The 57,671-nt window shown below is 29.5% G+C and carries 52 protein-coding genes (2 of these 52 running past the window's edge); 49 read left to right on the top strand and 3 right to left on the bottom strand.

The annotated features are described in order from the left end of the window. The 10 genes from xdh to B2P65_RS08635 form a co-directional block, all read left to right on the top strand. Positions 1–1,462 carry the 3' portion of a selenium-dependent xanthine dehydrogenase gene (gene xdh / locus B2P65_RS08680; protein ID WP_346880002.1) on the top strand. 1,178 nt of this gene lie to the left of the window's left edge, so only the last 1,462 of its 2,640 coding nucleotides appear in the window; its start codon lies beyond the left edge, outside the window; it ends in the stop codon at positions 1,460–1,462. Between the two features lie 74 nt (positions 1,463–1,536). Next, positions 1,537–2,817: a guanine deaminase gene (gene guaD / locus B2P65_RS08675; RefSeq protein WP_346880001.1), complete on the top strand. Its 1,281-nt coding sequence runs from the start codon at positions 1,537–1,539 to the stop codon at positions 2,815–2,817. A gap of 57 nt (positions 2,818–2,874) precedes the next feature. Next, positions 2,875–3,459: a TetR/AcrR family transcriptional regulator gene (locus B2P65_RS08670; protein ID WP_346880000.1), complete on the top strand. Its 585-nt coding sequence runs from the start codon at positions 2,875–2,877 to the stop codon at positions 3,457–3,459. Between the two features lie 133 nt (positions 3,460–3,592). Next, on the top strand, positions 3,593–4,432 hold the full coding sequence (locus B2P65_RS08665) for an FAD binding domain-containing protein (RefSeq protein ID WP_346879999.1): 840 nt from the start codon (positions 3,593–3,595) through the stop codon (positions 4,430–4,432). Between the two features lie 33 nt (positions 4,433–4,465). After that, a complete protein-coding gene (locus tag B2P65_RS08660; protein ID WP_414632436.1) occupies positions 4,466–4,933 on the top strand; it encodes a (2Fe-2S)-binding protein in 468 nt (155 codons plus the stop codon). A 13-nt stretch (positions 4,934–4,946) separates the two neighbouring features. Further along, the gene (locus tag B2P65_RS08655; protein WP_346879998.1) at positions 4,947–6,194 is read left to right on the top strand and encodes a xanthine dehydrogenase family protein molybdopterin-binding subunit; all 1,248 of its coding nucleotides are present in this window, start codon (positions 4,947–4,949) and stop codon (positions 6,192–6,194) included. A 19-nt stretch (positions 6,195–6,213) separates the two neighbouring features. Next, positions 6,214–7,164, top strand: coding sequence for a xanthine dehydrogenase family protein molybdopterin-binding subunit (locus tag B2P65_RS08650; RefSeq protein WP_346879997.1), 951 nt, complete (start codon positions 6,214–6,216; stop codon positions 7,162–7,164). A 107-nt stretch (positions 7,165–7,271) separates the two neighbouring features. Then, positions 7,272–7,814: an ECF transporter S component gene (locus tag B2P65_RS08645; protein ID WP_346879996.1), complete on the top strand. Its 543-nt coding sequence runs from the start codon at positions 7,272–7,274 to the stop codon at positions 7,812–7,814. Positions 7,815–8,058: 244 nt separating this feature from the next. After that, on the top strand, positions 8,059–9,984 hold the full coding sequence (locus B2P65_RS08640) for an ABC-F family ATP-binding cassette domain-containing protein (protein WP_346879995.1): 1,926 nt from the start codon (positions 8,059–8,061) through the stop codon (positions 9,982–9,984). Positions 9,985–10,025: 41 nt separating this feature from the next. Next, entirely contained in the window at positions 10,026–12,344 is a 2,319-nt protein-coding gene (locus tag B2P65_RS08635; RefSeq protein ID WP_346879994.1) for an ATP-dependent DNA helicase, read from the top strand. Between the two features lie 84 nt (positions 12,345–12,428). On the opposite strand, the gene rbr is transcribed toward B2P65_RS08635, so the two are convergent. Then, the gene (gene rbr, locus B2P65_RS08630) at positions 12,429–12,968 is read right to left on the bottom strand and encodes a rubrerythrin (RefSeq protein WP_035133587.1); all 540 of its coding nucleotides are present in this window, start codon (positions 12,966–12,968) and stop codon (positions 12,429–12,431) included. A gap of 1,216 nt (positions 12,969–14,184) precedes the next feature. On the opposite strand from rbr, the gene B2P65_RS08625 reads away from it, so the two are divergent. The 22 genes from B2P65_RS08625 (at position 14,185) to B2P65_RS08520 (ending at position 38,646) form a co-directional block, all read left to right on the top strand. Next, positions 14,185–15,291, top strand: a complete 1,107-nt coding sequence (locus B2P65_RS08625) for a DegT/DnrJ/EryC1/StrS family aminotransferase (protein ID WP_346879356.1) — start codon at positions 14,185–14,187, stop codon at positions 15,289–15,291. A 103-nt stretch (positions 15,292–15,394) separates the two neighbouring features. Next, positions 15,395–15,991, top strand: a complete 597-nt coding sequence (locus tag B2P65_RS08620) for a sugar transferase (protein WP_346846580.1) — start codon at positions 15,395–15,397, stop codon at positions 15,989–15,991. Positions 15,992–16,006: 15 nt separating this feature from the next. Then, positions 16,007–16,693 (top strand): YveK family protein, encoded by a 687-nt coding sequence (locus B2P65_RS08615; protein WP_346879993.1) that lies wholly within the window; start codon positions 16,007–16,009, stop codon positions 16,691–16,693. Beyond that, positions 16,693–17,421: a CpsD/CapB family tyrosine-protein kinase gene (locus tag B2P65_RS08610; RefSeq protein ID WP_346846582.1), complete on the top strand. Its 729-nt coding sequence runs from the start codon at positions 16,693–16,695 to the stop codon at positions 17,419–17,421. Before B2P65_RS08615 ends, B2P65_RS08610 begins: the two co-directional genes overlap by 1 nt. Positions 17,422–17,508: 87 nt before the next feature. Beyond that, complete coding sequence (locus B2P65_RS08605) at positions 17,509–18,186, top strand: acetyltransferase (RefSeq protein WP_346846583.1); 678 nt, start codon at positions 17,509–17,511, stop codon at positions 18,184–18,186. Continuing rightward, positions 18,152–19,300: a glycosyltransferase family 4 protein gene (locus tag B2P65_RS08600; protein WP_346879187.1), complete on the top strand. Its 1,149-nt coding sequence runs from the start codon at positions 18,152–18,154 to the stop codon at positions 19,298–19,300. Before B2P65_RS08605 ends, B2P65_RS08600 begins: the two co-directional genes overlap by 35 nt. 65 nt (positions 19,301–19,365) lie before the next feature. Continuing rightward, complete coding sequence (locus B2P65_RS08595) at positions 19,366–20,472, top strand: glycosyltransferase family 4 protein (RefSeq protein WP_346879992.1); 1,107 nt, start codon at positions 19,366–19,368, stop codon at positions 20,470–20,472. 57 nt (positions 20,473–20,529) lie between these two features. Next, on the top strand, positions 20,530–21,426 hold the full coding sequence (locus B2P65_RS08590; RefSeq protein ID WP_346846586.1) for a glycosyltransferase family A protein: 897 nt from the start codon (positions 20,530–20,532) through the stop codon (positions 21,424–21,426). A 13-nt stretch (positions 21,427–21,439) separates the two neighbouring features. Then, on the top strand, positions 21,440–22,525 hold the full coding sequence (locus B2P65_RS08585) for an EpsG family protein (RefSeq protein ID WP_346879991.1): 1,086 nt from the start codon (positions 21,440–21,442) through the stop codon (positions 22,523–22,525). 20 nt (positions 22,526–22,545) lie between these two features. Beyond that, the gene (locus B2P65_RS08580; RefSeq protein WP_346846588.1) at positions 22,546–23,706 is read left to right on the top strand and encodes a glycosyltransferase family 1 protein; all 1,161 of its coding nucleotides are present in this window, start codon (positions 22,546–22,548) and stop codon (positions 23,704–23,706) included. Then, positions 23,678–24,868: a glycosyltransferase gene (locus B2P65_RS08575; protein WP_346879990.1), complete on the top strand. Its 1,191-nt coding sequence runs from the start codon at positions 23,678–23,680 to the stop codon at positions 24,866–24,868. Before B2P65_RS08580 ends, B2P65_RS08575 begins: the two co-directional genes overlap by 29 nt. An 88-nt stretch (positions 24,869–24,956) precedes the next feature. Next, positions 24,957–26,069 carry a polysaccharide pyruvyl transferase family protein gene (locus B2P65_RS08570; RefSeq protein ID WP_346846590.1) on the top strand — a complete coding sequence of 371 codons (1,113 nt, stop codon included), beginning with the start codon at positions 24,957–24,959 and terminating at the stop codon, positions 26,067–26,069. 10 nt (positions 26,070–26,079) lie between these two features. Continuing rightward, entirely contained in the window at positions 26,080–27,270 is a 1,191-nt protein-coding gene (locus B2P65_RS08565; protein WP_346879989.1) for a glycosyltransferase, read from the top strand. Between the two features lie 51 nt (positions 27,271–27,321). Further along, positions 27,322–28,512: a glycosyltransferase gene (locus B2P65_RS08560; protein WP_346846592.1), complete on the top strand. Its 1,191-nt coding sequence runs from the start codon at positions 27,322–27,324 to the stop codon at positions 28,510–28,512. 29 nt (positions 28,513–28,541) lie between these two features. Then, positions 28,542–29,729: a glycosyltransferase gene (locus B2P65_RS08555; RefSeq protein WP_346846593.1), complete on the top strand. Its 1,188-nt coding sequence runs from the start codon at positions 28,542–28,544 to the stop codon at positions 29,727–29,729. A 13-nt stretch (positions 29,730–29,742) separates the two neighbouring features. Further along, positions 29,743–30,642 carry a glycosyltransferase family 2 protein gene (locus tag B2P65_RS08550; protein WP_346846594.1) on the top strand — a complete coding sequence of 300 codons (900 nt, stop codon included), beginning with the start codon at positions 29,743–29,745 and terminating at the stop codon, positions 30,640–30,642. 10 nt (positions 30,643–30,652) lie between these two features. Continuing rightward, positions 30,653–31,456, top strand: a complete 804-nt coding sequence (locus tag B2P65_RS08545; protein ID WP_346879988.1) for a glycosyltransferase family 2 protein — start codon at positions 30,653–30,655, stop codon at positions 31,454–31,456. 166 nt (positions 31,457–31,622) lie between these two features. Continuing rightward, positions 31,623–32,444 (top strand): ABC transporter permease, encoded by an 822-nt coding sequence (locus B2P65_RS08540; RefSeq protein WP_346846596.1) that lies wholly within the window; start codon positions 31,623–31,625, stop codon positions 32,442–32,444. 10 nt (positions 32,445–32,454) lie between these two features. Further along, positions 32,455–33,735, top strand: a complete 1,281-nt coding sequence (locus tag B2P65_RS08535; protein ID WP_346846597.1) for a polysaccharide ABC transporter ATP-binding protein — start codon at positions 32,455–32,457, stop codon at positions 33,733–33,735. A 101-nt stretch (positions 33,736–33,836) separates the two neighbouring features. Next, a complete protein-coding gene (locus tag B2P65_RS08530) occupies positions 33,837–34,754 on the top strand; it encodes a phosphodiester glycosidase family protein (protein WP_346846598.1) in 918 nt (305 codons plus the stop codon). Positions 34,755–34,937: 183 nt separating this feature from the next. After that, positions 34,938–36,167 carry a nucleotidyltransferase family protein gene (locus tag B2P65_RS08525; protein WP_346879987.1) on the top strand — a complete coding sequence of 410 codons (1,230 nt, stop codon included), beginning with the start codon at positions 34,938–34,940 and terminating at the stop codon, positions 36,165–36,167. Between the two features lie 91 nt (positions 36,168–36,258). After that, positions 36,259–38,646, top strand: a complete 2,388-nt coding sequence (locus B2P65_RS08520; RefSeq protein WP_346879986.1) for a right-handed parallel beta-helix repeat-containing protein — start codon at positions 36,259–36,261, stop codon at positions 38,644–38,646. A 51-nt stretch (positions 38,647–38,697) separates the two neighbouring features. On the opposite strand, the gene B2P65_RS08515 is transcribed toward B2P65_RS08520, so the two are convergent. Further along, complete coding sequence (locus tag B2P65_RS08515; RefSeq protein ID WP_346846601.1) at positions 38,698–38,949, bottom strand: hypothetical protein; 252 nt, start codon at positions 38,947–38,949, stop codon at positions 38,698–38,700. 311 nt (positions 38,950–39,260) lie between these two features. Here B2P65_RS08515 and B2P65_RS08510 point away from each other — a divergent pair, with 311 nt between their 5' ends. The 4 genes from B2P65_RS08510 (at position 39,261) to B2P65_RS08495 (ending at position 41,414) form a co-directional block, all read left to right on the top strand. Continuing rightward, on the top strand, positions 39,261–39,491 hold the full coding sequence (locus tag B2P65_RS08510; protein WP_346879179.1) for a hypothetical protein: 231 nt from the start codon (positions 39,261–39,263) through the stop codon (positions 39,489–39,491). A 101-nt stretch (positions 39,492–39,592) separates the two neighbouring features. Further along, on the top strand, positions 39,593–40,534 hold the full coding sequence (locus B2P65_RS08505; RefSeq protein ID WP_346846603.1) for a hypothetical protein: 942 nt from the start codon (positions 39,593–39,595) through the stop codon (positions 40,532–40,534). 105 nt (positions 40,535–40,639) lie between these two features. Then, positions 40,640–40,966 carry a lasso peptide biosynthesis PqqD family chaperone gene (locus tag B2P65_RS08500; protein ID WP_346846604.1) on the top strand — a complete coding sequence of 109 codons (327 nt, stop codon included), beginning with the start codon at positions 40,640–40,642 and terminating at the stop codon, positions 40,964–40,966. Beyond that, the gene (locus B2P65_RS08495) at positions 40,941–41,414 is read left to right on the top strand and encodes a lasso peptide biosynthesis B2 protein (protein ID WP_346846605.1); all 474 of its coding nucleotides are present in this window, start codon (positions 40,941–40,943) and stop codon (positions 41,412–41,414) included. Before B2P65_RS08500 ends, B2P65_RS08495 begins: the two co-directional genes overlap by 26 nt. A gap of 61 nt (positions 41,415–41,475) precedes the next feature. Here B2P65_RS08495 and B2P65_RS08490 read toward each other — a convergent pair whose 3' ends face one another. Next, positions 41,476–43,269 carry an ABC transporter ATP-binding protein gene (locus tag B2P65_RS08490; RefSeq protein WP_346879985.1) on the bottom strand — a complete coding sequence of 598 codons (1,794 nt, stop codon included), beginning with the start codon at positions 43,267–43,269 and terminating at the stop codon, positions 41,476–41,478. A 236-nt stretch (positions 43,270–43,505) separates the two neighbouring features. On the opposite strand from B2P65_RS08490, the gene B2P65_RS08485 reads away from it, so the two are divergent. From B2P65_RS08485 to citS, 13 genes are all read left to right on the top strand, one after another. Further along, a complete protein-coding gene (locus B2P65_RS08485) occupies positions 43,506–44,180 on the top strand; it encodes a hypothetical protein (protein WP_346876926.1) in 675 nt (224 codons plus the stop codon). A 19-nt stretch (positions 44,181–44,199) separates the two neighbouring features. Then, the gene (locus tag B2P65_RS08480; protein WP_346879984.1) at positions 44,200–44,850 is read left to right on the top strand and encodes a zinc dependent phospholipase C family protein; all 651 of its coding nucleotides are present in this window, start codon (positions 44,200–44,202) and stop codon (positions 44,848–44,850) included. Positions 44,851–45,091: 241 nt separating this feature from the next. Next, positions 45,092–46,159 carry a nitronate monooxygenase gene (locus B2P65_RS08475; RefSeq protein ID WP_346876924.1) on the top strand — a complete coding sequence of 356 codons (1,068 nt, stop codon included), beginning with the start codon at positions 45,092–45,094 and terminating at the stop codon, positions 46,157–46,159. Between the two features lie 132 nt (positions 46,160–46,291). Then, positions 46,292–47,800: a DUF1846 domain-containing protein gene (locus tag B2P65_RS08470; RefSeq protein WP_346879983.1), complete on the top strand. Its 1,509-nt coding sequence runs from the start codon at positions 46,292–46,294 to the stop codon at positions 47,798–47,800. Between the two features lie 186 nt (positions 47,801–47,986). Beyond that, positions 47,987–49,375 carry an MATE family efflux transporter gene (locus tag B2P65_RS08465; RefSeq protein ID WP_346879176.1) on the top strand — a complete coding sequence of 463 codons (1,389 nt, stop codon included), beginning with the start codon at positions 47,987–47,989 and terminating at the stop codon, positions 49,373–49,375. A gap of 183 nt (positions 49,376–49,558) precedes the next feature. Next, positions 49,559–50,554 (top strand): asparaginase, encoded by a 996-nt coding sequence (locus B2P65_RS08460; protein ID WP_346879982.1) that lies wholly within the window; start codon positions 49,559–49,561, stop codon positions 50,552–50,554. Positions 50,555–50,665: 111 nt separating this feature from the next. After that, complete coding sequence (locus B2P65_RS08455; RefSeq protein ID WP_346879981.1) at positions 50,666–51,436, top strand: copper homeostasis protein CutC; 771 nt, start codon at positions 50,666–50,668, stop codon at positions 51,434–51,436. 150 nt (positions 51,437–51,586) lie between these two features. Next, positions 51,587–52,390, top strand: coding sequence for a polysaccharide deacetylase family protein (locus B2P65_RS08450; RefSeq protein ID WP_346879980.1), 804 nt, complete (start codon positions 51,587–51,589; stop codon positions 52,388–52,390). Between the two features lie 222 nt (positions 52,391–52,612). Next, positions 52,613–53,284: an FCD domain-containing protein gene (locus B2P65_RS08445; protein WP_150842464.1), complete on the top strand. Its 672-nt coding sequence runs from the start codon at positions 52,613–52,615 to the stop codon at positions 53,282–53,284. A 241-nt stretch (positions 53,285–53,525) separates the two neighbouring features. Further along, entirely contained in the window at positions 53,526–53,810 is a 285-nt protein-coding gene (gene citD / locus B2P65_RS08440) for a citrate lyase acyl carrier protein (protein ID WP_346876919.1), read from the top strand. A gap of 12 nt (positions 53,811–53,822) precedes the next feature. Then, entirely contained in the window at positions 53,823–54,731 is a 909-nt protein-coding gene (locus B2P65_RS08435; RefSeq protein ID WP_150842466.1) for an aldolase/citrate lyase family protein, read from the top strand. Continuing rightward, entirely contained in the window at positions 54,724–56,274 is a 1,551-nt protein-coding gene (gene citF / locus B2P65_RS08430) for a citrate lyase subunit alpha (RefSeq protein ID WP_346846618.1), read from the top strand. The genes B2P65_RS08435 and citF overlap by 8 nt, the downstream gene beginning before the upstream one ends. Before the next feature lie 118 nt (positions 56,275–56,392). Then, on the top strand, positions 56,393–57,671 hold the 5' portion of the coding sequence (gene citS / locus B2P65_RS08425) for a citrate/sodium symporter CitS (protein ID WP_346876918.1). It continues 68 nt past the right edge of the window; the window shows 1,279 of its 1,347 coding nt (coding positions 1–1,279); its start codon is at positions 56,393–56,395; its stop codon lies beyond the right edge, outside the window.

The following is a 57,671-nucleotide window of genomic DNA, read 5'->3' as shown; positions in this document are numbered from 1 at the left end:
TGGCTTTGGTGGAAAAGAGGATATGAGTGTTCAACATCATGCAGCTTTACTAGCATATATTATAAAAATGCCTGTGAAGATTACTTTAAGTAGGAAAGAAAGCATAATGATTCACCCCAAAAGACATGCTATGGAAATTGAAGTAACTACAGCATGTGATGAAGAAGGAAAATTAACAGCTTTTATAGCTAATATAGTTGCCGATACTGGAGCATATGCATCTTTAGGAGGACCAGTATTACAAAGGGCATGTACCCATGCAGCAGGACCATACAGATGTGATAATGTTGATATCACTGGCACAGCAGTTTATACTAATAATCCACCAGCAGGAGCTTTTAGAGGATTTGGGGTAACTCAATCTGTATTTGCAGGGGAATGTAACTTAAATCTTTTAGCCGAAAAGGTTGGCATATCAAGCTGGGAAATTAGATATAGAAATGCTGTAGAACCAGGAGATATACTAACTAATGGTCAGATAGCTGATTCAGGTACAGCAATTAAAGAAACGTTACTAGCTGTAAAGGATGAATATTATGGAAATGAAATTGTAGGAATTGCGTGCTGTATGAAAAATAGTGGAATAGGGGTTGGACTTCCTGATATAGGTAGGTGTAACCTAGTCATAAAAGATGGAGTTATTAATGTGAGAACTAGTGCAGCTTGTATAGGTCAGGGCATAGGTACTATAATGACACAGATAATTTGTGAAATTACTGGATTATCACCCAATAAAGTTGCAATAGGTTTTCCTGATACCTTTGATTCACCTAATTCAGGAACAACTACAGCTTCAAGACAGACTTTGTTTACAGGAGAGGCTGTTAGGATTGCTACGATGAAGTTTATGGAAGAAGTGATGAAGCAATACAGTGAAGAAAAATTAATAAACCATGAAAAAGAAAGTTGCATAGAGCGTAGTATAATTAGAAAGTGGCTCTTAAATAATACAGACAAGGTTTTGAATTTATTAAATGATAGAGAATTTTACGGAGAATACAGGGGAGTAACAGACCCTATAAATTCTCCAAAGGAAAATCCTGTTAGTCATGTAGCCTATGGGTATGCAACACAACTTGCAATACTTGATAAAAATGGTAAACTTAAAGAGATAGTTGCTGCTCATGATGTGGGAAGAGCAATTAATCCTATAAACGTTGAAGGACAAATTGAGGGGGGAGTTGTTATGAGTTTAGGATATGCTTTAACAGAGGATTATCCACTTAATAATTGCATACCTATAGCTAAATTTGGAACTTTAGGTTTATTTAGAGCTCCAGCAGTTCCTAAGATATTACCTATAATAATAGAAAAGAATACTAGTGATTTAGCCTATGGGGCAAAAGGGATAGGAGAAATAACATCTATCCCAACAGCGCCGGCAATTCAAGGAGCTTACTATATGCTAGATCATAAATTCCGAACTACTTTACCTCTAGAAGATACATTTTATAAGAAATAAGAAGAAAAAGAGTTCACTAGGTAGAAAGATTAAATTATAGTTTGAATATGATAATTTAATTAAGGAGGAATGTGATGAGCCAGATTAAAGCAATAAAAGGAAACATTATTTTTACCCAAAACTTTGGAGAATATGAAATAATCGAAAATGGGTATGTGGTACTAGTGAATAAGATAATAAAGGGAGTATATGAAGTATTACCAGAAGAACTTAAAAACGCATCAGTAATAGATTATGGAGATAAATTAATTATTCCTGGTTTTGTTGATTTGCACCTTCATGGACCTCAATTTCCTAATTTAGGGTTAGGATTAGACAAGGAATTAATGCCATGGTTAGAGACATATACTTTTCCAGAAGAAGAAAAGTACTGGGATACAACCTATGCAAAAGATGTATACACTAGTTTAGTAAGGGAACTTTGGAAAAATGGAACTACTAGAAGTTGTATATTTGCCACAGTACATCTAGATTCAACAAAGCTCTTAATGGATATCTTAAACCATTCAGGACTCGGTGCTTATGTAGGAAAGGTAAATATGGATAGAAATTGTCCGGAATTTTTAAGAGAAGATTCAGTGAAATCTATTGAAGATACGGAAAACTTTATAAATGAATATGGGGATAAGTATGAACGTGTAAAACCAATTATAACTCCTAGATTTGTCCCAACTTGTACTACGAAATTATTAAGAGGATTAGGTGACTTAGCTGAAAAATATAAAATACCAGTACAGTCACACTTAAGTGAAAATAAAGATGAAATAGAATTTGTAAAATCCTTGCATCCAGAGTATAAAAATTATGCCAGTATTTATAAAGATGCAGGGCTTCTTGGTAATCAACCAACAATTATGGCTCACTGCGTATTACTTGAAGATGAAGAAATAGAAATGCTTAGGCAAAATAAAGTGTTTGTAGCTCATAGTCCAAATTCAAACTCCAATTTAGCAAGTGGTATAGCTCCAATTAGAAAATTTATAAATGAAGGAATACCAATTGGACTTGCTTCTGACATATCAGGAGGACATAGCTTGTCTATGTGCAACGTAATGGTAGACAGTGCACAAGCATCAAACATTAAATGGCTTGAAAGTGGTAAAAAAGAAGCACCACTAAATACAGCTGAATTGTTTTATTTAGCGACTAAGGGAAGTGGAAGTTTCTTTGGAAAGGTTGGTAGCTTTGAAAAAGGTTACGAATTTGATGCATTAGTTATAGATGATAGTTCATTAAAAAGTTTCAAAAAACTATCAATACAAGAAAGATTACAAAAATTTATTTACACAGGAAATCCTAAGAATATCATTAAAAGGTATGTGGCTGGAAAAATTATAGATGAGCCATATAGGTAAATTAAAAACTATATACTTTTAGATGAAATTAGGGTTAAGTGAGAAAGAAGGTTAATTATGGAAAAAGATGTGGATAAGAGGATACTTAAAGCGGCACTTGAAGTAGTATCTAAGGAAAAAATTAGTGGAACTCGTATGCATATAATTGCTAAGGAGGCTAATATGAGCCAAGCTAACCTACACTATCACTTCTCTACTAAGAATGATATTATGGTAGCATTACTTAATAGCATACAAGAGGAGTTTTCTAAGGGTCGTAAGAATTATATAGATACTGAAGCTAAAACTGTTACTGAAAATATTCAAGGGTTCTTTGAACAGAAAAAAGATGATATTTTAATAAATAAAAAGATGGAATATGCCCAAATTGATTATTGGGTTCAAGGAACTGTAAATGAAGAGATAAGGACTATATTTCAAAATACCTTTAATATCTGGAGAAAGAGTATAGAAGAGACTTTTTCTAAAGAAGAACAAGAAGGAATTGATGATAAAACTATGAGAAATATTCCTTTTGTAATGGTATCCTTAATGTTAGGGGCTTCATTACAGTACTTAATCGACGAAGGGAAATTTGATTTAGATGATTATTTTCAAGTTGCAGAAGAGATGATATTAACGGCATGCAACAAAACAAAATAAAATAATATCATTACAGTAAAATAAGTCTTCTATATATTTAATATAGAAGATTTTTTTAAAAAATTATATGTAATAAATTTGAATAAAATGAATAAATTGAATAAATATATATGAATGGGGGTATAGCGTAAAAGTGTTGAAAATTTACAGTCCTAAAACTATAGAAGAAGTTAAAGAATATATGAAAGATCATTCTAATTTTAAACTGTTAGCTGGGGGCACAGACTTAGTTCTAGACTTTAAAAGAAATAAAGTAAAGTGTGAATCCATAGTTTCCTTAGGAAAAATTTCAGAATTAAAAAAAATAGTAGATGATGAGGATGAAATATATATTGGGGCTATGGTGACTTTTAGTGATTTAATTGAAAATAATATTATAAATAATTACTGTAATTTACTTTTAAATTGTAGTATGTCTATGGGATCACCACAAATTAGAAATGTAGCCACTGTTGGAGGTAACATTGCTAATGGAGGATCAGCAGCTGATATAATACCTTGTATAATTAGTTTAGGAGGAATATTACTTATAGAATCTGAAGAAGCAATAAGAAGAGTAAGTTGTGAAGAATATTTTGAAAATTATAAAGAAGAGGGATTAAAAGAAAATGAAATATTAACTCATATTATTATACCTAAAACACAAAATATAAGTGGCTATTACAAGTTAGGTAAAAGAAATTCTTTAGCCATTTCAAGAGTAAGTGCTGCTGTAAATTTAGAAATAAAAAAAGATAGGATTTGTGCTATAAATATATGTCTTGGAGCAGTTGGAAGATATCCCTTTAGGGCTAAAGAGTTAGAAGAAAGGTCTTTGGGAAAAGATATTAAATGGCTATATTCTGAAGAAGCTTTAGAATATTTAGAAGGTATAGTAGAGAAAAGCATTGAGGGTAGGAAAACTATGCCTTTTAAAAGGGAGGCAACTAAAGGTGTATTTAAAAGAGCCTTAGATAACGCTTTACAGAAGTAGATATAATTTTAAATTATAGAAAAGAGGTATATTGTGGTAGAAGTAAATATAAAAATAAATGGAATTAAATATAAAAGAAATATAAATAGTATGATGAGACTAATAGATTTTATAAGGGACGAAATTAAGCTAAAAGGAACAAAGGAAGGGTGTGGAGAAGGAGAGTGTGGTGCTTGCACTGTTATTCTAGATGGTAAAACTGTGAATTCTTGCCTTTTGCTAGCGGCAACTTTAGATGGCTGCGAAATAATTACTATAGAAGGTATTAGTAATAACGGAATACATCCCATTCAAGAAGCTTTTATGGAGGTAGGAGCAGTTCAATGCGGATATTGTACTCCAGGAATGATACTAAGTGCTAAAGCTATACTAGATAAAAACATAGATGCAACTGAAGAGGAAATAAGGGAAAGTATTTCAGGAAATCTTTGCAGGTGTACAGGTTATGACAAAATAGTTCAAGGTATAATTTTAGCTCAAAGGAAGTTGAAAAATAATTAGAGGAGAGGTTGCAATGGAGTCTGTTGGAAGAGGACTTATAAGGCCAGATGTATACAATAAAGTACTAGGTAAATCAATTTATCCTGACGATTTAGAATTTGAAGATATGTTATATGCTGGAGTAAAAAGAAGTACAATTCCCTATGGAAAAGTTAAAAATATAAATATGGAAGAAATAAGAGCTATGGAAGATGTGGAAATGGTCATAGATTATACTATGATACCAGGAGCTATAAGTCATGGTGTTGTATTTAAGGATATTCCTACTCTTGTGAAAGATATAATTAAAAGAGTAGGGGATCCCATAATTATAATAGTTTCTAAAAATAAGGAAGCTTTAAAAGACGCTTTAAATAATGTGAAAATAGAGTATGAAGAGTTTAAGGGCATTTTTAATATTGAAGATGCTTTAAAAGAAGATGCTCCAATTTTAGGTGAAGGAAGTAATTTACTTTATGATTTAAAGATAAAAAAAGGAAATATTGATGATGGATTTGAGGAAGCTAAATATATAGTAGAGAACTGGTATAAAACTCCTATGGTAGAACATGCTTTTCTACAGCCTGAGGCATCTGTAAGCAGAGTTGATGAAGAGGGAGTGGTAGAAGTATATGTTGCAACTCAATATCCACATTATGATAGAGAAGAGGTAGCTAGATGCTTAAATATTGAGGAAGAAAAGGTTAGAATTAGAAATATGACTATTGGTGGAGCCTTTGGAGGTAGAGAAGATATTAATCCACAATGTCACGCCGCAATTGCAGCTTATTTGACTGAAAAACCAGTTAAGGTAGTTTATGATAGAGAAGAATCTACTATATCCCATAGTAAAAGACACCCTATGAAAATTTTTTTGAAAACAGGGGTGAGAGAAGATGGTAAACTTTGTGCATTAAAAGCTAGAATCTATGGAGATACTGGTGCATATGCTTCATGGGGGATAAATGTATTAAGAAAGGCCGCAGTACATGCTACTGGTCCATATAATATACAAAATGTAGATATAAGAGCCATGGCTGTATATACCAATAATCCATATAGTGGGGCAATGAGAGGATTTGGAGCAACACAATGTCCTATTGCTACAGAAAGTCAGATGGATATGTTAGCTGAAAAGATTGGGATTCACCCACTAAAATTTAGATATATAAATGCTTTTAAAGTAGGAGATAAAACTGCTACAGGTCAAGTGTTAAAATCAAGTGTAGGTCTTAAAAAATGTATAGAAAAGCTTGCAGACCTAGATGGAGTAGAAATTTAAAAGAAGGTGTGAAATTGATATGAAGAACCGTGGTGTAGGGTATGCTACTATATTTTATGGTACTGGGTATGGAAATGGGTTTCCTGATGAATCAAGAGCAACGGCAGAACTTATGGAAGATGGTGAAATTGTAGTATATGTGGAAGTTTCAGATGTAGGTTCTGGTGGTATAAGTGTGATGTGGCAAATTGCTACAGAAACATTAAATATAGATAAAAATCTAATTAAAGTAATGTATGATAACACTAGCTTTGTAAAAGATAGTGGTACTGCAGCAGCAAGTAGACAAACTTACAATACAGGAAATGCTGTATATGATGCTTGTAAAAAACTTAGAAGTAATTTAAATAAAGGTTTAAGTAGATCAAACGATAACTGTATTAATAAAGAAGAAATAAAGCTCCTTTATAAGCAAATGAAAGAAAAGGGAATTCCGGTAAAGACAGAAGGTTATTTTAAAGCAGAAACTTCACAAATTGATATGGAAACTGGTGAAGGTAATCCTTATTGGCCTTATACCTTTGGAGCACAAAAAGTTACTATTGAAGTAGATGATGAAACTGGCAAGGTTGATATAATTGAAGTTATAGCTGTAAATGACGCAGGAAAAATAATAAATCCAGCTTCGGCAGAAGGTCAGGCACAAGGCGGAGTTGCCATGGGAATAGGTTATGCACTTATGGAAGAAATAGAAATAGAAAAAGGTTCTATAAAAAATAGAAATTTTTCAAATTATATAATACCAACCAGTAAAGATGTACCACATATAGATACTTATTTTGTGGAGGAATTTGAGGAATCAGGTCCTTATGGAGCTAAAGGAATAGGAGAGCCTGTAATGATACCTACAGCTCCAGCTATATTAAATGCCATATATGATGCAGTAGGAGTTAGAATGTATAGCATACCTGTAACATGTGATAAGTTATTATTAGCGTTAAAAGAAAAAAAAGGTCAAATTTATAACTGATTTAAATAGAAAGTATCCATTGTTTTTTTATAATGGATACTTTCTATTTACAACTGTAACTTTATGATATATACTAATGTATATACAGTACAGGTAGGAGGATAAAAATGAAAACAAATCTAAAAAAGATGGTAATTAGTTCATTATTAATAGCTATGTCTATTATAATACCAGTAATATTTGGGCCTTTTCTTAAGGTATATATACCACCATTCTCTGCAACTTTGGCATCACACGTACCTATGTTTATTGCTATGTTCTTAGGACCTTTTGAGGCTGCAGTAGTTGGAATTGGTTCAGTGGTAGGTTTTTTATTTGCTATAGGAGATCCAATTGTGGCAATGAGAGCATCATCTCATATAGTAGTAGGATACATTGGAGCTAAAATGATTATGAAAAAAATGTCTTATGGTAAAGTTGTAGCTTTTACAGCACCAATACATGGAGTTTTTGAAGGATTAGTAGTACTTATATTTACAGGTAATATAGTATTATCAATTGTTGTAACAGGAATAGGAACTATAATTCATCACGTTGTAGATGGTTTAATTTCTCTTCCAATTATTAGAATAATACAAAAAGGATTAGGAATTAATTTATCTACTATAGGTGAAAAAAAGAAAGAAGAGCCTGAAGATGTAGCGGTATAACACATTTCTTATAGTTTTATTTTATGAAAGTTATATTTTTTAGGATAAATTTGATTAGCGATATAGTATAAAGTCCCTATAAATATTAAATATTAAGTAAAAACCTTTAGATAATAATAGTATCTAGAGGTTTTTATTTCTTTCTCGATTAGGTATAATGTCCATAGGAAAGGTTTTATAAATAGAAGATATTATAAAAAGAAAATAAATAATTAAACATAGCTAAGAATAGAGGATGATACATATGAATTTAATAACACTTGAAAATATATATAAGAGTTATAGTGAAAAACCATTATTAACAGATGTTAAACTAACCATAACATCAGAAGATAAAGTTGGAATAATTGGTGTAAATGGAGCTGGAAAGTCTACATTATTAAAAATAATTGCAGGAATAGAACAAGAGGATTCTGGTACAATTACAAAGATGAATGGACTGAACATATCTTATTTACCTCAACATATTGAGTTTAATCCAGAGGATAGGATTATTGATCATGTTTTTGATGGTGCTGGGGAAATAATGGAAGTACTAAGAGAGTATGAACATGTATTAGAAGAACTAAAAACCAATAGTGATAATTCAAAGCTGCAACAACAGTTATTTAAGCTTACTAGTAAAATTGACGCATTAGGAGGTTGGCAAATAGAAAGTGAGGCAAAAGCATTACTAACAAAGTTAGGTATAACGGATTTTGATGCTAAAATGGGAAAGCTTTCTGGAGGGCAAAGAAAGAGAGTAGGGCTTTGTAATGTGCTAATAACTCCTTGTGATCTTTTAATATTGGATGAACCTACTAACCACATGGATAATGAAATAATTGATTATATGGAGGAGCTATTACAAAAAAGAAAAGGTGGGGTTATAATGATAACCCACGATAGATACTTCTTAGATAGAATTACTAATAGGATCTTTGAACTAGATAGGGGAGAGCTTTATTCTTATCAAGGAAATTATTCTGTATTTTTAGAGAAAAAAGCAGAGAGAATGCAGCTTTTTGAAGCGCTTGAGAGTAAAAGACAAAATCTTTACAGAAAAGAGTTAGCGTGGATAAAAAGAGGAGCTAAGGCGAGATCTACTAAGCAAAAGGCAAGGATTGAGAGGTTTGAAGAGTTAAAAGAAACATCCTATAAGATAGATGAAGATAGAATGGAATTAAATACAGCTGGTTCAAGGTTAGGAAAGAAGATATTAGAGCTTGATAATATAAGCAAGGACTTTGGAGACAAGGTAATTATAAAGGATTTTAGTCATATCTTTACTAAGGAAGAGAGAGTAGGAGTTATAGGGAATAATGGTATGGGTAAATCTACTTTATTGAATATTATAAGTGGAAGATTAAGCCCTGATAAGGGAGAAGTTACACAAGGTGAAACTGTTAAGATAGGATATTTTACCCAAGAAAATATAGAATTAGATGGAACTATGAGAGTTATCGAGTATATTAAAGAAATAGCTGAGTATATAACTACAAATGATGGAAGTAAAATTACTGCTTCTCAAATGTTAGAGAACTTTTTATTTGATGGAGCCATGCAGCATAGTTTTATATCTAAATTGTCTGGTGGAGAGAAGAGAAGATTATATCTTTTAAGAATACTAATGGAAGCACCTAATGTATTATTTTTAGATGAGCCAACCAATGACTTAGATATTCAGACTTTAACAATTCTGGAAGACTATTTGGATAGATTTAATGGTACGGTAATAGCCATATCCCACGATAGATACTTCCTAGATAGAATTGCCAATAGAATTTTTAGCTTTGAAGGACAAGGAAAGATTTTAGAGCTTGTAGGAAATTATAGTGATTATAAAGAGTATAGGGATATAAAGGCTGAAGAAGAAGTTGCTACATCAAGTACTAACAAAGAAAAGAAATATGATGAAAATAAAAATCGTAAAGAAAAGCCAACTAAATTAAAATTTACATTTAAAGAGCAAAAAGAATTTGATACCATAGATGATGAAATTGAAAAAAAAGAGGAAGATATTGCCTTAGTAGAGACAGAGATAAACCAGTGTGGAAGTGATTTTGTAAAGTTACAACAGTTACTGGAAGATCAAAATAGATTAAAAGATGAATTGAATTTTTTATTAGAAAGATGGGAATATCTAAATGAAATTTTTGAAGAGATGGAAACCCAGAAACAAAATAAGTAAGTACTAGGTTTAATCATGGATATACCTTTTAGGAGAAGAATATGATAGAAAATAATATGAGAATATCTGTTAGAAATTTAATAGAATTTATTTATAGACAAGGGGATATTGATGATAGAATAGGGGGTATTGCATCAGCTCAAGAGGGGACTAGACTTCATAAAGTCATACAAAAGGAACTTAAAGAGCAATGTGATGAATCTGAAGAGAAGACCTATATTAATGAGATGTATCTATCAAGAGAGTTATGCTATAAGGAAATAAATATTATTTTAGAAGGGAGAGCCGACGGTGTTATTATTAGTTCACAGGAAGGTAGTAACACTAGAGTTAAAATAATAGAGATAAAGACTACCATGAAGGACTTACTTACACTTGAAGAAAATGAAAACTTTCTTCACTGGGCCCAAGGAAAACTATATGGGCATATCTATTGTGAAGAAGAAAACCTAAGTGAAATAGATATAGATCTTATATATTGTCACAGAGAAAGTTTGCATACAAAGACCTTTTCAAAAACTTTTTTAAGGGAAGAACTAAAGGAATTTTTCAATGAAGTGATGGGCAGGTATACAAGGTGGATTCATCTTCAGAGTAGTTGGATAGAACTAAGAAATAACTCTATTGAAAAGTTAGATTTTCCTTTTAAAAATTATAGGAAGGGTCAAAGGGAACTAGCTATAAATATATATAGAACTATTAAAGAGAAAAAAGATATTTACATTGAAGCACCTACGGGGACAGGAAAAACTATTTCAACAATTTTTCCTGCAATAAAGTCTTTTACTATAAATAATTCAGCTAAGCTTATATATCTTACAGCAAAAAATATTACTAAAGGAGTGGCTGAAAATACCTTAGGCATATTAAGAGACTCTGGTATGAGGCTTAGAACATTAACTATTACTGCAAAAGATAAGATTTGTTTTCTAGAGGAAAGAATATGTAATGGCGATGCCTGTGAATATGCAAAGGGACATTTTGATCGAGTTAATGACGCCATATTAGCTATGATAGAAAACAATGAAGTTTTTAATCAACAGATTATTGAGGAGTACAGCAGGCAATTTAAGGTATGCCCTTTTGAACTTTCCTTAGATTTAATTGCTTGGTGTGATTTTATAATAGGTGATTATAACTATTTCTTTGATCCTAAAGCTATGATAAAGAGAATGGCATTTGATGATACACCATATATATTTCTTATTGATGAGGCACATAATTTAGTAGACCGTGGAAGAGAAATGTATTCTGCTGAGATAAAAGAAAGTGATTTGAAAGAATTAAAAAAAGAATTTAAATATAAAAATAAAAAACTAATAGGTATAATAAATAAAATAATTAAAAAACTAAAGGAATATACAATAGGTGAAAAGGGTAATATAGTAATAGATGAAGGACCCGGAGAAATGCTAGTTCTTTTCAGGCTTTTTGCAACAGAAGGTGAAAATTATTTAAAAGAACACAGTGGTGAAACCATAGATGAAATATTTTTAAATGTATATTTTTCTTTCTTAGATTTTATTAGAATTGGAGAGTTATTTTCAGAGGATTTTGTACTATACTGTAATAATGAAGATATGGATATCCGGATAAAAATATTCTGTTTAAACCCAAGTAATGTGATAAAACAGTGTATAAAAGGTAATATAAGTAATATATTTTTTTCAGCCACTCTGTCTCCAATGAATTATTTTAAAAATCTACTAGGTGGAGATGATAAAAGTTATAGCATAAAACTTCAGTCTCCCTTTCCACCAGAAAATAGAAATTTGATTCTAAAATATGACATTGATACTAGATACAAGTACAGAGAGAAAAGTTATTACCCGATCTGTAAATATATCAATGAAACTCTAAATAATTATGAGGGAAACTTTTTAGTGTTTTTTCCTTCCTATGAATATATGACAAAAGTATATGAAGTTTACTGTAAGAATTTTAGTGAACATAATATATACTTACAAGAAAGTGTTATGACAGAGGAAGAAAGAGAAGAATTCTTGGAAAGATTTTCTTTGATGGATGTAGATAAAAATAGTAAGGAGAGAACTATAGGTTTTGTAGTTCTAGGAGGAGTATTTTCAGAAGGAATAGATTTAATTGGGGATAGACTTAAGGGAGCGATTATAGTGGGAGTTGGATTACCTAAAATATCCTTTGAAAGAAAATTAATAGAAGAATATTTTAACGAAATAGGGGAACCGGGATTTCACTATGCGTATACATTTCCAGGAATGAACAAAGTTATACAGGCTATGGGAAGGGTTATTAGAACTGAAGAAGATAAGGGTACCATAATGCTTTTAGATAAGAGGTATAGAAGTGAAATATATCAAAAGTTAATGCCTATAGAATAAGACTTTAATATAGAATAAAACATATTAAATAAGGGTATCGAATCTAGAATTAATTCTTGATTCAATACCCTTGTTATTTTAATATTAATAGTTTTTAGCTAATAATTGGAAGTAGCTTTGAGGATGTGCACAAACAGGACATGCATTTGGTGCTTTTTCTCCTTCATAGATGAATCCGCAATTAGCACATTGCCATACCACTTTTTCTTCTTTTTCAAATACTTTTCCGTCTTCAATATTTTTTAATAAAGCTAAATATCTTTCTTCATGCTCTTTTTCAATTTTACCTACACCTTCAAATAAGTTTGCAATTTTATCAAAGCCTTCTTCTCTAGCTTCTTTTGCAAAAGTAGCATACATATCAGTCCACTCATAGTTTTCACCAGCAGCTGCATCTTTAAGGTTTTCCATAGTATCACCTATGCCATCATGAAGAAGCTTAAACCATATTTTTGCATGTTCTTTTTCATTATTTGCAGTTTCAGTGAAAAGAGCAGCAATTTGCTCATATCCTTCCTTTTTAGCTTTTGAAGCATAAAAAGTATATTTATTTCTAGCTTGAGATTCTCCTGCGAATGCTGTTGCTAAATTAGCTTCTGTTTTAGTTCCTTTTAGATTTCCCATCTTTATTCCCCACTTTCTTATTCTATAACATTACCATTAAAAGTAAGTTATTATTTAATAATTATTATTATCTAACAATTTAAATATAGTGTACCATATAAAAAATGGAATGTAAATAATTATAAACAAATATTAACATTTATTTATAATTCCCATAATATTTACACTTATATATTATCATTATGAAATTATATATGAATTTTAACAATAGTTAAATGGTACAATTCTAATGAAAATCTCATACTATACAGAGAATCTATATGTATAGCTTAATAAAATTATAGATTAAAATGATTTATAGTTATTAATAGAGGAAATGTAGAGGTTACTAACATTATACTAGTTGATAAATTGGATAAAAGATTAGAATTAGTTCCAGAGTGATAGAATATCATTGGCTAATTTTACTTTTTTCAAAATAAGAAAATCTCTGAAACCCTTGAGGCCACAACAAATAGTTAACTATTTATATAGTTTCCTATTAACATATATAAATAGTTTAATATATATCTATTTGTTATATGAAAATATAAATTCTCTCCAAATTCTATCACTTTCATTAAACATAGAGCCTAAAACTAAAGTAGAGAGTAGTGCAACAAATAAATTTTATTAGAGTGTGTCATAGCAATGCTAGGCACACTCTTTTACTATATACTAAAACTTTTATTCAATATTATAAAAGTTTTATTGTAACTTTAGGGTGAAAGAAGAATTTTATTATTAAAATAATTAGTTATATAAAGTAGAAGTATGTATAAATAAGTGCATATACATACAAATAAAGTATCATGCAAAAAGGCATTGTTATTTCCTAGGATAAAAAGACGAAGAAAACTAAATGAAACAAATGTAAAAAAGTGGTAATATTGTAATGTAGAACTATATGTTAATTATTTATACAAAAATAGTGGATTTAATGTATAAACAAAAATTTTAATCAGATTTTATAATAATAAAACTTAATATTGATTCGTGGTTAGGGATTTTAATATAAAAGTTTTAAGGAAAAGGAAAGAGTTTTTTACATATTATCCTATGAAAGGAGGCGAAGTATATAGTGGAAAATATGAAAAGTAACAAGGATATTATTCAATCAATAAAGTTCAACAAAATAGATAAAAGTAAAGAAATTTTAGAATTAGCAGAGCAAAATAGGTTTAGTGAAATAATTAATGAAGATAGCAGGAGGAAAATATACCTTTCATCGCCACATATGGGTGAGGAAGAAATTAAGTACGTACTTGAGGCTTTTGATACTAATTGGATAGCACCAATGGGTCCTAATGTAGAGAATTTTGAGAATGAGATAGCAAACTATGTAAAAGTAAAAAGAGGCTTGGCACTAAGCTCTGGAACTTCAGCAATTCATATGGCATTGAAGCTATTAGATGTAAAAAATAATGATTTAGTTTTTTGTTCATCATTAACTTTTGTAGCAAGTTGTAACCCAATAATATATGAAAGAGCTGTTCCAGTATTTATTGATTCAGAACCTGAAAGTTTTAATATGTCTCCCAAAGCATTAAAAAGAGCTTTTGAATATTATGAAGAAAAAAATATGAAGCCTAAAGCGGTAATTGTAGTTCATTTATATGGTCAAAGTGCAGATATGGACGAAATAATAAAAATTTGCAACTTTTATGATGTGCCTATTGTAGAAGATGCTGCAGAATCATTAGGTGCAACTTATAAGGGTAAGCAAACTGGAACCATGGGTGAATTTGGAGTATTCTCTTTTAATGGAAATAAGATAATAACTACTTCTGCTGGTGGAATGCTTGTATCAAATAATATGAATGCCATAGAGAAAGCAAGATTTTGGGCCACTCAAGCTAGAGACAAGGCTAGATATTATCAACATTCAGAGCTTGGATATAACTATAGAATGAGTAATATTTTAGCAGGAATAGGTAGAGGTCAACTTAAAATATTGAATCAACGAATAGCTAAGAAAAAAAGTATTTTTAAATTTTATGATAGAAATTTTAGGAATATTCCGTGGATTGATATGGAAGAAATTTGTGACTATGGAACATCAAATTATTGGCTTAGTGTGATGACTTTATCTAAAGGATGCAAAATTAAACCTATAGATATAATAAAAGCTTTAGAAAAAGAAAATATAGAATCTAGACATGTTTGGAAGCCTATCCACCTTCAACCTTATTATAAAGGATTTAGTTTTTTTAATCACAATGATGTAGGTATAAGTGTATGTGAAGATATATTTGAAAGAGGAATTTGTCTTCCATCAGATACAAAAATGACAATTGAAGATCAACAAAGGGTAATAGATGCTATAAAAAGATTATTTAAATAAAGTTTGGAATTATAAGTAATTTATACTTGGTTAATATAAAATTTAAAAAATAAATTTACATTTAAAAAGACAGAGATAAAATTTAAGAAAGTTCGAGGAGAATATGTTTATAAAAAGAATATTTGATGTTGCTATTTCAATATTAGGACTTATTATTTTATTACCTATGTTAATTATTATAGCACTGATAATAAAGATTAAATTAGGAAAACCAATTTTTTTTATACAAGAGAGGGTAGGAAAAAGGAATAAGATTTTTAAAATGATTAAGTTTAGAACAATGAAAGATATAAAGGATGAAAATGGGAAGGTATTACCAGATGAAAAGAGGCACACAACAATAGGAAAAACACTGAGGGCATTAAGCCTTGATGAAATACCAGAGCTTATAAATGTTATAAAAGGAGATATGAGTTTAGTAGGACCAAGACCTCTTTTAAAAGAGTATTTAAGTTTATACTCACAAGAGCAGTTAAAAAGGCATCAGGTTCTACCAGGAATTACGGGGTGGGCACAAATTAATGGTAGAAATGCTATATCATGGACAGAAAAATTTAAATTAGACATATGGTACGTGTGTAACTGGTCCCTACTTTTAGATTTGAAAATTTTATTTTTAACCATATATAAAGTTATTAAAAAAGATGGAATAAACCAAGATGATAATATTACCATGGAATACTTTAATGGAAGCAATTAAAGGAGGATGAAATTTATGGATGAAAAATTGATAAATTTTGATGAAATAGTATATTTACTAAAGAAAAAAATTTGGATTTTAATATTAATTACTGGAGCTATATCATGTTTAGGTGGTTATAAAGCTTCATTAATGATTACAAGTTATCAAGCTACAGCGAAAATTTACGTTGGTAGAGGAAATAATCTAATGGACTATTATTCTCAGAATGAAATTCAATATTACAATGAATTTATGAATACCTTTAATGAAATAATTAGGGTAGATGATTTTTTAAATGAAACATTGAAAAAATATAAAATTAACAAGTCGTCTTGGGAAGTGAAAAATTCATTAGGGTTTTCTGCATCAGAGAATACACCTATATTTACAGTAACATATAATACTAATGATATGGAGGGAGCAGAACAGGTACTAACAGCTATATGTGAAGAGTTTAATGAGCAAGCAAAAACTATAATTCCAGATGCTAAGCCGAGAATTATAGATAGTAGTAAAGTATATCCCATAGTACCTAATAAAAAGAAGCTAATGCTTATGTACTTCGGAGTTGGTGTAATATTTTCTTTGGGATTAATATTTTTTATAGATTATCTTGATGACACTATTAAGAGTAACTCTAGATTAGAAAAAGTTTTGCCAGTACCAGTATTAGGAAATATACCTAAGCACGAAAAAGGATTTAAGGGAGGAAGAGAGTAATGTTTATATACAATAAAATGCCACATTCTATATCTGCTGAATCTTATAAATCCATACGCACAAGTTTAAAATATTCATCTGTTGATAAAGCAATAAAGACCATTGTAATAACTAGTTCAGTACCAGGAGAGGGGAAATCAACAATTGCTGGTAATTTAGCACTTTGTTTAAGTGAAAGTGGAAATAAAGTTTTAATTATAGATTGTGATCTTAGAAGACCATCTTTACATAAAAAATTTAGGCTTTCTAATTTAAAGGGAATTACGGATTGTTTAATTGATAAAGATAATTTAAAAGAATCTATACAAGAATTTACTTCTGACCTATCAGTAATATCATCAGGTACTATTCCTCCTAATCCTGCAGAAATTTTAGGTTCGAAAACTTTTGAAGGATTTTTAAAAAATATAGGAAGTATCTATGACTATATAATATTAGATACTCCACCGTTACTAGCTGTTACTGATGCCAGCATTCTTGCAGGTAAAGCAGATGCAACAATTATAGTGGTGAAGTACGGTAAAACTAGAGAAAAAGATATTAATTTAGCATATAAAGAATTAAAAAAGGTAAATGCAAATGTAGTTGGAAGTATACTGAATAGTTGCGACATAAAGAGAACAGATTCTTATTATAAATATTATACTAAAGAAAAAAAGAGTTTTCTTAGTAAAAAATCAAGAAGAAGAAATTATGAAAAATATAAAACAAAAAAAGTTAATGCTTAAAATATCAAATTAAACATATTAATCTTTGACTTTAAAAATCAATTGTCATAGATTTGTTTTATTAAATGTGAAAAAGAGGAAGTTGCTATGAAAAAAGTTATCATTATAGGAGCAGGAGGAGTTGGAAGAGAAGTTGCATTAATAATAAATCAAATTAATAATTTTAAACCAACTTGGAATATAATTGGATTCCTAGATGATAATCCAACAAATTTAGGGAAAACTTTAAACGGACATAGAATTATAGGAAATGTTGAGTTATTAAATTACATTAGTAAAGACATATATGTTGTTGTAGCTATATCAAACTATAGAGTAAAGAAAGAAATAGTTTCAAAGTTAGAGGGAAAGTTTAAATTCGCAACTTTAATTCATCCAAGAGTATCCATACATGATTTTATGACTGTGGGACATGGGACAATAATATATGAAGGAGCAATTTTAACAACAGATATTAAAATCGGAGAACATGTAATAATAAGTCCTAAATGTGGTATTGGTCATGATTCTATTATAAAAGATTATGTATCCTTGTTATGGAACGTAAATATTTCAGGAGGAGATATTATTGAAGAAGGAGTACTTATGGGATCCTGCTCTACGGTAATTCAAAATTTAAAAATAGGAAAGGGAGCAATAATAGGAGCTGGCTCTGTAGTAGTAAAGGATATCCCAGCTTATAGTACTGCTGTAGGAGTTCCTGCAAGGGTCATAAGGGAAGAGGAAGTTTATGAAAAAGATATTATATATAACAACAGTAAGTAGAACAATTAATGCATTTTTAATTCCACATATAGAAATGTTAATAGATAAAGGATATGTTGTTGATTGCGCATGCTTTATAGATAAACCTATAGACAAGAGATTAATATCCAAAGGAGTTAAAGTATACAATGTACCATTTTGTAGAAAACCTTTAAGTTTAAGAAATTTTAAAGCTTTTTGGAGATTAAGATTTATACAAAAGATAAATAAATATGATGTTGTCCATGTTCATACACCTATAGCAGCATTATACGGAAGAATATTAAAACTTTGGTTTCCTAAAATAAAAATTATATATACAGCTCATGGCTATCACTTTTATAAAGGTGCACCTAAGATAGCATGGTGTATGTTTTATCCTATGGAGAAGCTTATGGCTAGATTTACAGATGTAATAATAAATATTAATAATGAAGACTATGAAATAACTAAAAATAAGTTAAAGCCTAAAATGTGTTACTTAGTTAATGGAGTAGGTATAAATATAGAGGATATTAGACGGACTGAACTAAAGGCAGAAGTGCTTAATATAAAGAAGCTCTCTTTTGATAAAGATGATTTTATAATACTTATGATAGCAGAATTAAATCATAATAAAAACCAACTTCAGCTTATAAAAGCGTTGGAACTTATAAAAGATAAGTATCCAAAGATTAAGGCAATTAGTGTAGGAGAAGGAAATAAGCTAAAAGAGTTAAAAGAGGAAATAGTAAAAAGGGGAATAGAAGAAAATATAAGTTTTTTAGGTTATAGAGAAAACATAAATGAGCTTATAAAAATTTCAGATATAGGGATATTACTCTCCTATAGAGAAGGGTTGCCTAAAAGTATAATGGAGTTTATGTCACATAGGAAAAAAGTTATAGGTACTAATATAAGAGGAATAAGAGATCTTATAGAAAATGAAAGTATAGGTAAGCTAGTAGAAGTGGGAGATTATGAAGCTACTGCAAGAGCTATAGAGGAATATTATCTAGAAGGAGATAGAAGCTTTAATACACCTAAGGAAATAGAGAAATATGATTTAAATAATGTAATAAGTGAGTTGGAGTATATATATGATACTTTAGATTTACAAGACTACTATTTGCCTGAAAAAAATATAAATTTATAAAGCATAACTTATTACTAGAATTTAATAAGTAGCAATGAAAATATATATTGAAGGGATGTAAAAATATGAAAAGGTGTCTTCATATATTACCAATGAATAAGCTAAGTGGAGCTGAAAAAATGGTGCTGCTAATTTGTAAGAATTTAACTAATTATGAGTCGATAGTCCTATGTGGTGGGGACAAGCTTAAAAAAAGTTTTGAGGATAATAATATAAATAGCTATTCCTTAAGTTTTTCTAAGAAGCATATTTTAAAAAATATAAAGTATCTTAAAAATATTATAAGGGATAATGATATAAAAATAGTCCATGCTCATGATAATAATGCTTCAATACATGCTTATTTAGTAAAGAGTATATATGGAGTAGATATAAAGGTAATATCACATATTCATAGTTGCTATCCATGGATAAATAGTAATGGATTAAATAGTAGTATTGATAAGTTATTAAGGCCAAAATATGATTACAATATTACTTGTGGTAAGGTTGTATATGATTTTTATAAAGAAAATACAAATTATCTTAATAGGGAAAAAATATCTATATTATCTAATGCTATGGATGTAGAAGAAATAATAAATTTTAAAAGTAATAAAAGGGCGTGGATAGCTACAAAATATATCATTCCACAGAATGGAAAAGTAATAGGATTTGTAGGTAGATTAGATGAAGAAAAGGGACTTATACCTTTTATAAGAGAATTTGATAAATATAAGGAAAAATTTATAGATACAAAAATTTTCATAATTGGAAGCGGAACACAAGAAGAAGAAATTAGGTCTATGGTAAAAAAATTAGAATTGGGTGAGTTTTTTATATTTACAGGATTCGAAGAAAATGTATATGATTTTTTCCCTATTATAGATGTGTTTTTTCTACCTTCACTTTACGAAGGTCTTCCAATGGTAATACTGGAAGCTATGGCATTTGGAATACCTGTTGTAGCAATGGATGTAGGAAGTATAAGTGAAGTTATAAACTCTAATAGAGGAAGGCTCATAAAGCCAGGAGATTATAGAAGTTTTATGGAAGAATTAAGAAATTTGAAAGAGGATAAACAATTAAGAATTGATCTTGGGAAAAATGGACGTGAATTTATAAAAACCAACTATAATATAAAAAACTACTGTAAGAAAATTGAAAAAGTCTATGATAGTATTAGTAAGTGATTTATTTGAAAATAAAAGCAGATATATAAAAAGCATGATTTAGGATGGAGGATATTAATGAAACCAATTTTAACAGTTTTTACGCCAACTTATAATAGAAAAGAACTCATATATAAGTGTTATGAAAGTTTGAGAAGACAGACAAATAAAAATTTCAAATGGTTGGTAATAGATGATGGATCAACAGATGATACTAAAGAGCTGATTATAAATTGGAAAGAGGAAGCAGACTTTCAAATAGATTATATATATAAAAAAAATGGCGGTATGCATAGTGCTCATAATACTGCCTATGAAAATATTGATACAGAACTAAATATATGTATAGATTCAGATGATTATATGACAGATGATGGAGTAGAAAAAATTCTAAAGGCTTGGGAAGAAAGAAAGGCAGAAAATATAGCAGGAATTGCAGCTCTTGATTTATATGAAACTGGTGAGATAATAGGAACAAAGTTTTCAGAAGGATTAAGGGAAGCTACTTTATTTGATATATATCATAAATATGGTATTAAAGGAGATAAAAAACTTATATATAGGACTGAGCTTACAAAAAAATATCCATATCCAGAGTTTGAAGATGAGAAATATGTAGGACTAGCTTATAAGTGTCATAAACTAGATGAGAAGTACAAACTAGCTTTAGTTAATGAACCTGTTTGTATTGTAGAATACATGGAAGATGGGTCTACTAAGAATATGCTTAGACAATACAGAAATAATCCTAAGGGATGGTGCTTCTATAGAATAGAAAACTTAAAGATACCTAATACATCTTTATTATACAGATTTAAAGAATGTGTCCATTATGTATCTAGTAGTTTAATTGTAAAGGATAAGAATTTTTTAAGTGAGGTTCCATACAAAGGGATTATGTTAGCAGCTATTCCTCTGGGATGTATTTTATATAGTTATATAATCTTTAGAACTAGAGATATAAGAAACTTATAGAAAGGAGAAAAAAATGGGAATATATTATGCTACCTTAGCTTCAACTTTTATATTATCATTGCTTGCTAGAATGGCTAATGATAAAAAGTACAAGCTTATAGCTATATTTTGGATTTCTCTTGTAGTTTCGGTTTTAGTATTATTTTCAGGGCTAAGGTCTGGTATTGGAGATACAGGTATGTATAAGCACACCTATAATCTTTTAGTAGAAAATCCTAGTTTTTCTAAAGCTAATGGAGACTATGGTTTTGTCCTATTAAATTTAATTTTAATTCAATTTTCCAATAATCCACAAACTATTGTATTTGTAGTAGCTCTAATAACTCAACTATGTAATGTCTATGTATTAAACAAGTACAGGGGTTATATAGAACTAGAAATATTTATGTATATAGCAGCAGGTTATTTTACAGTTACCATGAATGGAATGAGACAGTGTTTAGCAGCAGCTCTTTTATTTCTATGCGTAAAGTTTATTATAGATGGTAGCTTTAAAAAATACTTATTAAGTGTACTTATAATTTCAACTATTCATCAATCAGCTCTATTTATGATTCCGATATATTTTATAGCAAGATTAAAACCTTGGTCAAAGAAAATATACATGATAATTGGAATTGCTGTATTAGGACTTCTTTTTTATGAGGTGCTAAGCAGTTACTTGTTTAAGATTATAGAAAATACTAATTATGGGTATTATTCAGATTTTGACGAAGGAGGGTCAAGTATAATGAGAACCTTTGTAAACATGGTTCCAATTATATTTGCATATTTAAAAAGGAATGAACTAAAAGAAAAGTGGCCACAGAGTAATGTATTTGTTAATATGGCTCTTTTAAATTGCATATTTGTAGCCTTTGGTATGTCAAATTGGATATTTAATAGGTTTTCATTATATTTACAATTATACAACTTTATACTATTGCCGTATATAATACAGAATTGTCTAGAGGGTAAGCAAAGACGAACAATATATTTAGCATTCATAGTGTGTTATCTAATATTCTTTTATAGAGAGCAAGTAATAGGACTTAATATGCAATATAAGAGTGTTTTAGATATAAAATCTATTTTCTATTATACTCCCAATCATAGATGAAAAGTAAGGAGAGATGAGAAATGAAAAGAAATAAGGTGCTTCATATTGTAGGTGGAATGGACGTGGGTGGTACCGAAACTATGCTTATGAATTTATATAGAAAGGTTTATAAGGAGATTCAATTTGACTTTGTTTCTTATTACCATAAGGAAGGCTATTATGATGAAGAAATTAGAAAATTAGGTGGAAGAATAATAAAGTTAGATCCTCCAAGTGAAGTAGGTGTGATAAAATCTGTAATAAATTTAATGAAGATTATAAAGAATGATGATGAGTATAGTGCTGTTCATGCTCATACTTTATTTAATTGTGGAGTGGGAGTATTGGCTGCAAAACTAGTTGGAGTAAAGGTAAGGATATCTCATGCCCATACTACTAAGGATTGTAGTAAAAGTCTAATAAAAAGATTATACATATCCATAATGAAGGGATTAATAAAGGGGTTTTCCACAAACTTTTTGTCATGTAGCGATGCAGCAGGTAAGTATTTATTTGGATACAGTACACTTAAAGATGATAGATACTGTAAATTACCTAATTATATTGATTATGAAAGATTTATTAATAATGAAGGTAGTAGCTATATAAGAAAAAAATTAGGAATAAACAATGATGATATTTTAATTGGAAATGTAGGAAGATTTATTCGTGTGAAAAATCATAATTTTCTAATTAATTTAATGTCAAACTTAGTGAGAATAAATCCTAAATTTAAATGCATTTTAATTGGCGATGGAGACTTAAGGGGGCCTATAGAAGAAAAAATTAAAAAATTAAACTTAGAGAATAACATACATCTGTTAGGTATTAGAGATGATGTGAATAACATACTTAAGGAAATAGATTTATTTATATTACCATCCACCTATGAGGGATTAGGCCTTGTACTTTTAGAGGCACAAGCTTCAGGAGTACCATGTTTAACATCTACAGCTATTCAGCCGGAAGCAGATTTACATCTAGATCTACTTAAGAGATTGAATCTTGAAGCAGGTATAGAAATTTGGAGTAATACAGTAATGAAAATGTTAGAACAATCCAAGGTTGATAAGATGTTAATAAAAAGAACATTTGAGTTTCATGGATATAGAATTGAGGACGTTAAAGGTAAACTATATAAATTATATGGAATAGAATTAGAAGGGAATAAATATGAAAAATGTGCTAATAGCATCCTTTGATATGGAAGTTGGGGGAGTAGAGAGAAGTCTTATAAATATTTTAGAAAGCTTTGATTATAACAATCATAATGTAGATTTGATGTTATATAGACATAAAGGAGATTTTATGAAGTTATTAAGGGGCAAATTTAACATTTTAGATGAGATAGAAGAATACACCACCTTTCGAAAATCTATATTAGAGATATTTAAGGATAAAAAAATTAGTTTAGGATTAGCACGTATTAAAGCTAGAATGGATGCTTCTAAATATGCTAAGAAAAATAGTTTAGAAGAATCTGGGCATGTACAGATGCAGAGGATGTGGCAATTTTCATTGAAATATTTACCTTGTTTAAATAAAGAGTATGATGTAGCTATAAGCTACCTATGGCCACATTATTTTGTAGCTAATAAGGTAAAGGCTAAGAAAAAGATAGCCTGGATTCATACGGATTATTCCTGTATTGATACTGATGTTATAGAGGATATAGAGCTTTGGAATAAATTTGATTCTATAGTAGCTGTATCGGAAGAATGTAAAAATTCCTTTTTAAAGAAATATAACAAACTAAAAAATAAGGTGGTGGTAATGGAGAATATTGTATCTCCAGAGTTTATAAGATTCATGGCTGAAGAAGAAGTGGAAGATGATATAAGTAAAGGAAAAGGCTTTAAGCTTCTATCAGTAGCTAGATTGTCAATGGCAAAGGGAATAGATAATGGAGTTAGAGCTTTAAGAACATTGCATGATAAAGGGTTTACAGATATAAAGTGGTATGTAGTTGGGTATGGGGGAGATGAGGAGATGATAAGAAAGTTAATAAAAGAGAATCATCTTGAGAAAGATTTTATAATACTAGGAAAAAAAATCAATCCATATCCCTATATGAAAGGTTGTGATTTATATGTACAGCCATCAAGGTATGAAGGACGAGCTGTAACTGTTACTGAGGCTCAAATACTAGGAAAGGCTGTAATCATTACTAACTATCCTACGGCTAAAAGTCAGTTAAGAGATGGAGTTGATGGATTAATATGTGATAAATCAGTAGAAGGAATAGCTTCTGGAATAGAAAATATTTACAATGACAGACGTTTAAAAAAGGAAATGGAAGAGTGTTGTGGAAAGAGTAACTATAGTAATATGGAAGAATTAGGAAAAATATATAAGCTATTTTAAGAAAGGGAGAAGATATGGAACCGTTAGTAAGTAGTTTACTCAAAAGAAAAATATGATTTACTATAAATAAAAGATAAGGAATAAAATTATGAAAGTGTGTACAATAACTTGTCATGATGTATATAATCATGGAGCTTCACTACAAGCATATGCATTAATAGAATATTTAAAGCAGATTGGAAATGATGTGGAAATTATTGATTATAAGCCAGATTATTTAAGTGGACATTATAAAATAATTTCAATAGATAACCCTAAGTGGAACAAAAATTATATAACAAAACTTACTTATATAATTTTAAAATTACCATTTAAATTAGAAGCATTGAAAAGGAAGAAAGCCTTTGACACTTTTAAAAATAAATTTATGTCATTATCAAAATATAGATATACATCTAATATACAACTAATAAATAATATTCCTAAAGCAGATGTTTATTTATGTGGAAGTGATCAAATATGGAATTGTTTACGAGATAATGGAAAAGATCCTGCTTTTTATCTCGATTTTGTACCAGATTCTAAAATAAGAGCTTCCTATGCAGCAAGTTTTGCGACAGAAACTATTGATAATAAATACAAAAATTTTGTAAGAGAAAATCTACTAAAATTAGATAGAATATCGGTGAGAGAAAAAAGTGGTAAAAAAATCATTAATGAATTAGAGTTAAAAAAAGTAGAAGTGGTAGTTGATCCTGTATTTTTATTAGATAGAAAAATATGGGATGATATTGGTAATACAGAATTTAAAGATAAATATGTATTAGTTTATGATTTTGATAATAATCCTATTATAAAGAAATTAGCATTGGAAATTTCACATTATAGAAGATGTAAGATATATACTATAAATCACTATAGAGGGTCATATGAGGATAAAAACTTCAAATTCAGTGGACCAGAAACTTTCATATCTTTAGTGAGAAATGCAGAATTTGTAATATCAAACTCGTTTCATGCAGTGGCATTTTCTTTAATATATAAGAAACCTATGGCAATTGTTAGAAGGTTAGAGAATATAAATACAAGGATGAGAGATTTGTTAATTGATTTTAATTTAGAACATAGATATATTGAAAATGACTATATTTTGGATAAATTGTTAGAGGATATAGATTATGCTAAAGTGGATAAAATTTTAAAAGCAAAAATTATTTCTTCAAAAAATTATATAAATGAAGTTTTATCTATCAAAAAGTAGGTGATTAATAGTGAAAAAAGATATATTATTTGTAATTAATTCCTTATCAATCGGAGGTTCAGAAAAAAGTTTAGTTTCTCTTTTAAATGTAATTGATTATTCAAAGTATAGAGTAGATTTGTTAATGCTAAAAAAGGGAGAATCATTAGACAAATATATTCCAAATAAAGTTAATATATTAGATATTCCCAATTTTTATTTATACTTAAACAATGAAAATTACGATAAAACAATAGTTAAGGGATTATTATACAGAATGTGTCGTATAAAATCATCTATAGATATACGATTAAATAAATTAAAGAGTAAAAAAACTAAAAACAATCAACAAATATTTTATATAAATCAAAAAAATATATTAAAAAGGATTGAAAAGAAATATGATATAGCAATTGCCTTTGCACAAGGATTTCCAACTTATTTTGTGGTAGATAAGATAGATGCAGATAAGAAAATAGCTTGGATAAATTGTGATTACAAAGCTACTACTTATAATAAAGAGTTAGATAAAATGTTTTATGATAAAATTGACAAAATAGTTGCAGTTTCTGAGGCATCAAAAGATTCAATTATAAATGTAAACAAAAATTATACAAATAAAATAGTAGTAATTAAAGATATAGTTAATCCGGATATAATTGTAAATATGGCAACAGAAAAAATTAAAGAAATTGATTCTAATGAAGTGAATATATTAACTGTAGGCAGATTAGTAATAGGATATAAGGGATATGATGTAGCAATAAAAACTGCTAATTTACTAAGAAGTAGTGGTTATAGGTTTAAATGGTATGTTATTGGAGATGGACAAGATAAAGCGAAATTGCAAGATTTAGTTAAAGTATATGACCTTGAAAAATATTTTATATTATTAGGATCTCGTGATAACCCATATCCCTACATGAAAATGTGTGATATATACGTTCAACCATCAAGAAATGAGGGTTTTGGATTAACTGTTATTGAAGCAAAAATCTTGAAAAAACCAATTGTATGTACTAATTTTAATACTTCTAATGAATTAATTAAAAATGAGCAAGATGGTTTAATTGTAGAACAAGATGAAGGACAACTATTAAATGGGATAAAAAAATATTTAGATGACCACAGTTTCAGAGATAAGATCCTTAGAAATCTTAAATCAGAAAGCTATTATAATACAATGAATGAAATATATAAAATTTATGAATTGTTTAAATAGTAACTAAAATATATGAAGTAAGAAATATATTACTATTGTGGATGTGATTAAATGTATAAAATAATATTTATGGTTATTAATATGAACATAGGTGGTACAGAAAAAGCGCTGCTATCGATGATAAGAGAAATGGATAGAACTAAATGGGATATTACTATTCTTATGTTAGAGGAATATGGCGGATTTTTAAATAAAATACCAGACTGGGTTAGTGTTAAGTATGTATATGAATATAAGAGTTTAAAATCATATTTTAATGAGTCACCTTTATCTGTGTTAAAGAAAAATGTAACAGAACATAAATATTTAGAGAGTATCATTATTGCCATCTTATATTTCATCACTAAAATTACTGGGAATCTTAGCTACTATTATAGGTATATCTTTAAAAATATAAAAGCTTTAGATAAAAACTATGATATTGCAGTAGCTTATGCAGGACCTATGGACTTTATAACATATTTTGTAGCAAATAAAATAAACTCAGAAAAAAAAGTACAATGGATACACTTTGATATAGAAAAAATACATTTTAACAAAAGATTAGCATCTAAGCTATATAAAAGTTTTGATAAAATTTTTGTGGTATCCAAAGATGGGTTAGGTAAATTTATAAAGAGTTTTCCTAAGGTAATGGATAAGACCCAAGTATTTTATAATATTCTAGATCATGAGAAGATTAATAGGTTTGCTGATAATGGAGCTTCTTTTAAAGATGATTTTCACGGAATTAGGATTCTTACAGTAGGAAGATTAAGCAAAGAAAAAGGACAAGATTTAACTATACCTGTTTTAGCAAGATTAAAAAGTGAAGGGTATAAAGTACGTTGGTATTGTGTTGGAGAAGGTGGAGCTAAAAGTGAGTATGAGACAATGATAAATAAATTTAAAATTGAAAAAGATTATGTACTATTAGGATCAAGATTAAATCCTTATCCATATATGAAAGATTGTGATATATATGTACAATCATCAAGACATGAAGGATACTGTATAACTTTAGCTGAAGCTAGGTGCTTTAATAATCCAATTATAACAACTAATTTTACTGGAGCCACTGAGCAAATAATTAATGAAGAAAATGGAATTATAGTTAGTGAAGATGCTGATTCCATATATTTAGGGGTTAAAAAGCTATTAGACAATAATGACTTATATGAGGCAATTAGAAACAACCTTAGTAGTAAGATTATAAATACAACAGCAGAAATTGAAAAAATTAGTAGAGTAATTATGAACTGAAAAATGATAGAAGGATAGGAGTAATGCCAGTGAAAAAAGTTCTATTTATGTTAAGCAGTATGAATATTGGTGGAGTTGAAAAGTCCTTGCTTTCACTATTATCAGTTATACCAAAGGATAAATATAATGTTACAATCTTACTCCTTGAGAAAAAAGGCGGTTTTCTAGAATATCTTCCACAGTGGGTAAAAGTAGAAGAAACTAATTGGTTTCAAGATATTAAACCAATTCTTATGGATTCACCTTATGAGACTATAAAAAGTTATATTAAGAAGAGAAAATATCATAAAATTCTTGGATTTTTTTATTCATATTTTAAGAGTAAAAAATCAAATGATAGATATATATATTATAAAAACATACTAAAAAGCATTCCAATGAATATGAAAGAATATGATGCAGCAATAGCCTATGCAGGTCCAACTGAGATAATAGATGCTTATATAACACATAAAATTAAAGCAAAACTAAAAATCTCCTGGGTACATTTTGATATTTCACATCATGAGATAAATAAAAAATTATATACAAAGTTATATGAAAGATTTAATAAGATATTTGTAGTGTCTAAGAATGGAGAGAGAATATTAAATAAGCAGTTTCCAGTTACATCTACTAAATCACAGGTGTTTAACAATTTAGTTTCACATGAATTAATTAAAGACATGGCTCAAGAAAAAATAGATTTTGACAATGGTTTTAAAGGTATAAGAATTTTGACTATAGGAAGATTATCTAAAGAAAAGGGGCAAGATTTGGCAATAAGCGTATTAGATAAATTGAAAAAACAAGGGTATAAAGTAAGATGGTATTGTGTTGGAGAAGGTAATGATAGAGATGAATATGAGAGGCTTATAGAAAATCTTAATCTGAGAAACGATTTTATTTTATTAGGAGAAACTATAAATCCTTATCCCTACATAAAGGCTTCAGATATCTATGTTCAGCCTTCAAGACATGAAGGCTACGGTATAACCATAGCAGAGGCAAAATGTTTAAACAAGCCAATAGTTATTACAAATTTTATTGGATCTAATGAACAGATTGAGGATGGACAGAATGGTTTAATTGCTGAGTGTACTTTAGATAAAATATGCGATAAAATTAAATTTCTTATCGATAATCCAAAAGTTAGTGAGAATTTTTCAAAAGCTTTATCTAGGGAGAAGATAGATACAACATGTGAAGTTAGTAAACTATGTAACTATATTAATTGAAAGGAAAAATAATATGAATCCTAAAATAAGTATAATAGTGCCTGTATATAATGTTGAAAAATATATTCATAAATGTGTTGATTCCATATTAAATCAAACTTTTAAGGAATTTGAACTTATTCTTATAGATGATGGATCAACAGATAGTTCTGGTAAAATGTGTGATGAATATGGTGAATTAGATGAAAGGGTTATAGTGATTCATAAAGAAAATGGAGGACAGTCAACAGCAAGAAACGCAGGTATAAATATTGCAAGAGGTGAGTATATAGGATTTGTTGATAGTGATGATTGGATAGAGGTTGATATGTATAAGATTCTTTATGAAACATGTGTATATAATGATGCTGATATGTGTTTAACTGGTGTAAATGAGGTAGATGAAGGTGGAATTGTAAGATATAAGTATATTCCTAAAGATATAATTTTTAGTGACATTTTAAAAAGAGCACATCCATGGAATAAATTATTTAGAAGAGAGCTATTTTTAAATAATAACTTATTATTTTATGAAGGCAAGTATTATGAAGATTTAGAGTTAATACCTAAGTTATTTTTAAAGTCTAGTAAAGTGAGTGTGGCAAAGCATATAGGGTATAATTATTTGATTAGGTCAGATTCAACAACTGGTAGTAAAAATGAGAAGATATTAGATTTACTTTGGGGATATATTAGAATAAAAGATTACATTATACAAGAAGATTTAAGTATTGATTATAGATATGAGTTTGATAATGGGGTAATATATTTAAAAAGTTTTTATATAGATATACTCTATAGGTATCCTGTAAAATTCTTGTTGAAGAATTTTACAAAAATAAAAAAAAGTCTAAGAAAACTAACTGTTTTTAATTATAAAGATATATTTAAATTTATAATAAATTATATTAGGTTTAAATTTAATAGTTTATAGGTGGGTGTGTATGTGTAAAATAAGTATCATAGTACCAGTATACAAAGTAGAAAAATATATTAATAGATGTATTAATTCAATTCTTAATCAAAAATTTAAAGATTTTGAACTAATACTTGTAGATGATGGTTCACCAGATAATTGTGGTAAAATATGCGATGATTATGCTACAAAGGATAAAAGAATAAGAGTTATACACAAAAATAATGAAGGAGTTTCTTCAGCAAGAAATTCAGGGTTAGATATAGCAAAGGGTGAATACATAGGATTTGTAGATAGTGATGAGTACATACATCCAAATATGTATGATATATTATATAATACTATAATTGATTATCAGGCTGATATTGCATTTTGTGACTATGATATGGTGAATAATAAGAGCATAGAAAAATATGAAATTCCTAAAATATTAAATATAAATAAATTTAATATTGTTGAAGCATTAAATGAGATGCATAAGGAGAATGGAGTTAAGTTTGTTACAGCTTGGAATAAGTTATATCATAAAAACATATTTGAAAATATAAGATATCCTTATGGTAAAATACATGAAGATGAATTTGTAATTCATAAAGTATTATTTAATAGTAAAAATACTGTATATATTAACTATCCCTTGTATTATTATTATCAAAATGAAGAGGGAATTACAAATGGTAAATTTACATTAAAAAATTTTGATGCAGCATATGCATATAAAGATAGAATAAAATTCTTTAAAGAAATAAGAAATATTAACTTATATAATAAAGCTCAGTATACATTTGTTTTAAGTTTTTTAATTGCTATAAAAAAGCGTTTAATCTATTGAATATGGATAATACACATATAAAAACATATAAAAAATTATTTGCGTCAGAATTATTATATTTATTAAAATGTCCTTTATTTAGCTTTAAAGAAAAATGTATGTGGGTACTATTTTGTATAAATTCAAATTTGTATAATAAGTACTTACAATTAAAGGGGGAAATACTATGAATGAGGTAATTTTAATAACAGGTAAACCATCTCATAAAAAGAGATTGAAAGAACTGTGGAAATATAGAGAAGTTATAACATTTTTATCATGGAAGGATATTATAGTTAGATATAAACAAACTGCACTAGGGGTACTCTGGGCTATTTTTCAGCCAATATTTTCAATGATAATCATGACATTTGTATTTGGAGGATTAGCAAATATGCCCTCAGAGAATGGGGTTCCTTACGCAATTATGGTGTATTCAGCGCTTTTACCATGGAATTTTTTTTCTGCAGCATTCAATGGTGTATCTAATAGTCTAGTTAATAATGGTCATATGATTAAAAAAATATACTTTCCAAGGCTTACATTACCTATATCTTCTGTGGTTACAGCGTTTATAGATTTTGTTATTTCATTATTAGTTTTATTAATTATAATGATTTTCACTGGATACTTACCTCCAATAAAAATATTATTATTTCCATGTTTTATTATTTTAGCTTTCACAATAGCCTTAGGATTTGGCTTATTTTTTTCTGCACTTAATGTAAAATATAGGGATATAAAATATATAATACCAGTAATATTGCAATTTGGTATGTATTTGTCTCCAGTTGCATATACAAGTTCAGTGATACCAACCAATCTAAGATTAATATATTCCATTAATCCATTAGTTGGAGTGATTGAAGGGTTTAGATGGTGCATTATGCCATCAGCAAGGATATATGTTCCAGCATTAATTTTTTCAATTGTTATTTCATTAATAGGATTAACATTAGGAGTAAAATTTTTTATAAAGTTTGAAGATACTTTTGCTGATGTAATTTAGGAGGATTTATATGGTTCAGGAAGTTTTGAGGGTTGAAGGGATTGGTAAAAAGTATAGGTTGTTATCTAATCAAGATAAAAGTGATACTTTTATAGCTGTTCTTTTAAACTCTATTAAAGGAGCATTTAGTAAGAAGAATAAAATGTCATCTGGTAATGAATTTTGGGCATTGAAAGATATTAATTTTACCGTTAATAGAGGTGAAAGAATTGGAATAATTGGGCATAATGGAGCTGGAAAATCTACTATTTTAAAAGTTTTTTCTAGAATTACACTTCCAACGGAGGGAGAAATTAAAATAAAAGGTAGGATTTCTTCTCTCTTAGAAATTGGAACAGGATTCAATCAAGAATTAACAGGAAGAGAAAATATTTATTTAAATGGGTCTATCTTAGGCATGAAAAAAAAGGAGATAGAGGCTAAGTTTAAGGATATAGTAGAATTTTCAGAAATAGGTGAATTTCTTGATACACCAGTAAAAAGATATTCAAGTGGAATGCATGTAAAGCTTGCATTTGCAGTAGCAGCTCACCTTGATCCAGATATTCTCATAGTTGATGAAGTATTAGCGGTAGGGGACATGAGATTTCAAGAAAAATGTCTAGGAAAGATGGAGGATATAGCAGATGGGGGAAGAACAATACTTTATGTAAGCCATAGTATGAGGACAATACAACAGCTTTGTAGTAGGGTAATAGTTTTAGACCATGGAAAAATTATCTTTGATGGTGATGTAGATGATGGAATAAAAGTTTATATGAATAATAATTTTAATACTACCCCATTAATGAATCTTGAAAACCAAAAAAGGCAATCACATATTATGCAAAGTGCAACTATTATAAGTACGCAAATACTAAATAATAAAGATTGTATATTTACTTCTAAAGAATCTATTACCTTTAAAATGAAATGGAAAGCTGGTAAAGATTTGTTTAATTTAAGACTGAGAGTTGAAGTCTTATTTTCAGATAATACACCAGTTGGTGTAAGCTATTCCAAGCCTTTTGTAAATGCAAAATCAGGCATCATGTATGATGATATATTTAATTTGGATATAAGTACACTAGCTCCAGGAAAATATAGTGCTATATTATTATTAACACAAATGAATCAATATGGTTCATATACCGACGTTGATAGAGTAGAAAGAGCATTGAATTTTGAAATTATACCTGAAGAAAGTGAAATAGAGAAAGTAGCATGGACTCATCGTTGGTGGGGTCATGTATCATTACCAGAGGTTAAGAAAGTTAGCAATACAAATGAAAAAATAACTAAAATAATATAAACAAAAGGACTAATTAGTTTTAAATTAATTGGTCCTTTTGTTTATAATTAACAATAATTGCACATATTTATATTAGTATAAGTATTACAAGGGGAGATATTATGAATGAGAGGAACTCAAAATTATTAAGTAATCTAGATGTTGGAAAGATTATCACAATAATATTATCTGCTATTTTAATAGGGATATTACTATTTTTAGTTGCTAGTTTATATAATTATACTCCATTAAATAGTGAAGTTATTTCTCAGGTAGAGCTTGATGAATTTCCATCTGATACATATGTTAAAATAGATAATGAAACAGGGATTAGGAAGTATGGGTCACCTACAATGATGATCATCATTGAACCTATAGTAAAAGTTAACCCAAACCTTAGATATTGGATTACAACAGTAAAGATAAAAAATCAAAGTCAGCTTAATTCTGCTTTTTCAGGAGACATTTTTTCCTTAAATATAAAAGAGAAAACATCTTCTATAGCCAACAGGCATAATGCTATTCTTGCTATTAATGGTGCAGCTTGTGGATTTAATACATCAGGATATGTAATAAGAGATGGTGTAGTATACAGAGGTACTGATTTAGATTGTGCTCCATTGGTTATAGATAAGGAAGGAAACTTTAAAATATATGAGTATGGAAAGAAGAATGCAGAAGAATTATTGAGTTTGGGTGCAAGGCATACCTATGACTTTGGTCCAGATCTAATTAAAGATGGTAACATTGTTGATTATGGAGATACATGGTATAAGGAAGATATGCAACCACGCACAGCTATTGGTCAAAAAGGATCATTAGAATATGTAATAATTGTGGTTGATGGAAGAAGTATTAGGTCTAAGGGGATGAGTTGTTATGATTTAGCAATTGAATTTCAAAAGTTAGGTTGCAACCTTGCATATAACTTAGATGGAGGAGGCTCATCTACATTATATTTTAATGGTGAAGTTATAAATGAACCTTCAGATTTTAATGGAGAGAGAAATATTTCAGATATATTATATTTCATAAATTAAATTTAGAGTTATTCAACTAAGGTTGGGTAACTTTTTTAGAGGGAAATATCTAACCATGAAGAATAAAGGTGTTCACATAATTGTAAATATGTTACAATTGTTGTGTAATACATATATTAACATAAATTCAAAGTAAAGGTGAATTATAAAGAACGTAAATTTAATATAGTTAGGAGTGTAATTATGGACAATACACAGAGTGAATTCATAGAATTATTGTCTCATTCAATCAGGGGGAAAATAACATATAGATTATATAATAACGTTAATTGGGATAAAATATTAACTATAGCCCAATTACATAAAGTGGAGGGAATAATTTATTCATCTTTAAGTGAAAAAGATATGATATCACAGCTAGATTGTGAATTGCTAAAAAAGCTTCAGATATCAGTATTTCATACTGGAACAAAACAACTGAGAAATATATATAATTTAGCTAAAATATTTAGTAGGTTTAATGACGAAGAAATTCCTGTAATTGTATTAAAGGGACTAGTGGTAAGGAATTTTTATCCTCACCCAGAACAAAGGGATATGAATGATGCAGATATATTAGTTCATAAAGAAGATTTGAAAAAAGTTAAATGTATTTTATTAGACTTGGGTTATAGCCAATTAGAGGATCATGCTTCATCTCATCATATAGTATTTTATCATTATACTTTTCCTATTATAGAAGTACACTGGCATATTGTTAAGAGAGATGGATTTAGTATTGATCTTGATAAATTTGAAGAAGACGTATGGAATAATTCTATAAAAATTAATGTAGGTGACTCAGAAGTAAAATCTCTTTGCTATGAAGATTTAGCTTTACACCTATGTATGCATATGGCATCTCATTTAGCTGCCAATGGATTTGGGTTAAGACAGCTTTGTGACTTAGTATTATTAGTAGAAAATAAGGGAAATGAAATTTCATGGATAAGTTTCTTAGACAAATCCAAGAAATATGGTTTTGAAAAGTTTAACGTTATAATTTTTTTATTATGTAATAGATTATTTCACATGAAAGTTCCTAATGAATTAATAAATATTAAATTGGATCAAGTAAAATATATTAATTTGCTCATAGATGAAATTTTAAAGGGTGGAGTTTATGGAAAAAAGGACGTGGTAAATGCCTTCGGTAATCAAATTGCTTTTAACTATGAATGTAAAGATAATAATGCCACTTTAGGAGCCATAAAGAGATACATACGTTTTATGTTTCCTAGGGTAGAATATATGTCATATAAATATAATTATGCAAAGATATGTAAAATATTAATCCCTATAGCATGGTTTCACCACTTAATAGCAGGTTTGTTTAGAAAAGAATATTCCTTTATTGAAAAGAGTAAGTTTATAATAAGGGGAGCTTCTATTTCTGTAAAGAAAAATAAATTACTGAAATGGATGGAATTATAGGGTATAGAATTATATCACTAATCCCAATAATTGAATATTATATTATAGGACAAGTCTATAGTATAAATTAAAGTCCAAAGGGAGAAAAGATATGAGTAGTACAGTTACTATAGAATATAGAGATAATGAGACTAAGGCATTAATATACTCCAAAGATATTTATGAAAATGTAAAGACGGGATTATATATATACAAAGCTAAAGATATTAATGGATATACTCCAATAAAAGGCACTATCTTTTTATTTGTGATTTTCTTCATAAAAAATTATACTATAACATTTTATTATAATAAGAAGGATATACCAGAGCCTATTTATGGATGTATAGAAATTAACTATATAAATATTGATACAAATGAAAAATTAATACCTTCTATTAATATAGAGAATATTGATATGGGAGAATATAATTATGAAGCAAAGTCAATAGAAGGTTATGATCTAATTACCGAGAGTAAAGTAAAAGTAATATTAACTATAGAAAATCCCAATGTAGTTATAGATTTCAAGTATAGGAAGAAGGAAAGTACTGAGTATATTATTGATTTGAAATATTTTAATATTAAAAACGATGGAACTTCACCTATAGAAACATCTAAAGGTATTAATAAAGCCTTAGAATTCATGTCATCATCACTAAAGTATAAAAAGATAATCTTTCCAAAGGGTATTTATTTAATAGATGAAAATAATCCAATAGTAATTAAATTAAAAGATATAACTATAGATTTAAATGGTTCTACTCTAAAAATTAACAGTAATGCACTAGAAAGATATTCTATTGTTAGCTTTGAAGATGGAGCAGAAAACCTTATATTTACCAATGGAATTTTAGAAGGAGATAAAGAAACCCATGATTATATTACAGTACCAGGAACTCATGAGTGGGGATGTGGATTAGTAGTAAATGGTGGTTTAGATTGTATTATAGATAATATTTCAGTGATCAATGTACCAGGTTATGGCGTTGCTACTAATAGCGGTAACAATAAAAATAGGTATAATACTGTTTATGTAAAAGATTTTCAGATTGGAGATATAAATCTAAAAGGAGAAATTATTGAAAGTAACATTGTTTCTAGGACTAAAGCTTATAACATTTCAGCTTGTAACGGGAAATTTGAGTTTGGATATACTTTAGGATATCAAGGGTATCCTTATATAAAGCAACCCCAATATATATCTTATTTCTATGATAAAAATAATCAGTTTATTTCTTCAGAGAAGTGCCTTCAGTTTAGAAAGGTTATTATACCAGAAGGAGCAGTCTATGTGAGATTTGTATTTCCACAGATAGATATAGCTAGTAATTTAGGCTATGTAGGTTGGATTAGTAATTTTGAGCCGCCTACTAATATGATTTTAAGGAATTGCAACATTTCAAATAATAGAAGTTTAGGAATTGCATTTTGTGGAGGTCAGCAATGGACTATAGAAAATAATATTTTTGAAAATAATGGAGGTCAAGCACCTGGTTATGCTATTGACTTTGAAGATGGATGGGATCTAATGCAGGATATTAAAGTTGAAAATAATAAATTTATGGGGAATAAATCAGGAGATATAGTTACTTGCGCAGGAGATAATATTATATTTGAAGGAAATGAATTTACAGGAATGGTATATATGTGGGGAAGAACAACTAATTATAAATTTATTAAAAATATATTTAAATCTAATTCTGTAATCTATGAATATTCATCTAAAATTGAAAGTAAAGAAAATCAGTTTATAAATAGTAATTTAAGATTGCAACCAAGAAATACTATAGTGACTGAAAGACCTTATGTTTATGGAGAAACTTTTATAAATAGCAGTATTGATAGAATGACTGAGGAAGATATAATTTTTAACTCAATAGTTACTAGTGATGGAACTATAAATGTGAGAATTGTTGGAAATTTAAAAGATTGCAGTTTGAAAATGAAACAATGCTATTTAAGTGCTGAACTTAATAGTTGTATTATTGAAGATAGCGTTTTAACAGTACTATTAAATGCTTCAATGAATGGATGTATCATTTCCAAATCTATAGTAAGAACCCATGGAAATACAGGAACTATTATTTTGAATAAATGCAAGATAATAGATTGTAACCTTCTTACCCAAACATGGGGAAGTTCAACAGTATTAGAGATTGAGAATAATATTATAGAAATGAGTTCTTCATCTGATGATTTCATAAAGCTGTCAGCAGGAAAAATGAAAAACCTTATATTTAATAATAATGAAGTTAATAATAGCAGTAGTAATTCTGTTTTAAATATGTTTGATACTACCTATAGTAATCCCAACGGAAAAGTTATCTTAAGAGAAAACGTATTTAACCAAAACTCATCTCCGTATATTTTTAGCGGAACTACCATAAAGAAAGGATTATTTGAATTTAATGATATTCGAAATACTATAAATGGAAACGCAAAAATTCTAAATCCAATATATTTTAATAATGAATATTTTGTAATTTATACCGAATAAATAAATATAGATAAGAAGGCATAGGCTTTCTTATCTATATTTATGTTTAACTTATGATGTTGGAATTTGAGGATCTGGAGGAGTTGGTTGAATTTTTTTTGTACATTTTCCATATCCAGTACAAAGATCTAAGCTAAGTAGTTCATAATATTTACAATCTCTTTCCCAAGTTAATGGACAATTATTGCCTGCACCAGCAGGATTTTTACATGCACCTATAAGTGGGTTCCAAAATGTGGGGTTTGTATCTTTAGTCTCAGTAACACTTAAATTTGTTAATTCTGGTTTGTTCCAAGTTTTCATCTTTTCACCTCCCTACTATAATATGTTACTATAAAAGTAAATAAATGTAAATTAATTATATAAATAATTATGATGGATATTAAAGAATAATGCTAGTTTTGTTAATTTAAAAGTAATAGTTTATTAAATACATTATATAAAGTAATTAGAAAAAAGCATGTAATCAATAACAGATTTCATGCAAAGATTTTTATCAAATATAGGTTTAAATAATAAACTCATCTATTGAATCTTAAACAATAAGATGGTAAAATTATACACATAAAACAATATGTGTATATAGATGATATTTAAATAGAAGGAGGAAAAAAATGAAAAGAGAGTGGAAGAAACCAATATTATTACAACTAGCTGCTAGTGATACAAATGAAACTGAATATATTGATTTTTGTAATTGGCAAGAACCAATGAGTATTAAATTTAATAATGAAGATTACACTAATCCTAATATTCAACCTGCTGATCATCCAGATTGGGTGTGGTGTTACAAGCACAATAGATGGCATCCTAAAAATCATGGAAGTGCACCAAAACAATCATAATTTTTGTCCAAGATACCTATATCAAAATAAAGCTTGATATAGGTGTCTTGATTTAAGGAAATATTAGAAACATAGAATGCCAGAAAGGATTTAATGAAAGTATGTATATAGATAAAAAGTATTTCTATAGAGTATATGGACTTAATATAGATTCCAATATAGAAATTCTAGAATTCCCTAAAAGAAATGAAGATTTTATAGATAAAGACATTGTAACTATATTATATGGACAAACTCCCAATAATATTTTAGAAGAAATTAAAGAGGGAAAAAGTATTCACGTAACAAAGGATCATGTTTGGTTTCATATAGACCATGTGGCTACTTATTGTATTGAAAATGGAAATACTGTGATAGTAGATCCCTGTGAGAATTGTGATAAAAGTCTTATGAAAGTTTATATAATGGGAAGTGTCTTAGGGTTTCTCCTACTTCAAAGGGAGTCAACAGCTATTCATGGAGGCACCGTTGTCATAAATGGAAAGGCTATTATATTTACAGGAGAAAGGGGGGCTGGAAAGTCGACATTGACTACAGCACTTGTAAAAAAAGGCTATAATTTTGTAGCAGATGATGTAGCTGCATTAAGTTTTGATAATAAAATAGTCATTGAACCAGGCTTTCCTTACCATAAACTATGCTTTGATGCTTTAGAGAATATGTGTTATGTTAAAGAATCTTATCCTTGCTTTCATGTTGATGGAAAGATAAAGTATATAGTTCCAGATTTTCATGGGTTTTCTAAAGAAAAGTTTCCACTAACAGCAATTTGTGAGCTTGATATGGGTGAGGTTGATAATGTAAGAGTGGAAGAGATAAGGGGAGTAGAAAAGCTTAATAAGATTATTAAAAATATATATAGAAATGAATATATAGGATCTATGGAAGGTATGACTCCTAAGTATTTCAAAAACTGTATAGAGATCGCTCAAAAAGCTAAGTTTTATAGAATTACAAGGCCTAGGGATAAGTACACGGTGGATGATCAAATAGAAATTATTGAGGAGATATTTAAAGAGAAAAAAGGGTTTAGGGATATGTAAATTTTTAAGTTAATTCATATTAATAATTGGAGTTATAGTTACATTTATAAATAGCATAATATTATATGGGTTAAATTTATAATTATATTTGAGAGGATGAGAGAGATGGAGATTAAAGAACTTAAAGTTAAATCTGCTGAAATTAATGAAAACATGGAGATGACACTAAATTCTAAGATTACAAGAAACTCTGATATTGATGCTACAGATTTAGATGGTGAAGTGGTTATGATGAATTTAGAAAAAGGTCAATATTTTATGATGAACCAGGTTGGAAGTAGAATATGGGAGATTATTAAAGAGCCTTCTACTGTTAATAATATTATTAATACATTGCTTGGAGAGTTTCAGGTTGAAAAGAGTCAGTGTAAAGAAAATGTAGTAGAATTTTTAGGAAAACTTAAAAATGCAGAGCTTATCAGTATTAACTAGAAAGATTAGAACCTTTGCTATTTTAGATTGGAGTATTAAGTTGAAATTTCTAGAAGCTTATATATATACAGGAATATATAGGACTTTAATAATCTTTGTACCTTTTAATAAACTTAGGAAGAGATTGGGTAATGTAAAAGAAGAGTCGCCTGATGAGGTAGATATAAATTCATATAGAATAGCGCGAGACATAAAGTGGGCAGTTATTAGTGCTTCACGATATACGCCATGGGAAAGTAAGTGCCTTATTAAAGCTCTTACTGCACAAAGAATGATGAGAGGAAAGGGAATACCAACTACAATTTATCTAGGGGTTAAAAAGAATGAAAAAAATGAGATGGTAGCACATGCATGGACACGGTGTGGGTCTTACTTTATTACAGGTGGAGAGAATAGAAGTGGATATGCAGTGGTAGCTAAATTTTCAACTTTGGGATGGAAAAGATGAATTAGTGTAACATATGAGTAAAGCCACCAATGAAATCCTAAAAATTTCATTGGTGGCTTATTTATTGATTTACTGCAGTTTCTAGTATAACTTTATTCTCAATCTCTTTCAGCGTTCCTTTTTCAAGTTTTAAAATTCTATCACAGATAGGTAATGCAGAAGGTCTATGGGTTATTATAATACAGGTTGGTTTATGTTCTAGTTCTTTTACTGATTTAAGGACATTGAGTTCTGTATCAACATCTAAAGATGAAGTTACCTCATCTAGGATTAAAATTGGTCTTTTTCTTAGTAGAGCTCTTGCTATAGCTAGCCTTTGAGCTTGACCTTCTGAAACTCCACTACCTTTTTCACCTATTAAGGTATGAAAGTTATCTTCTAATTTGTTTATAAACTTCAATGCATAGGCTGCTTTTGCGGCTTCTTCAATGTCATCTGAATTAGCATCATCTTTACCGTAGCGAAGATTATCCTCTATGGTTCCAGAAAAGAGAGTGTTTCCTTGAGGCACATAAGAAATAAGTTCCCTATGATTTCTATTTAAAACTATTTCATCACTGTTTCTTATGTTATAGCTTCCTAGGGTAATTTCTCCTTCATCACAGTGAATAAGCGATAGTAAAAGTCTTATTAAGGTTGTTTTACCTTCTCCAGAGGGACCAATTAAGGCTACAATTTCTCCAGGAGCTATGTTAAAGGTTACATTATTTATTACAGGGTTTCCTTCCCTATAACTAAAGGATACATTTTTAAACTTAATATAGGGAGACTTAAATGACTCGGGAATACTTGGAACATTGACATCTTCAAGAGAGATTTCTTCAATCTCCATAAGTCTTTCAGTAGCTGAGATACACCCTATAAGGGCTGGAAAAGTGTTAGCAAGTCCAGAAATAGGACCTTGAATATTGCTGTAGAGTTGTATCATAGCGGTAAAAGTACCATATGTTCCCAATCCCTTTGAAATGTTTAAAGCCCCCCAACAAAATATAGAGAAATAAGCAATGGTAGAACAAAATCCCATGGACATCCCTGAAAGAACACTAAGTTTAGTATTTCTCATAGCTAACTCATATTTTTTTTTTTGTATTAGATGGAGTTTATCTACATTAAATTTTTCCATACAAAAGGTTTTAACTATCATTAAGTTTTGAATAGATTCTTGAATGAAAGAGCGATATTTTATATCCTCTTCTTGTATTTCTTTATATAGTTTTTTTAGTTTTCTACCAAAGGAACGACTAATTAAAAGCAATATAGGACCTACTATCACTGCTACAATTGCTACGGATGGAGCAAAATAAATAAGAGTAGAAAAGGAAGCTATAAAAGTTACTAGCAGAGATATAATGCTAGGAATAGTACCTAATATTGTTGAAGATATTGTCCCTACATCCGATGTGATTCTAGTAAGCAAGCTAACACTGTGAAATTTTGATTGTTCAATCCATTCACTATAGGTAAGATGTTTATAAAGCTTACTTTGCATACCTTGATTGAGTCTAGTAGATGCCCTAGTACTCATAAATGAGGTAATAGGAGATATGAGCATTCTTCCAAACATTATAGTGGCCATTACAATGAGCCATTGAATAACCGTTGAAGTTTTACCACTAATAGCAGCATCTATAAGAGATTTTGATATTATAGCATTATAAACTCCAATTAAAGATAATGCAGAATTGATTATTATTGTAGAAATAAAAAAAGGGAGAATAGGTTTACATTGAGAACTAACCCATTTCATTTTTGCAAAGAGATTTCTAAAATCTTCTTTTGACTCCAATTTTATATATTTATTTAATTTACTTATTCTAATGTATTTAAGATATATGTCCTTTATTGAATTGTTCATATAGTCCTCCTATAGACTTTATTTAATATTAAAGAATTAAATATACTTCAATGAAATAACATGTAAAATATGAATATAAATGTAATAATATGGTAACATAACTAAGCTAGATTTTCAACTTATAAAAAGTTTCTGAAAAATGAAAATTTATTGTAGATAAATGGAATTGAAAACGTTATAATATTTATTAAATAACAAATTTTAAAAGATACAGTAGAAAAGGGGAGAATAATCAAATGAAATTAGGGGATTACTTATGGGGAGGTTTATTACTTTTATGGGCTGCAGTTTTAGTAGTTCCAACAACTAGAGAAGTATTTATGGCTATGACACAAGCATATCCATATATAAGTGGCTTTTTTAAATTCTTTGTTTTAGCTACCATGGGAGACATGTTGGGAGCTAGAATTTTACATGGACAGTGGCAAAAGACTAAAGGATTAATTTTTAAAGCAATTATATGGGGAATAATTGGAATGATGATAACTTTAGCCTTTACACTATATTCAGAAGGAGTGTTAGCTGCACAAGATATAGGCAGATTACCTTTCCATGGCTCAAAGTTTGGACATGCATTTTTAACAAGTGCTATGATGAATATTACTTTTGCACCTTTTATGTTTTTATTTCATAAGTTTTGTGATTTATATATTGATGTTAAATATAGAGGGATGAAAAAGGTAACTATAAATGATTTGGTTAAAGAAATTGATTTTAATATGCTCATAGGGTTTAGTATGTTAAAAACAATTCCATTTTTCTGGATTCCATGTCATACCCTTGTATTTTTAATGCCACCACAGTATAGAGTAGTTGCTTCGGCTTTCTTATCAATAGCTTTAGGTCTTATGATGGCTATAGCCAAAAAGTCTAAAAAAACTATAGTTAATGAACAAGAGGTCGTAGGATAGTACAAGAAGGAGGGGTTTAATGGCAACTTGGATAGCTCATCTTAGAATTGCAGAAAACATATTGAAGAATATGGATGATTTAGATTCTATAGCATTTATACTTGGAAATGTTGGTCCAGATTCTGGAGTTCCGAATGAAGATTGGAGTAGCTTCAATCCACCAAAAAAAATTACTCATTGGATTAATGAAGAAAATAATATAGATGCAGAGAGGTTTTTTGATAGGTATCTAAAAAATAATTTGATGGAATACTCAAAATATTCTTATGTCCTTGGATATTATATACACTTGCTTACAGATATTGAATGGTCTAAGTTTTTCAATGAAAAAAAGAAAAATGCTTTATATAATAAAAAATTAAAAGAGGATGCAAGTTTTATTTGGACCATAAAAAAGGATTGGTATGGATTAGATTTTTTATATTTAGAAAAAAATCCTAATTTTATTTTTCATACTATATTCAAAAATATAGACGAGGTACCGGATTATATAGATTATTTTCCTAAAGGGGCTTTAATGAAGCAAGTTAAGTATATAACAGAATATTATTTAGGAGATAATGAAGAAACTAAGGAGAATTTTATATATCTTAATGAAGAGGAAATGGATAAGTTTATAGATGATACTTCTAAAAAGATAAATGGTATTTTAAAAGATAAAATTCAATAAATAAAGAAAAATATTAAGAATAAGAGCTATACATATGATTTTATGTTATAGTTCTTTTATTTTTGTATTCCTTTATAAATATAATAGTAGATTTTTTATGAAGAATGAGTTAATTATATATATATTCCACTAGGATACTTATTGCATCAATTATTAAAATGGCTTATAATAAAATAAACTTTGATTATCAAAGTATTTGAAATTCAAAGTAAAATATCTTAATTTGAAAGGTAGTGTTTTTATGAATATAAAAGGTCTTAAGATAGGAAATATATTTGTACCTATGCCTATAATTCAAGGTGGAATGGGGATAGGAGTTTCTAGATCAAAACTTGCATCAGCAGTGACTAATGAAGGAGGAATCGGAGTTATATCTGCAGCACAAGTAGGATATGATGAAGAGGACTTTGAAAGTAATAATTTAGCTGCAAACATTAGAGCTTTAAAAAAACAAATTTTATTAGCAAAAAAAGCTACTGATGGAGGAGTTATTGGAGTTAATATAATGGTCGCTATGAATAATTATAAAGAGCATGTTAAGGCAGCCATAGAAGGGGGTGCGGATATTATAATCTCAGGAGCTGGAATACCAATGGAATTACCAAAGTTAATCAAAGGTTTTTCAGTAAAAATTGCACCAATAGTATCTTCTTTAAAGTCAGCCAAAGTTATTTTGAAGCTTTGGGATAGACATGATAAAGTAGCCCCTGACATGGTTATAGTTGAAGGACCAAGAGCAGGAGGACATTTAGGATTTAAAAAAGAAAATATAAATATGACTGAAGAAGCCTTTGATAAAGAAGTAGTAGATATAATTAATGAAACTAAAATTTATGGAGAAAAGTATAATAAGGAAATTCCAGTAGTAGTGGCTGGAGGTATATACGATGGAAAAGATATAGCTAAATACCTAAAACTAGGTGCAGATGGAGTTCAAATGGCAACTAGATTTGTAGCGACAGTAGAATGTGATGCATCAGAAAATTTTAAGAAGGCTTATGTTGATTCAAAAGAAGATGATATAGTTATAGTAGATAGTCCTGTAGGGTTACCAGGAAGAGCTATATGTAATCCATTTGTAGAGAATACTTTTAAAGGGAAATTGAAAGTGGAAAAATGCTATAGATGTATATCTCACTGTAATCCAAAAGAAACTCCTTATTGCATTAGTGAAGCACTAATAAATGGTGTTAAGGGAAATATGGATGAAGCTTTAGTATTTTGTGGAGACAATGCCCATAGGATAAAAAGTATAGTTACAGTAAAGGAATTAATGGAGGAGTTAAAAGCAGAAATTTTAAAAGCATAAAATCCAGAAATAAATCATAAACATCAAATTTAGAATTAACAAAAAAATTAAAAATTTTTAATTTAGGTTTTACTAACGATGAAAATATGTAATAATAATATGTATGTTTTATTATTAGGATGAGGTGTAAAGATGAAAATTGGATTTGATCATGAAAAATATCTGGAAGAACAATCAAAATATATTTTAGAGAGAGTAAATAATTATGATAAGCTTTATCTAGAATTTGGAGGAAAACTATTATTTGATATGCATGCTAAAAGAGTTTTGCCAGGCTTTGATGAAAATGCAAAAATAAAGTTACTTCATAAGCTTAGAGAAAAGGCAGAAATAATTATCTGTGTATATGCTGGTGATATTGAAAGAAATAAGATAAGAGGCGACTTTGGAATTACATACGACATGGATGTACTAAGATTAATTGATGATCTTAGAGGATATGATTTACAGGTAAATAGTGTGGTTATAACTCGTTATAGTGGTCAACCAGCTACTAATATCTTTATAAATAAATTGGAACGTAGAGGTATTAAAGTTTATAAGCATGAAGCTATTAAAGGTTATCCTACAGAGGTTGAAACTATCGTAAGCGACGAGGGCTATGGAAGGAATCCATATATAGAAACTACTAAGCCAATAGTAGTAGTAACAGCACCAGGACCAGGAAGCGGGAAATTGGCTACTTGTTTAAATCAATTATACCATGAGAATAAAAGAGGAAATGCTGTTGGATATTCTAAATTCGAAACTTTCCCTGTATGGAATGTGCCTTTGAAACATTCTTTAAATATTGCCTATGAAGCAGCTACTGTTGATCTTAAAGATGTAAATATGATAGACTCTTTTCACTTTGATGCATACAATGAGGTTACAGTAAACTATAATAGAGACATTGAGATGTTCCCAGTTATAAAGAGGATTATTGAGAAGATAACTGGAAAAGAATCTATATATAAATCACCAACAGATATGGGAGTTAATAGAGTAGGATTTGGAATTACTGATGATGAAGTTGTTAAGGAAGCTTCTATACAGGAGATAATTAGAAGATACTTTAAAACTAGTGTTGAATATAAAAAAGGATATGTAGATGCAGAGGTTTTTCAAAGAATTAAAATAATTATGGAAAGTTTAAATCTTAAACCAGAGGATAGAAAAGTAGTCATTCCTGCTAGAGAATATTCTAGTAAGCTTAAATTAGAAGCAAACAAAAATGATGCCTGCCCTGTAGTAGCTCTAGAACTTGAAGATGGTACTGTTTTAACAGGTAGAAGTTCAGAGCTAATGGATGCATCTTCAGCAGCTATTTTAAATGCAGTAAAGTACCTAGCTAACATATCTGATGAGATTCATTTAATTTCACCAGTGGTATTAGAACCTATAAAAAGTTTGAAAACCAATGCTTTAGGAAGTAATAATACATCTTTAAATTCAGAAGAAATACTGATTGCCCTTAGCATTTGTGCTGCTACTAATCCTATGGCTCAAGTTGCTTTAGAAAAACTTATAAAGCTTAAAGGGTGTCAAGCTCACTCTACTACTATTCTAAGTACTGGTGACGAGCAAATATTTAGAAAACTGGGAATAGATGTTACTTGTGATGCTGAGTATCCTTCACAAAATTTATTTTATAATATGTAAAATAGTATAAATAAAAATAAATGAACAGTGTATATGATGATGAATTTAAAATCATGAAATATACACTGTTTTATTTAGAAAAAAATATATTTCGACATCCTAAGCTTTTTATAGAAATTTATAGTATCTATGGTATATAATATATATAGTAGTAATAACAAATTTAAATGTGATTTAGGAGGGAACATGGTTAAGAATAAAAGAAATTTTATTTTAAATGATAACTTATACAAAGTAATAGGTGTCTTAGCAATTCCTATTATGATAAATAATTTAATACAAACACTATATAATTTAGTTGATGGATTATGGGTAAGTAAAATTGGATCAGTAGAATTTGCAGCTACAGGGTTTGTTTGGCCAGTTAATTTTTTATTTATATCTATCGGAATGGGCTTATCTATAGCAGGTACATCTATCATTTCTCAGTTTATAGGAGCTGATAAATATGAAGAGGCTAATAAGTATGCAAGTCAGCTTTTGGTAGTATCTTTTTTATCTTCAATACTATTTGCTATAGTAGGATATATAATATCTCCCTTTGTTGTAAGAGTAATGGGGGGTACAGGGGAACTCGCAAGAAATAGTATAATATATCTAAGAATTACCTTCTTAGATATGCCTTTTATGTTTTTATTTTTTAACTTTAACTCCATAATGAATGCAGAGGGAAATACAGTATTTCCAACTGTCCTTAGTGCAATTAGTGCGGTTCTTAATATGATTTTAGACCCAATATTTATATTTACATTTAATATGGGAATCGCAGGAGCAGCTATAGCAACTCTATTGTCAAAGGCTGTTTTAGCAATAGCTGGAATTTATGTATTGATGAGAAGATCATCTAAGGTAAAACCTTCTTTTAAGAACTTTAGATTTGATAGAGAAATAATTAAGAAAATCATATCAGTTGCCCTTCCATCATCTATTGGACAATCTGGTTCAGCCTTAGGATTTATGGCTTTAAATGGTTTTATAGTATCCTATGGCACAGCTACACTAGCAGCTTTTGCTATGGTAAATAGAATTACATCTCTTGTAATTCAACCAGCCATGGGAATAGGAGCAGCCCTTACGTCTATTATAGGTCAAAATCTAGGGTGTAACCAACTTAAAAGAGCGAAGGAAGCCTTTGTAAAAGCCATAAAGCTTACCATCGGTTTTTCTGTTTTAGGGTTAATTGTATTATTAGCTTTTGATAAACAAATCATAGGTTTCTTTATGCAGTCTAAGGATGACATGATGGTAATTTTAGAGGGGATAACATATTTGCAATATATAGCATGGTCTATGCCACTTATGGGTATATTCAGTGTATTGCAAGGAGTATTTCAGGGATCGGGTCATACTAAATATTCTATGGAGATGGAAGTGGGAAGACTTTGGTTTGTGAGACTTCCTATGATATTACTATTCAAGAATTTTACAAATATAGGTTCTGTAGGCATATGGTTTTCTATGAGTTTTAGCAATCTTATAATATGTATTTTTGGATATATAATGTATCGCAAAGGAGCCTGGGAGAAAAATATAATTCATCATAAGGATTGTATAGAATTGAAAGAGGCAAAATAAAGGAATCTATGGGATGAAATCAGAATTAATGTTAAAATATACACATGGGATAAATAATTATCCTATGTGTATTTAATATATATTATTGTTTTATACTTGTCTATATTATTGATAGTGTTTTAGAAGTTAATCACTTTCATAAAATTTTGTGCATTGAGCACAGCGAAAGGAATGAATGTTATTATGGATGAGATTTTAATTGAAGAATATAGGGGAGAACTTTTAGAATGTGTACATAGAGGATATATATGTTGTGTAAATGAAGATGGACAGGTTGTTTACTCTATAGGTGATCCTGGATTTGTAACTTTTATGAGATCATCAGCAAAACCAATACAAGCTATTCCATTAATAAAGAGAGGCATTGATACAAAGTATAATCTTAGTAATAAAGAAATTACAGTTATGACAGGCTCTCATAGGGCAGAACCATTTCATGTTACGGCATTAGAATCTATAATAGATAAAGTCAAGATAGATGAAGATGAACTTATATGTTTACCTACATATCCATTATCAATGAATGCTAAAGAAGAAATATTAAGAAATGGTGGAGAAAAGAGACGAATTTATCACAACTGTTCAGGAAAACATATGGGAATTTTAACTTTATGCACTGATATGAACTGTGATAAAAGGGAATATTGGAATATTAATAGCCCAGCACAACAGGAAATTCTTTCCCACATTTCAATGATATCTGGATATCCAAGAGAACAGATAAAAGTTGGTACAGATGGATGTGGAGTTCCTGTATTTGCAATGCCTATGAAAAATTTAGCTATGGCTTATATGAAGATGGCATGTCCTGACACTATTGGGGATGAGTTAACACGAGATGCTGTAATAAAGCTTACTAAACTAATGAATGAAAATTTTGAGATGGTTTCCGGTACTGATTTAATATGTTCATTACTTTTAATGGATGATAATATAGTTGCAAAGGGTGGAGCAAAAGGAGTATATTGTTTTGGACTTAGAGATGAAAGACTTGGATTTTCAATTAAGATAATAGACGGATCAGAGGAAGAATGGCCGCTAATTGTAGCGTCTATATTAGAGCAGATTAATTATAAAAATAAAGATACTATAGATAGAATAAAAAGGGTATTTCCAAGGGTTATTGTTAATGATAATAATAAAGAAGTAGGAGAAAGTATTGTAAGATTTAAGCTATAGCAAATCAACCTATTTTTAATATTAAGTTTACTTAGATAGTTATATATTAATATGTAATTATTTGAAGGAAGTATATTACATATTAAAAGGTTGAGATGGAGGTAATTAATAATGAAAGAAAATGTTTTAGTAGAGATATGTTGTGGTTCACTAGAAGATGTTATAATAGCTAAAAAAGCTGGAGCCCATAGGGTAGAGTTAAATTCAAATATGTTTTTGGGGGGAATAACCCCATCAATAGGTACTATTGAAGAAGCTAAGAAATTAGTAGATATTCCTATTATGGTAATGATAAGACCGAGAGGAGCTGGATTTTGTTATTCTGAATATGAAATTAAAACCATGGAACGAGATATGAAAGCAGCAATTAAAGCTGGTGCTGATGGTATAGTATTTGGAGCATTACGGGAAGATGGTACTCTTGATGTAGAATTATGCAAAAGATTTATGGATATTATAGGAGATAGAGAAGCTGTATTCCATCGTGCCTTTGATGTAGTGAAAGATCCCTTTAAAGTATTGGATACCTTAGTTGATTTAGGTGTAAAAAGAATTCTTACTAAGGGACAAAAAAACACAGTAGAAGATGGAGCAGAACTTTTAAAAGAGTTGATAAAGTATAGTAAGGGAAAAATTGAAATACTTCCAGGGGGGATAAGACCTCATAATGTAAAATGGATTATCGAAACTTTGAAGTTTAATCAGCTACATGTAGCCTCTTTTACTAGAAGAAAAGATCATTCAACCCGATGCAATCCAGAAGTTTACTTTGGAAGTCCTCTAAATCCAAAAGAGATTGACTATGATATAGCTAACTACGAATATTTAAAAGAAATGTGTGAGAATATAAAAACTATTACTAAAGCTAATTGTATAAAATAGATAAAAATTATTTTTAACAAAGGTTGTTTCATAATAAATTTGAGACAACCTCTTTTTGTTAATTTAACCTTTAAAATAATAGTATACCTTTATAAATAAGAGCACAATATATATTAAGATAATTAACTATTTATATAAGGAGGATTAGTAATGAAAAAATTAAAATATTCTTCTGTGGTTGTACTTATACTTATATGTATATTTTGTACTTTCAATTTAGCTTTAGCTGAAGACAATAGCAAATGTACTGACAAGGAATACTTAAAAAAAATAGTATATCTAACTTTTGATGATGGACCTACCAATAATACTTTAAAGATACTGAAGATTTTAGAAGAAGAAAATGTTAAAGCTACATTTTTTGTTATAGGAGAACTAGCTAAAGAAAATTCTGATATATTAAAGCAAGTTGAAGAACAAGGGCATGAAATATGTATACATACTTATAATCATAAGAACTGCATCTATTCAAGTAAGGAAGAATATTTAGAAGATTATAATAAAGCTAATAAAGCTATCACAGATGTCCTTGGTCATGAACCTTCAAAATTCATGAGAATGCCTGGAGGGTCTAGCACTACCATTGGAGATAAGGGAACTGTTAGAGCTATCAGAAATGAATTATGTGATGAGGGATTGTACTATGTGGATTGGAATATATCTATTGAGGATGCTCTTTCTACAAATGTACCTGTAGAAAAACTTTTATCTACCTTTAAAAAGGAGCTTAAAAAAACTTTTATAGATCCCAATACTGCTATAGTGCTCATGCATGATGGTGCGTCAAATTCTACTACACCTAAGGCGCTTCCTTCTATAATAAAATATTTTAAGGATAATGACTACGAATTTAAAAATTTTGGAGATATATCTGAGGAAGAATTATCTCACCTTTTGAATCAAAGACAGATTAATAAATATAATCAACCAAAGCAAACGGATGCTTCAAATTAAGAATCTAATCCTTTAAAAATAATAATTACTTTATATGCATAAGTATTATACTTGATTTAATTTGACAAAGAGTTAAAGGTATGTAATATTTATGTATATAATTAATATTTTTGTATAGTTAAAATATTAATTGGAATGATTTTATTTGTAATGAAAATTTATAATTAAAATAAAGTATGTGTAGTATAGTCACAAATTATTTTATTAAGGATGTAGATATTTATGAGTAGTATTTTAAAGAATTTAGATGATGGAAAAGAAAAATCTATAAGAGAAATAGTTCTTAAAGAGCTTCGAACAGCTATATTTACAGGAGATATAAACCCGGGAGATAGATTGATAGAAAATAATATTGCTACAGCTATGGGGGTCAGTAGAACCCCAGTTAGAGAAGCACTAAGACAGTTAGAAAGTGAAGGCTTGGCTGTGAATATCCCTAGAAAAGGCACTATAGTCAAGGGGATTTGTATTGAGGATGCTATAGAGATATATGATATTCGCGAAGTTTTAGAGGGCCTTGCAGTAAGGGGAGCATGTATGCATATTTCTCGAATTGAAATAAGAGAATTGAGAGAAATCATAGAAAATATGAAAAAACTTATTGATACTAATGAAGAAAAGGAATATGTAGAAGTTCACAATAGATTTAATAAAATAATTTTAGATGCTTGTCATAATAAAAGGCTAATATCACAAATGGAATATATATATGAATACTTACAGAGCCTAAGAAAGATTAGTTTAATGACAAAAGAAAGGAAATTAGATGCACTTAAAGAGCATATAGAAATTGTAGATGCTATAGAAGTTGGAGATGAGCAACTTGCTGAAGAAAGAGCAAGAGATCATGTTACACGTGCTAAAAAATCTTTTCAAAATGCGGTGGTTAAATAGTAGTTTATAAACGATTATCTATAAAACATAAAGAATTGTTAATACTAAAATTGTATTAACAATTCTTTTTTTATGCTTTATAGCAAGTTTAAAATTACGAAAATTTTTAAAAAAATATTCAATTTTCTATTGATTTTTACAAACGAATTGTATACACTATAAACAAGATGTATACAAAAAGTATTTAAAGTATGAAAAGGGATACAAAACTATTGAATATTTTTAATCAGGAGGCGTAAATATGGAACTTAAAACAGTAGCTAGTGCTGGCACATTGGAATCCAGTGATATTCAAATTATAATTGAACCCTCAACTGCTGGAATAGAAATTACTCTAGAAAGTACTGTTAAAGCACAATTTGGAGAGGAAATAGAAGCAGTTATCAAAGAAACTCTTAAATCCTTGGGGGTAGAAAGTGCAAAGGTGTTTGCTAATGATAAAGGTGCAATCAACCCTGTAATAAAAAGTAGAGTTCAGACTGCAGTTCATAGATCAGCTGAAAACAAGGAATATAAATGGGTGTAAGGGGAGATTAAGATGAAACTAAGACGTTCGATGCTATTTGTTCCTGGAAATAATCCAGGAATCATAAGAGATGTACACATATACAAACCTGATTCAGTAATGTTTGACTTAGAAGATGCAATTGCTATATCAGAAAAGGATTCTGCAAGATTTTTAGTTCACAATATGTTAAAAAATCTAGGAGATTACTATAAAGAACTAGGTATAGAAACGGTGGTTCGTATCAATGGTTTAGATACAGAATTTTGGCAAGAAGATTTAGCAGCAATAGTTACAGGTGGGGTTGAAGTTGTAAGAATTCCTAAAACTGAAACTGTAGAAGATGTTATGACTGTAGATAGAGAAATAGAAAAAATAGAGAAGGCTTGTGGAAGAGAAATTGGTTCAACAAAGATAATGGTAGCCATTGAATCGGCTTTAGGAGTTATGCATGCCTTTGAAATAGCAAAATCTCCAACTAAAAGGTTAATAGGTATGGCTTTAAGTGGTGAGGATTTTGTAACTAGTATGAAGACAACGAGAACTCCAGAGGGAGATGAGCTTTATGTGGCAAGAGGAATGATTGCTATGGCAGGAAGAGCTTGTGGACTTGAAGTGTTAGATACCGTTTATTCAGATGTAAATAACGATGAAGGATTCCTAAAAGAAGCTAATCTTATTAAGAGAATGGGATTTGGCGGTAAGTCATTAATTCACCCAAGACAAGTGGAGCTTATACACAGTGTATATACTCCTAGTGAAAAAGAAATAGTTAAAGCTAAAAAGATAGTCGATGCTACAGCAGAAGCTTTACGTGAAAATAAGGGAGTATTTACTGTAGACGGTAAAATGGTAGATAAACCAATTATAGAGAGAGCTCAAAGAGTTTTAGAACTTGCTAAAGCAGCGGGGGTTTTAGTTGGAGGTGAAGATAATGAATAATAGAATAAGCAAAGAATTATTAAATAGCATACCGGGATATGAGAATAGAAAGGTTTATGAAACTCCCTTTATTAATCAACCAAAGGGAACTATGGTTGAAAGTGATGGTGAAAATTTAAAAGAGCAAGTAAAGAGAACTAAAGTAGTAGAATCTATAAGAGTTGCTATAGAAAAATGTGAAATTAAAGATGGGATGACTATTTCTTTCCATCATCACTTTAGAGCTGGAGATAAGCTTTTAATGATGGTAGTAGATACATTGGCAGAAATGGGTATTAAAAATTTAAGAGTAGCATCAAGTTCTTTAACAAGTGCTCATGATGGACTTGTAGCACATATAGAAAATGGTGTTGTAAATAGAATTGAAAGCAGTGGTCTTAGAGGAAAACTTGCAGCTGCAATATCTGAAGGAATTTTAGATAAGCATCCAGCAGTTATTCGTTCTCATGGTGGAAGAGCTAGGGCTATTGTAGAAGGAGATTTGAAAATAGATGTAGCATTTATAGCAGCTCCATCTGCTGACTGCATGGGAAATGCCAACGGTGTAAAAGGAAAATCCATATGTGGATCTTTGGGTTATGCAAAGGTAGATGCAGAGTATGCTAATAAGGTAGTTGTAGTAACAGATACTTTAGTTGATTATCCCAACTTCCCACAGAGCATTCCACAAACTAAAGTTGACTATGTAGTTGTAGTTGATGAAATTGGTGATTCAAAGGGGATAATGTCTGGAGCAACTAGATTTACATCAAATCCTAAAGAGCTTTTAATGGCAAAAAGAGTACTTGATGTAATGCTTGCATCTGGAAGATTTGTAGATGGATTTTCTATGCAAACAGGTAGTGGTGGAGCATCTCTAGCAGTTACTCGTTTTGTTAAAGAAGAATTAAAGAAAAGAGATATTAAATTAAGTTATGCCCTAGGTGGAATTACAGGACCTATGGTAGATCTTTTAGAAGAGGGACTTTGTGATACACTATTTGATGTCCAATGCTTTGATTTAAAAGCTGCAGAGTCCATTGGAAAAAATGAAAAACATATAGAAGTTAGTGCAGATTTTTATGCTAATCCATTTAATAAATCAGCTGCAGTTAACAAATTAGATTTTGTTGTCCTAAGTGCATTAGAAATAGATACTGATTTTAATGTTAATGTTATTTCTGGCTCTGATGGAGTTATTAGAGCAGCATCAGGTGGACATAGTGACACAGCAGCTAATGCTGAAATATCAATTTTAGTAGCACCTCTTACAAGAGGAAGAATTGCAACTATAATTGAAAAAGTAACTACTATTGTTACTCCAGGTAGTACAGTAGATGTAGTTGTTACAGATTATGGTGTAACTGTAAATCCAAGAAGACAAGATTTAATCAACAAGTTTAAGAAGGCAGGCCTTCCATTAATAACTATGGAAGAATTAAGAAAAATTGCTGTTAAGCTAATAGGAGTTCCTAAGGAATTAGAGTTTTCTGATGATGTAGTAGCAGTAATAGAATACAGAGATGGAAGTATTATAGACGTAGTTAAAAAGCTTAAAAAGTAAGCTAGATATTATCTTTGATTTGAAAGGTTTAAACAAATAACTTGTTAACCCTATTAGGACTTACTAAAAGTAAGGCCTAGTAATGAAATTATACAATTTAATTTTAGGAGGATTAATTATGCCAGAAAATCTTATTGAAGAAAAAAAAGGTCCCTTTAAAGTATACGGCATGCCGTGGTACATTTTTGCAGGAGTTGCAGTAGTAGTTTTCTTTGCAGCAATCAAAGGTTTTTTACCTAAAAACTCTGTAGGTGCCTTTGCACTATTATACTCAGTAGGTATCCTATTTGCTATGATTGGAGATAGGATTCCAATATGGAAAGAGTATGTTGGAGGAGGTCCAATTCTTGCTTTCCTAGGATCTGCAGCGTTAGTTTACTATGGGATAATACCAGAAGCAAGTGTTGAAGCTGTAAAAATATTCATGGATACCGCAGATTTCTTAGACTTATTTATAGCAGTACTTATAACAGGATCAATATTATCAGTTAATAGGAAACTACTTATGAAAGCTTTCCTTGGATATATTCCAGCAATATTGGGTGGAGTAATTGCAGCATTTGTATTAGGAGCTTTAGGTGGAGCTATATTTGGTATTCCTATGTCAGAAATAGCTACTAAGTATGTACTTCCAATAATGGGTGGTGGTACTGGAGCAGGAGCAATTCCAATGAGTGAAATTTACTCAAGTGTTACTGGTGGGGATCCAGCAGCATGGTTATCCTTTGCTCTATCAATTCTTACAATAGCTAATATTATAGCTATAATAGCAGCGTCAGTATTAAATAAATTGGGTGAAACTAAAGCTGGAGCTAAATTTAATGGACATGGTGAATTAATAAGAAATGCAGAAGATATATCTAAATTAGAAGAAACTAGAGTAGTTAAAGTTACAGCTAGAGAAGTTGCAGCAGGACTAATTCTTGCCTGTGCATTTTATGTACTTGGAAATATTTTATCAAAAACTTTAATTATACCGGAATTTACGTTAATGGGAATCAATGTTAAAATTGATATTCATAGATTTGCGTGGATGGTTATTTTAGTAGCTATAGCTAATGTAGCTAATATAATTCCATTAGAATTAAAAGAAGGAGCTAAAAAGCTTCAAGGATTTTTCTCTAAACAATTCTTACTAGTAGTAATGGTTGGAGTTGGTATAGCTATGACAGATCTTGGAGAGCTTATAGCAGCATTCAATATAGCTAACGTTGTTATAGCAGGCCTAATAGTCTTAGGAGCAATTCTTGGATCGGGAATTGTAGGATGGTTAGTAGGATTCTACCCAATAGAGACAGCAATTTCAGCTGGATTATGTATGGCAAACCGTGGAGGTTCAGGAGACGTTGCGGTTCTTACAGCAGCAAAACGTATGGATTTAATGTCCTTTGCACAAA

Origin of the sequence: Clostridium sp. UBA3061, assembly GCF_002367465.1 — a bacterium.
Taxonomy (GTDB): domain Bacteria; phylum Bacillota; class Clostridia; order Clostridiales; family Clostridiaceae; genus Clostridium_J; species Clostridium_J sulfidigenes.
Note: the sequence above shows the minus strand (reverse complement) of the source record. Positions and strands in the feature narration are given on the sequence as shown.

Coding starts and splice junctions, on each gene's coding strand:
- guaD (WP_346880001.1), top strand. CDS start 1,537: ATGAGCCAGATTAAAGCAATAAAAGGAAACATTATTTTTACCCAAAAC.
- B2P65_RS08670 (WP_346880000.1), top strand. CDS start 2,875: ATGGAAAAAGATGTGGATAAGAGGATACTTAAAGCGGCACTTGAAGTA.
- B2P65_RS08655 (WP_346879998.1), top strand. CDS start 4,947: ATGGAGTCTGTTGGAAGAGGACTTATAAGGCCAGATGTATACAATAAA.
- B2P65_RS08650 (WP_346879997.1), top strand. CDS start 6,214: ATGAAGAACCGTGGTGTAGGGTATGCTACTATATTTTATGGTACTGGG.
- B2P65_RS08645 (WP_346879996.1), top strand. CDS start 7,272: ATGAAAACAAATCTAAAAAAGATGGTAATTAGTTCATTATTAATAGCT.
- B2P65_RS08640 (WP_346879995.1), top strand. CDS start 8,059: ATGAATTTAATAACACTTGAAAATATATATAAGAGTTATAGTGAAAAA.
- B2P65_RS08635 (WP_346879994.1), top strand. CDS start 10,026: ATGATAGAAAATAATATGAGAATATCTGTTAGAAATTTAATAGAATTT.
- rbr (WP_035133587.1), bottom strand. CDS start 12,968: ATGGGAAATCTAAAAGGAACTAAAACAGAAGCTAATTTAGCAACAGCA.
- B2P65_RS08625 (WP_346879356.1), top strand. CDS start 14,185: ATGGGTGAGGAAGAAATTAAGTACGTACTTGAGGCTTTTGATACTAAT.
- B2P65_RS08620 (WP_346846580.1), top strand. CDS start 15,395: ATGTTTATAAAAAGAATATTTGATGTTGCTATTTCAATATTAGGACTT.
- B2P65_RS08615 (WP_346879993.1), top strand. CDS start 16,007: ATGGATGAAAAATTGATAAATTTTGATGAAATAGTATATTTACTAAAG.
- B2P65_RS08610 (WP_346846582.1), top strand. CDS start 16,693: ATGTTTATATACAATAAAATGCCACATTCTATATCTGCTGAATCTTAT.
- B2P65_RS08605 (WP_346846583.1), top strand. CDS start 17,509: ATGAAAAAAGTTATCATTATAGGAGCAGGAGGAGTTGGAAGAGAAGTT.
- B2P65_RS08600 (WP_346879187.1), top strand. CDS start 18,152: ATGAAAAAGATATTATATATAACAACAGTAAGTAGAACAATTAATGCA.
- B2P65_RS08595 (WP_346879992.1), top strand. CDS start 19,366: ATGAAAAGGTGTCTTCATATATTACCAATGAATAAGCTAAGTGGAGCT.
- B2P65_RS08590 (WP_346846586.1), top strand. CDS start 20,530: ATGAAACCAATTTTAACAGTTTTTACGCCAACTTATAATAGAAAAGAA.
- B2P65_RS08585 (WP_346879991.1), top strand. CDS start 21,440: ATGGGAATATATTATGCTACCTTAGCTTCAACTTTTATATTATCATTG.
- B2P65_RS08580 (WP_346846588.1), top strand. CDS start 22,546: ATGAAAAGAAATAAGGTGCTTCATATTGTAGGTGGAATGGACGTGGGT.
- B2P65_RS08575 (WP_346879990.1), top strand. CDS start 23,678: ATGAAAAATGTGCTAATAGCATCCTTTGATATGGAAGTTGGGGGAGTA.
- B2P65_RS08570 (WP_346846590.1), top strand. CDS start 24,957: ATGAAAGTGTGTACAATAACTTGTCATGATGTATATAATCATGGAGCT.
- B2P65_RS08560 (WP_346846592.1), top strand. CDS start 27,322: ATGTATAAAATAATATTTATGGTTATTAATATGAACATAGGTGGTACA.
- B2P65_RS08550 (WP_346846594.1), top strand. CDS start 29,743: ATGAATCCTAAAATAAGTATAATAGTGCCTGTATATAATGTTGAAAAA.
- B2P65_RS08545 (WP_346879988.1), top strand. CDS start 30,653: ATGTGTAAAATAAGTATCATAGTACCAGTATACAAAGTAGAAAAATAT.
- B2P65_RS08540 (WP_346846596.1), top strand. CDS start 31,623: ATGAATGAGGTAATTTTAATAACAGGTAAACCATCTCATAAAAAGAGA.
- B2P65_RS08535 (WP_346846597.1), top strand. CDS start 32,455: ATGGTTCAGGAAGTTTTGAGGGTTGAAGGGATTGGTAAAAAGTATAGG.
- B2P65_RS08530 (WP_346846598.1), top strand. CDS start 33,837: ATGAATGAGAGGAACTCAAAATTATTAAGTAATCTAGATGTTGGAAAG.
- B2P65_RS08525 (WP_346879987.1), top strand. CDS start 34,938: ATGGACAATACACAGAGTGAATTCATAGAATTATTGTCTCATTCAATC.
- B2P65_RS08520 (WP_346879986.1), top strand. CDS start 36,259: ATGAGTAGTACAGTTACTATAGAATATAGAGATAATGAGACTAAGGCA.
- B2P65_RS08515 (WP_346846601.1), bottom strand. CDS start 38,949: ATGAAAACTTGGAACAAACCAGAATTAACAAATTTAAGTGTTACTGAG.
- B2P65_RS08510 (WP_346879179.1), top strand. CDS start 39,261: ATGAAAAGAGAGTGGAAGAAACCAATATTATTACAACTAGCTGCTAGT.
- B2P65_RS08505 (WP_346846603.1), top strand. CDS start 39,593: ATGTATATAGATAAAAAGTATTTCTATAGAGTATATGGACTTAATATA.
- B2P65_RS08500 (WP_346846604.1), top strand. CDS start 40,640: ATGGAGATTAAAGAACTTAAAGTTAAATCTGCTGAAATTAATGAAAAC.
- B2P65_RS08495 (WP_346846605.1), top strand. CDS start 40,941: ATGCAGAGCTTATCAGTATTAACTAGAAAGATTAGAACCTTTGCTATT.
- B2P65_RS08490 (WP_346879985.1), bottom strand. CDS start 43,269: ATGAACAATTCAATAAAGGACATATATCTTAAATACATTAGAATAAGT.
- B2P65_RS08485 (WP_346876926.1), top strand. CDS start 43,506: ATGAAATTAGGGGATTACTTATGGGGAGGTTTATTACTTTTATGGGCT.
- B2P65_RS08480 (WP_346879984.1), top strand. CDS start 44,200: ATGGCAACTTGGATAGCTCATCTTAGAATTGCAGAAAACATATTGAAG.
- B2P65_RS08475 (WP_346876924.1), top strand. CDS start 45,092: ATGAATATAAAAGGTCTTAAGATAGGAAATATATTTGTACCTATGCCT.
- B2P65_RS08470 (WP_346879983.1), top strand. CDS start 46,292: ATGAAAATTGGATTTGATCATGAAAAATATCTGGAAGAACAATCAAAA.
- B2P65_RS08465 (WP_346879176.1), top strand. CDS start 47,987: ATGGTTAAGAATAAAAGAAATTTTATTTTAAATGATAACTTATACAAA.
- B2P65_RS08460 (WP_346879982.1), top strand. CDS start 49,559: ATGGATGAGATTTTAATTGAAGAATATAGGGGAGAACTTTTAGAATGT.
- B2P65_RS08455 (WP_346879981.1), top strand. CDS start 50,666: ATGAAAGAAAATGTTTTAGTAGAGATATGTTGTGGTTCACTAGAAGAT.
- B2P65_RS08450 (WP_346879980.1), top strand. CDS start 51,587: ATGAAAAAATTAAAATATTCTTCTGTGGTTGTACTTATACTTATATGT.
- B2P65_RS08445 (WP_150842464.1), top strand. CDS start 52,613: ATGAGTAGTATTTTAAAGAATTTAGATGATGGAAAAGAAAAATCTATA.
- citD (WP_346876919.1), top strand. CDS start 53,526: ATGGAACTTAAAACAGTAGCTAGTGCTGGCACATTGGAATCCAGTGAT.
- B2P65_RS08435 (WP_150842466.1), top strand. CDS start 53,823: ATGAAACTAAGACGTTCGATGCTATTTGTTCCTGGAAATAATCCAGGA.
- citF (WP_346846618.1), top strand. CDS start 54,724: ATGAATAATAGAATAAGCAAAGAATTATTAAATAGCATACCGGGATAT.